Origin of the sequence: Paenibacillus sp. FSL W8-0187, from assembly GCF_037969755.1 — a bacterium.
Taxonomy (GTDB): domain Bacteria; phylum Bacillota; class Bacilli; order Paenibacillales; family Paenibacillaceae; genus Paenibacillus_AQ.
Window position 1 is genome coordinate 1,952,672 of sequence record NZ_CP150206.1, and the last position, 57,671, is coordinate 2,010,342.

Here is a 57,671-nt window from a genome sequence, read left to right on the forward strand (position 1 = left end):
TGAGGAACATAAAGAGCTGCTGAATCTAGCAAAAATGGAACCTGGGACAATTGGTCCTGAACCTGAATGGGCCAAAGTAAAACGAAAAGCGGATCAATTAACATCCCAGAAAACATGGCAATCTGTTGATTGGACACCTGCAGAAGACCAGAGACTCGCCCAAATCCTAAAGACCGAAATCACCTACCCAGAATTAGCCTGCATGTTTAACCGATCAGAATCGTCCATTAAACGACGGATCCACGATCTAAACCTTAAGATGCGGCCAGTGCGCCTGAATAACATGATCAAATATACACCGGATGAGGTTCAGACGTTGCTGCGTATGGCTCAGGAAGGATACAGTTACGAAACAATAGGTGTGGTATTAGGAAAAAGTGCGCTCGGTGTTCGAGGGAAGTTGGAGCGCATGGGGTTTGACTTTAAACGTCGGCGGTTAAAAGAGACAGCAAATTGAGAAGGCAAGGCTGATTTTTATAAATCTGGGCGACCAAGTGAATTCAAGAGTTGTGCTATCACTAAAGAGCAAGCGCATATTACTAGCAAAATAAGAACCATGATAATAACAAATTTTTTACCATTCATCATTTTCACCTCGGCAGGAATATTTAACCCATAAGGAGTGATTACGGATGAATGAGACCCCCTATCCTTGGCCGGGGCGGGGGTCAATCGGTAATATATTCCTCTCAATTATTATATCATAAAGGGGATTGAGGGGAATGGCGATGGCATGGGGACAAGGTGAGCTCTTTCCAAAAGCAAATAACGCGGAGATCCAGCGCACAAAATTCCTGCTCGGAAAGTATAAAGAGATGACGATGCTCATGCAGGATTTTGAAAAGTTCGAACAGGACCTAAAACAAGTGGCCATTGATGGCGAGGCAGCACGCCGCATAGATCAGGACGATTTACACGCCGATAAGACGGCCAACGCCACGATTCTGATTGAAAAGCAGCGTTGGGTATATCAGAGATATCAGTTTTATACTCATCAGCTTCGCAGGGCATTCAGCTTGATTCAAGACGATGATGAAAGGAAGGCAGTCGATTACAGGTTCATGCAGGGCTACTCTTATAAGGAGACATTGCTGTTCTTCAGGTACGGTCTTAGTGACAGCACAATTCGCCGGAAATTAGCTGAAGGTACTGAAAGTATTGCTAACACGTTGAAACTAATGGGATTCTTTGATCAGGATAATGTTGAGTTTTAAGATCTAGGCAACAAAAAGCGGCAAACTAAGATGCGAAATAAATTCTTAGCTTGCCGTTATTTTTATTGAACTAAAATTTCCCGTTATTTTAATTCCTACTCTCGCCAGAATGCATATATGATGGCTATGGTTATGCGGTAAGGGCGTGAAAATCAAAAGAGCTCACGGAGCAGCTCTCTTCATTATTTCAAAACGTCTTGAATATCTTTCGAGCGCGGTGACATCCGTGATGTTCTTGTTGCATTCCTGGCTGTTCATGCACAAGTAATTACCAACCGCCTTGTAATAATACGGCGAAGAATGACGGCATCGATTTGGATACCGCGGCAAATAACGCGAGCTCTTCATGCTTATTGCATAAAAAGCAGACTCCTTTTATGTTCGTAGGGGTAAACTTCCTTTCATACGATTTGTCCGTCTAAAGGGTACACCAGGAACAATTTACCCGTGAAGATGCTGATCCATCCGAGGTAGGTCAAATACCGGTAATCTATGGTCAAATCAGGAATCGACAGTTTTTTATTCTTATGAAACAGCTTCCGGATTTCCGTAACTTGGGAAATTCTTCATTTAATAATATACAAAAAGTTGAGTCATACTATATTTTGTTTATTTAAATTGTAAAGGAGCATATAAAATATGACCGATGATCAAAATACAAAAGATATGCGTACATCGTGTCGACCCCCAGGAGAAAGAAGCGGAGGTTTATTTCCGTGGCCTCCTTCATGTCGACCCCAAAGTGAAAGGAGTTATCAAAGAGATATTCAAATTCCTTGGCCCCCTACATGGCCGCCACCAACGTTGCCGTGGTGTACGGTTCCATTACCATGGCTGATGCCATCACCACCTGATCAAGCAAGGGGAATTAAAATTCCGTGGGGCCCTTTTTGGCCAACATTACCGGGGAAAAGCATTGATAATAATTCATGGAGTATGGTTCCTTGGACTCCACCTTGGTGTCCATCTTCGTATCCGGATAAGCCTGAGCCTTGGTGGTGGATAGCTAAAGACGCTAAAGATTTAGATGATCCTTTCTGGTATTTTTCTCTAATTCCAGAAAAAATAAGAGATCAAATTTATACTTGGGTACAGAAGGAAATGGAAAGTAGAACTGTTTCTCCTCCAGAAAATCAAGAGGAATTGATGTTATATACAAACTCAATAATTAGTGAAATGATTCTAAAATTTGGGAATTCTGATGAAGGCAGACGTTTGTTGAATGAAGTGAGAGCTCACGGTGAAAACGATCCTTCTTTTAGATCTGGTTTGGGGATTGCTATAGCCAGTGCCGCTGCTATTGGTGCAGCTGTAGGTTTTGTTGCAGGGACGTTGGTGGCAAGAGCCGCCAAAAATTTGTGGAGAACTGATGATGACGTTGACTTATACGAGTATTTTTCTTTAATTCCAGATGGAATAAAAGAAAAAATGGAGATTTGGGCTAATAAGGAAATAGAAGCTCTGATTCTTCCCGATACAGAAAATGACGTGGAATTAGTCTCTTATGTTATGTCTATGATGGCAGAAAAGACATTAAAGTTTGTAACTTCAAAAGAAGGTATCAGTATTGGACAACAGTTGAGAACAATAGAGGTACATCCTTATTATAGGAACGGTTGGGTTATTGTAGGCGCCCTTGCCGGTGGGTTTTTTGTAGGTTTTGTTGCGGGTGCAGCTTATGAATTGAGTAAAAAGAAATAAAATTGTCTAAATTATAAGCCAAAAAATATACGATTCTTTATTCAACTCCGTATATTTTTGGTTTATTTTTCCTTTTTATTCAATTTTGTTCAAATCAGGCGCAACTATTTATGCTTGCTAACGCGTTAACGGGTTCGAAGGTGATTTCGGGACTTTGAATTTGATAACTCTCTCCAGACCAAATCAAAACTTTAGGCGGTTGTTCACACAAAGCAGATTCTCCAACTGCAGTTGGTTAGGACTTGCGCTTGTTTGGATTGTACTTATGGGCATTGGTGAAGCAGGATAATCATGTATTACAACTTCTTGTGATTATTATTTTCTTCATTTTTAGATCCCCCCCCCTCAAACAACTTATTTGCACTTAATTAGACATAGCAACTATGGAATTGTTTATCACTTGGATTAACTTTATTAACTTGTTTTTAACTATTCTGCCCGTTAGCTTAATAACCCTCATCTGCTTTATAAAGAGCGATTAAGTAAACCATGAAACTAAGCGGAATTTGACCGTAAACTGAACACAACCTGAACGTAACTTGACCTTAAGTTGAACACCACATGACGGTTTTCCCGTGATAGGATGTAAGCATAGAAAAAGGCGAGAATGACACGCACGGCTGCATGATTGCGGCATATGACCGAGGCGTAACTCTTCTCGCTTTTTTTGATGCAGGAGGAATAATAAGGAAACGTGTCGAACTGTATATTTAAAGTAACACTAAAAAAATGTCGAAAAGGGTGGTTAAGTTGGCGCAATATGGAGTAGACTTTGGGAATCAAATTATTTCTGAGTTGGAGTTTAGAGCACATATCTTGAATTTTAAAAAGAAAACAATTTATTTTAGGTCATTGGTGAGAAGTTATAATTCAGATGATTCTGGCAATGAAGAATATGTGATTTATACTAAATTTCAAGCAACCGATAATATTTCTATAGATGATGACTATATACGGATTTATGGTGCTGGAAGAGACAGAATTATTGTTGGCTTTAATGATGAGAGTTCTATTCAGTATGAAGCTACTCCCAAAGGAGTAAAACTTATTAAGTATAATGATAAGTTAGTTCAAGAATATTACTTTGAAATGGAAGAAAGTTCTTGAGCTGTTGTCGAAGTGTGAAATAGAGAGAGAATTGGAGATGGATATTTAAAAGAGAGGTTTTAGTGACAAAGAAGGCAATTCTATACTTTGACACTATTTTTGTTTACTCGTTAAAATGGTCTTGTTCTTACTCTCTAGTTACTAAGTACAGATGCTTTTAATAGCAAAGAGCGAAAGCGTTTTTGCAGCGGCCGGCACGGTCGCAATGCTCTAATGGATCTCTCTGCAGATAATAACTGAATATATAATCCGAAGTCGTTCCTTCCTGGAGCGGCTTTTTTTATTTCCTCGAAGGAGCACGATGTTATATGAAATGGATTGAATGGTTGGTTAAAGTGACAGCGGGCAGCTCGCCACGGAATCGGGAGGAAAGACGACATGGCCGGAAAACGTAATAAGCTAAAACGACCACGATATAAGCCGAAACAGCCGGATAAGTGTAAACGATGTGTGTGGGGTGAATGGACTGGGACGAAGCAGTATTGTGGTAGACTCAATTGTATAAAGAGAAAGTAGAATATCATATATTGTATCAATATGGAAATACGGTTATTATTGTTTTTGGGAGTTGAAAATTATGACAAATAAGAGCAAGGTTCAAAATCCACTTACAATAATAGCTATATTTGCGGGTATTGCAGAAATTGCGGGAACTGGAGTTCTTTTGGGTTTGCCTTTGGATATACAGAGAATATTTATATGGTTTGTTATGTTATTCCCAGTCGGGTTGGTAGCACTGTTTTTCTTGGTTTTATTGTTTAAACATAAAGTTCTCTATGCTCCAAGTGATTTTGTAGACGAAAATAATTTTATGAATCTTCTACAAAACAAGAAAGTTCATAATGAAATTTCGGAAGTCGTCGAATTGCTAGAAAAAACAAAAGAACATAACAAAGCAAATAACCAGATTGTAGAGAAACTCGATGAGGCATTATATAAACTGGAAATAGCGAAGAAGAGTAATGAGTTGAGCCACGAATCGACAGCAGTTGGAAATAATTTAGTAGTAATGTCACGGGGAGATAAACACAAAGTACAACATGAGATTCGTCAAACAGTCAAAGGAGCAGGAATAGAAGGTATCTCTCGAAAAGAAATACTCCGTAAGCTAGGCATTACTTCAGTGCTTTTTGCTTATGCTATCGCGGAATTAATGGAAAATAACGTTATAACATTTCGTGATAACAAGTATTTTTCTTCATAAATGCATCCTTCGGGGTGCTTTTTCTTTTGGCCTTTTATGGACGAAACCCAAGCCGTTTTAAGGCATCCGTTATTGATTGCGGGTTAATTGAGGAACAAGTCAGGAAAACAGCAGAGGAGGGGCACAGCATTGGCGTGTGCTCCTATTTGTCGTTCCTGTATACGTGAAACCAACTCAACTCAATTCGGTGGTTCTCGTTGCATAAATTAGGGCCTCCTTATTAGTTTTTGTTGATGAGTGCAAGAACGATAATGATGATGATAATAGCGAATGTTGTTTCAGCCATGGTTGTTCTTTCCTCCTTTCAATGTTGTGCCGTAACAATCGTTCCATCCCCCCATTCAGTTGCTGCGATATCAAAAAAACTTTTGAGGTGATAGAAATGAACATCAGAATCGTGCCGATAGAACAAATCAACGCAGCAGCTTACAACCCGAGAGTGGATTTACAGCCGGGGGATCCGGAGTATGAAAAGCTAAAGCGTAGTATTGAGGAATTCGGTTATGTGGAGCCGATCGTTTGGAACGAGCGTACCGGTAACATGGTCGGTGGGCATCAGCGGTATAAGATCATGGTACATGAGCAAGGGCATACGGAGTTGGCTGTTAGCGTCGTTGACCTAGACGATCAGCAGGAACGTCTTCTGAACATTGCCTTGAACAAGGTATCCGGGCGCTGGGATGATGAGGCATTGGCCAGGCTATTGGCTGATCTGCAAATGAGCGGGGCGGATTTGGCTTTATCGGGTTTTGAAGAGGAAGAGCTCAGTGATCTGATGGCCGAGTTCGGTACCATGCCGGATACGGAGATTGAGGAGCTGGTTGTGGAGGATGATTTCGACGTTCAAGTGGCGCTTGATGACATCCGGGAGCCGGAAACGCGACGGGGAGATATTTGGCAACTTGGTCCTCACCGATTGATGTGTGGTGATTCAACTAGTAATGAGGATGTAGGCTGCTTGATGGATGGTGAACTGGCTGCACTGGTGGTTACAGACCCACCATATAACGTGGCTGTTGAAAGTGATTCTTCCCGTCTGGCCGCCGACGGCCGGGGGACAATAATGAACGACGACATGCCCGCAGAGGAATTTGCGGGCTTTTTGCATTCCGTATTCGAGAGGTATGCAGAACATATGGCACCGACGGCCGCTATATACGTCTTTCATCCATCGTCTTACCAACGCCAGTTCGAGGACGCCATGAACGCAGCAGGCATTGTCATCCGGAGTCAATGCGTATGGGTAAAGAACGCAGCTTCATTCGGTTGGTCGCAGTACCGCTGGCAGCATGAGCCGGTATTCTACGCTCATATAAAAGGAAAGGCCCCAGCTTGGTACGGCGACCGCCGACAGACAACGGTATGGCGCGCTGGGCTCCCTTTGGAGGAACCTGAACCATCCACGGTCTGGGAAGTGTCCCGAGGTGACGTCGGCAAGTACGTTCATCCGACACAAAAGCCGCTGGAGTTGCTGGCCATACCGATCAAGAACAGTAGTCGTCCAGGCAACACAGTGGCGGATTTCTTCGGCGGAAGCGGGTCTACTTTGATGACTTGTGACCAACTGGACCGGCCCTGCCGTACCATGGAGATTGATCCGAAGTTCTGCGACGTCATTAAAAAACGGTACAAGGAAGCTACCGGCATAGAGCCAGTCCTCATTTCTCGTATCTTTCCTTAGTATATAAAGAGGATATAGTTCGTATTTATTGAATGGATATATATGGGTTGAAGAACACTTTAAGGAGGCTAGAATGGATCTAGAGAAAGAAATACAAGAACTTAAAGATCGACTTGATTCAGTGGAGAGGAAAGTTGGGAAGAGACCACATGGTGGTTCGAAGGGTTTGAACTTAGGTTTTTTAATTATAATTGTTGTTTATCTATTGTTAGTTCTTATTGGGATAATCCAATTTGTGAACGCAGGATAAAGACCGCCAAGGGGCGGTCTTTTCTTTGTCCATAATAAAGGAGGACGCTGACACGTCCTCCCATTAGACCAGGGTATCCCCCGGCTGAGATAGCGGCCCGCCACGCGTGGCATTTTGCAGACATCCGCTATCTCGCATTCCATCATAACGGAAAGCCGAGGGGAACGACAATGGGAACACCTGAGAATAAAGATTTGCTTATGCAGCACGAGCTTCAAGTCATGGAAGGTATCCTCGAGAGCAAGGAACAATACAGGAAGATCGTCAAGGCTGGAATAGCCAAGTGGGTCAAGGACTTTCAAGATGGTCGAATCGAGATCAAGACGGTGGACGACCTAAAGAAGCTGATTGAAATAGATATTGAGTTACAGAGAGATGAGCTCTAAGAACGTTCCTTTTCTATTTGTTCAATAATTAGTAGATGTTCACCTACCATTGCTTTTCTTCTATGCATAAAAAATGTATGCGTCGAAACCATGATAAAGATGATAAGTAAAATAAATAGAAAGTCGGTGTATTTATTGATGAGAACAGAAATTGTTTCAAAAACATCAGAAATAGAAGTTACCCAGGAAGGATAATCTTTTTTTAATTCAGAATTGTTTTGTAGAAATGTAATCATAGAGATTGATACTGTAACTGCAATTCCTAAGAGAGTCGCAGCAACTGTAATTATTAGTTTATTCATTAATTCAATAATTTGAACTATCAAGGAATTAGAAAAATCGTAAGACTTCAACTTGAGTTTGATTAAAGTTAAAGTTTCAGTTGGCATATGTTTGTAAGCATTATACATTTTTTGAATTTGAATAATGTTGCTCGGGATATTTGATGCTATAGACTGCATAAAAGGTTCATTCAGTTTTTTGTCTAGTAAGATAGTATTGAGAATGAAGTAGGATAGTAGTAATAAACCGATAACTATTATTGCTATTAGCTGAATAGACATTAACAAACCACCTTAAAATTTTTATGTATAAATCTATTATCGGTTGCAAATACCTTTTGTTAAATTGTGGGGGTGGTGATGGTGTAACATGGCTAGAGAAAGAAGTCCCGAGCGGGACAAGGCAAAAAAGATGTGGCTAAAGAGCGGCGGGACGATGAAGCTTAAAGACATCGCCGCCGCTCTTTCTATTGGGGAGACGCTAGTCCGAAAGTGGAAGTCCCAGGACAAGTGGGCTGCCGATTTGAATAGTAACGTTACCAATGAATCGAAAGGTAACGTTACTAAACGCGGTGCTCCCAAAGGGAACAAAAATGCCGTTGGCAATAGCAGCGGAGCTCCTGCAGGCAATAAACGAGCTGTAGGCAATAAGGGCGGCCCCGGAGGGACACATGGAAATAAGAAGGCTGTCACCACGGGTGAGTATGAAACGATATGGCTCGATGCGCTGGAAGATGAGGAACGCGAGCTGCTTGAACAGATCGATACGGATCCACTTCATCAGGCAAGTGAAGCGATTATGAAATTTGAGATTCGAGAGCGACGGATGTTGATTCGGATCAAACGTCTGACTGAAGGGTTGACGGAGAAAGAGCGAAGGGTCCTGTATGAGCTGAAAGCGATGAAAGAGGTTATGGCGGTATATGATGAAAAGTCGGGACAGACCAAGGCGGTTCCTATAACAAAACACGAGCTGGTGGAGTCTGAGATTGAAGAAAAGACGTATCGACAAATCGATGACATACTCGCTTTGGAAGAAGCCCTGACTAGAGTCCAGGAGAAGAAGCTGAAAGCCATTAAGCTGAAGTATGAAATGGAAGATGAAGAGCGACAATTGCGGGTGAAGAAGCTTCAGCACGAGATTGAAAAAGCTGGTGGAGCGGATGACAAGAAGCCTCTTCATATCATTGTCGATTACGGTGATGACGAAGAGGATGATGCATCATGAGTGCTGCAGCTGTGGTTAAGGTTCAATTTAATGCTCACTTTAAGGCGGTCAATCGATCCAAGAGGCGTTACCGGGCGCTTCGCGGCAGTGCGGGTTCAGGTAAATCAGTCAACATTGCCCAGGACTACATACTAAAGCTTGGTGATCCGAAGTATGCTGGTGCGAATCTTCTTTGTGTCCGTAAGGTAAACGAAACCAACCGGAACAGTACCTTCGCTGAACTTACTGGCGCGATGAACCGGATTTACGGAGAGCGGGCGGACGAATACTGGGAAGTGCTTAGGTCACCACTGACGATCCGTAGTAGGGTCACTGGGAATGAAGTTATCTTTCGTGGCATGAACGATGTGCGTGACCGTGAAAAGGTCAAGTCCATCAACTTCGCTCATGGTAAGTTGGTCTGGATTTGGGTGGAGGAAGCTACGGAGTTGCAAGAGTCGGACGTCGACATCTTGGATGACCGGCTGCGGGGTATCCTGCTGAATCCGAATCTGTATTATCAGATAACATTCACGTTTAACCCAGTCTCTGCACAGCACTGGATTAAACGGAAGTATTTCGATCGGGAGAGCCCGGACGTACTGACGCATCATTCCACCTACCGAACTAATCGCTTCATTGACCCGGCCTATTACCGCCGGATGGAGCGGCGGAAAATCGAGGATCCGGAAGGCTATGCGATATACGGGGAGGGCGAATGGGGCGAGCTTGGCGGCCTAATCTTCAAAAATTTCTCCATACATGATTTTGATACGTCGTTCGAAATGTTCGACAGTATGCATCATGGGCAGGACTTTGGATTCAACCATGCGAATGCGATTCTCACCGTCGGTGTTAAAGATGGTGAGTTTTTTATTTGCGACGAAATTTATGTGCATGAGCTGCCGACGGATCAGATCATCGATATTGCCGATCGTAAGGGGTTGAGCAAGTACCTATCGATGTATTGTGACTCGGCGGAGCCGGATCGTATCCAGATGTGGCAGAATGCCGGATACAGTGCGACGGCCGTAGTGAAGGAGCCAGGCAGCGTCCAGGCTCAAATCGACTATTTGAAGCAACGTAAGATCCACATTCACCCGGATTGCGTGAACACGATTAAGGAGATTCAACAGTGGTCGTGGAAGAAGGACAAGAAGACGGGGCTGTACTTGGATGAGCCGGTCAACTTCATGGACGATGCGATGGCTGCGTTACGGTATGCTGCTGAGCCACTGCGACGTCCGGAAATGGTATACAGCAATCAACGGCCAGCGGGTTGGTGATCTGGTATAATCTAGGGAAGGAGTGGATCCGTTTTGAAACAGCGGATAACAGTCAAGTACCTGAACGAACTGACAGACGAGCAGAAAGGGTGCCTGCGGGAATGGTGGAAGCCTAAAACGCACGACATCGTGTATGATTTCAACCTTAAAAAGGAATTCCATGTCGAACATGATAATTGGCTTAACGAAGGATATGCTGACTACGATCCGAAGGACTTCCTGCCGCTTCTCTCCATCGGCCAGATGATTGAAATCCTGCAAGAATATGACCGTTTCGTTGATGTGATCAATATTGAACAGAAAATGTTCAGTCCACATCTCTGTGACGACCTTTGGAACGAAGTAAAACGAATACTATGAAATACGGCTGCTCACTCGAGTGGCTTTTTTATTTGCTTTGAAAGAAGGTGATGAACCTGACAATTGTTTATACCAAGAAGAGTTTCCCACCGCCCCCATACGATCAGGAAATCGGAATGATGATGTATTACCGACATCTATACGAGGGCGAGCATGCAGAGATCTTCCCAAGGGCTCAGTCGGTAACGAAGGAGCACCGGTTGGTCCGTCGGCGTGTCGGTGTGCGGTCCTGGCGGCAGGTCGAGAAGGTGTTCAGTGCGGATCGCCAATACATTGTGGCCAACTTTAGCAGCCTTGTCGCTGAGGTGCCGGCGGATCTCCTGAACCGGTCGCTCGGGAACATTTCAGCCGATACGGAGGAAGGGCCGGAGCTGGAATTCGTGTCCTCTGTCGTATCAGCCAGTAAGCCGAATGAGAAGGTTTGGTCTGCTGTAGTACAGACTCAGGTTGACGGAATGGTCGCCTACCGGATCCGACGGGATGGTTCCGGTGTAGTATGGTTCGAGTGGATTCTAGGGGATCGTTACTTCCCTCATGACGATGATCGCGGTGCTGATATCGCTTGGATCGAAGAATGGGGTGAAGATAGCCGGAAAGATCGTTTCCTGAGGGTTGAGCGGCAGCGGATTGATGCAAATGGTCTGACCATTGAGCAACTGGTCTTTAAGATGGAGGGTGACAAGGTTACTGATCAGGTCGATATTAATGAGTACGCTGCTGAATATATGTTGGACATTCCAGAGGATGCGGAGCTTCCGGGAGTAAACGAATTGCTATGCGGTGCGATTACCAATGAGGACACATTGTTACATCCCCGTGGACGGTCCGCACTCCGGAACATTGATGGCCTGCAGGAAGAAATCAACTGGACCATCACCCGAGACAGCGTTGTTTTTGAGAAGCATGGGAAGCCGAAGCTGGCTATTCCGAAAGGTCTCTGGGATACCGTAGCCAACGACAACAACAAGCATTATGGAGGGCGCTTCGTTCGTAACGCTGACCTTGAGGTGGTCAGCTACAATGAGAACAACGGAGCGGTGCCTATGTATATCACTTGGGATGCCAAGACACAGCAAAGCTTTGAACACGTTGCACGTTTGATCAAGTACATGCTGGCTATAAGTAAAACCTCTCCCCAAGCAGCTGGCCTGGAAGATGGCAAAGGTGACTCCGGGGTTGCGCTGCTTTATCTTTGGATTCAATCGGTCATTAAGGCCGAGGCGATTCAGTCAAAGTTCGATGCAGCTATTAAAGCAGCCATAAGGAAGTGCATGATCCTCGAAAATGCGATCGGGAATCAAAATCTTGAAGTTAACGATCCTGTGGTTGAGTGGGGGGAACTGCTGCCGAAGGCAAACAGCGAGAAGGATACGGAAGAAATCGAGAAGTATTCCGGCGGCGTCCAGTCGCTTGAAACCACAGTCCGCAGGATGCATCCGGACTGGTCGGAAGATGCAATCACGGCCGAGATCCAGAAGATTCAGGACGAGCAGACGGCTGACTCGATGAATCCGACCTACACGCAGCCTCCGCGAGTGAACTTGGGTGGTAGCTAATGGCTGATGCTGATAAACTCATTGCTCTTTATACACAGGCTGGGGAACGGCTGATCCAACTGATCCGGTCCTTAGAGCTTGGTAGCTACACGCAGCGGAGGAAAGAGCGGCTGCTGAAGCAGATCGATGAGATCCTTTCCGAATTGACAGACGGATCTGCTCAAAGTGTGTCTGAACTGTTGGCCGAGGCATATAAAGCGGGTTCCCGCGAAGCATCGAGCAGCATGATGACTCAAGGGATGGTGGAGAATCAAGTCAATACCGTACTGGAACCCATCATTCATCAGCAAGCTGTTCAAGCGATCATGGACGACACCTTTATCCGGATCCTTGAGGCAACCGATAACATGTCTCAGGACGCGAAACGCCGGGTGGAGGAGGTTGTCAGAACGGCGATGGAGCGGATGCTTACCGAAGGGATTAGCCGGCGCGAGGCGACCAAAGAAGCCGTCGCCAAGATGACCGAGCAAGGCATCACAGGTATTATAGCCAAGAACGGCGCACGGATCCCGGCGGATAAGTATATGAACGGGGTTGTTCAGTACAACCTTCGCAAAGCACACGTTACCGGAGCCGAGAACACTATCGTTCAAAACGGCCTTGATCTGGTCTATGTGAACTCCGTGGGGATAACCTGTGAATATTGTGCAAAATACCAGGGCCGCGTGTACAGCGTCAGTGGCAATGATTCGCGCTTCCCGAAACTGGAGATTCGCCCGCCATATCATGCGCATTGTGTTCATTCTATCAGCGCTTGGATCGAGGAGTATCAATCGCCGGATGAGGTGGAGCGGATGCTTGTCGCATCGAACCGACCTTTCATCGACAACCGGACTGAAGCGAATATCCGACGGTATAATGAGATCCAGAGGGATAAGGCTCGAAAGAACGAGACCAGGAAGCAATGGATGCGATACAAGGCCCTGCTGCCAAACGATACACCGGATCTTCGTACATTCGCCAGTATGAAAGCAAGAGGTGGTCAGGCATACAAGGATCTGCAGGAACTTTTCCGCAAGGCCAACGTAATAAACAAGGAAACACTCTTGCCAAAGAACGTTGAGGCGATTAAAACGTATGGCAGGAATGTTATAATGGTAAAGGATCAATTCACATTAAATGGGCCAGTATGGAAGCGGCCAGGACTCGCAGAATCACATCTGGCGAAACGAATCAAGCGGAAGCACGTACCACCAGATTGGACAATGCAAGAATATGATGGAAAGATCACGCAGTTAATCACTGATCCGTCCAGCCAAGTTTATCGGTACCGACAGGAAGGCTTTGAACAGGATTATTATGTATTTGGCGATGGTGATAAGTGGATTGCAATCCTCGGACAGGACGGCATGATGGAGACCGCCTTTCCTTTGGATAAGCCAAGCGATTACCGGAATTACTTAACGATCGATAAAGGAAACACATATATGGGAACCGTCAAGGAGGTCGAGGAAGGTGCAGACTGAAATTGAAAACTACGAAGAAGCAGCAGCTGGGCAACTGCTAAGTGTGTTTGAATTGCAAGTTTCCCTGCAGAGTCGTGATTATCTGCATACAGCTTCGCTTTCTCCAGAGGAACGGCAGCAGGTGAATCAACTCGATCAAGAATACCTGAGTAGGGCGGTAGAAGTGTCCGGGCTTATTGCAGAGTACGGGGACGCCGATAGCATCTTTGCAGAGAAACCGCCGCAGCGGTGGTGGTGGCATATTGCTCGTATCGCATCCGGCCAGATGTCGGTTGACTTGGCGCAGAAGACAGTCGTCTACGAAGGCCAAAAATACAAATTTTAAACGTCCTCCCAAGGGCGTTTTTTTATTGGATTTGAATGTTATACCGTCAATAACTCAGTATCACCAAAATTAATTTAATCTGTAGACTGCAACCAACCCAGCTAGTATTATGTGATTAATGCTAATTTAGTCATATGTTAGGAGATGGGGATGCGTTGATAGATTGGATTTTTAACAATAAAGAATGGGTCTTCAGCGGCGTGGGAATTTCAATAATTAGTTTAATAACATTTTTTTTGAAAAAAGGAAAAGAGAAAAGTAATTCTAGTCAAACCATAACATCAGGAAACAATTCATATAATATACAGGGTGGAAGTGATGTCAATATCACTATTGGTGACAAAGATGCTGGGAAATAAGAAGCAAATGTCAGCAGGTGATAATTCAATTAACGTACAGGGTGAATCAATTACAATAAATACAGGCATAAGTTACGCTGATGCGAAAGAAATTGCTTTACAAACATTCAAAGATAATTTTTATAAATTAAGTGAGGCTGCGCAGCGGACTGCTATGGAACGGGCCGATTTACTTGTAACTACCTTTTTAGAAAAATTACAGTCTGGGACACCTGAGAACATAAATAAAATATTAGATCCCGACGTCCAATACGCTCTTGTTAATGCACAAAAACAATATGCGAGAAATGGTAGTGAGTTAACGTTAGAATTACTAACAAATTTACTAGAGGAAAGGTTTCGAATTGATGAAGGCTCGTTAAAGAAGATTGTATTAAATGAATCTATCGAAGTGATAGCAAAATTGACAACAGACCAAGTTAGAGTAATTGCAGGTATTTTTTTGGTCAAATATTCTGTATCAAGCAGTGCACGGTATTTAATCGAAACCCTTTCACCTGTCCTTGATGATAATTTCGAAAACATAAAAAATGACTTTAGCTTTTTCGAGCATCTATTATTTACGGGTGTTGCTTCAAACGATATTTCAACTCAATCTTCGCAAAATCTGGAGTACTTTATTAGGAAATCTTATGAGGGCGAAATAACTTATAAAATAGATGGTACAAATATGAAGTTAGATCCAGTTGTTAGAAGCCAATTTGAGATTGATACCCTGAGCAAGAATGTTTTCGAAAGGTGGAATAGCTCGTTAATAAGTCGATATTCGCTAACGAGTGTAGGTAAAGCGGTGGCTGTTGCATATTATAATTCTATGAAGGGAGCAAAAGCAGATCTAGACATGTGGATTAAAAATTAATATTTTCAAGCAGATATAGATATTAAAAGTCGCTTATTAAAGCGGCTTTTTCTTTTGTCCAAACCGTGGCATGACTTAAAACTGCTATTCGAGGAAGCCTACCCGGGCATAAAACAGGAGGATGAGAAAAGATGTACGAATATATTGCAAGACGCTTTCCATTGAAAATGAACCTGCAGCTTTTTGCAGCTGACGGTGGTGCCAGCGGGGGATCCGGCGGTGAGGGTGGTGGCGAAGATGGTGCTGGAGGAACCGGTGGCGAGGGTGGCTCCGGTACAAATGGCTCTGAGAAGTCTTTCACCCAGGCTGAACTTGACCAACATGTCCAGTCACGCCTTTCACGAGCTGAGAAGGCTGCACAGAAGCAACTGGCCAAGGACTTGGGCTTTGATTCGGTGGAGGCGATGCAAGCCGCTCTGAAGCCAAAGGATAAGGATGGCAAAGAAGGGAAACTTGATCCCGCGGAAGTCGACCGTCTGGTCGATGAGAAAATCAAGGCACGTGAAAAGGAGCAGAACGACAAGACCTTCAAGCGATTGCTAAATGCCGAGGTTAAGGTGATGGCGAATGAACTCGGGTTCGCCGATTGGGAGGACGCTGCAGCACTAGCAGACTTGTCCGCCGTGAAAGAGAACGACAAGGGTGAGCTGGAAGGCGTGAAGGAATCGCTCGAGGCATTAGCCAAGAAGAAACCGCACCTGTTGAAAGCCAAACAGGGCAGTGGCCGGATCGGTGCAAATGTACCGAACTCCCCGGAGCAAAAACAGAAGAAGCATGAAGATATCGTTAATCTTGCAAAAAGCCGCGGGGTGATCGGTGGACAAGCCGTGAATGACCCGTGGGCAAGAAAATAAGGAGGGAACTATCCTATGAGATTGCAACCGAAACAACGTGTAACTGTCCATGATGAGTATGAAATCCTGGCATCTTTTGAGGTGATCCGGGAGGTGACCAACGGTATCACAATTGATTCGGCAGCCGTTACTGCAGATGCCAAAGGCGACAAAATCATCAAGAAAGGCATGCCGATGGCGAAGCTCACCGCATCGGACAAGTTTGTGCCGTACGATCCGGCCGGTACCGATGGCAGCGAGAACCCGACCGTTATTCTTAAGCGAACAGTTAATGTCAAAGACGGCGACCATGTTGTGGGCGGGTATGAAGTCGGTAAATTTATCACCGAACGAATCCCCGTCACCGTAGACGATGTGTTGCGTCAGAAAATGCCGCACATCGTCTTTGCTTAATTCAAACCACAGAAAGGATTGAACAATATATGAAAAAGCAATATAAATTGCGTCACAAACTGGATCTGCAGACCTTCGCAGGTGACGATCCAATTGATTTGACATTGGATGAAGCATTGACTGGGGAAGACCTTCTCGTCTACTCCCGAAACCTCGAAGTATCCAATGAGTATCTTTATCCTCTGTTGTTCCCACCCCAGGAAACTGACGAATTGACGGTCGATGTCATTAAGGACAGCGGGTCGAAGTTGCCTGTCATGGCGCAAATCGCTGAGCTGGGTACCGAGGTTGAGTACGGCTCCCGCGAGGGGCTGACTGGGAGCTCAGTAACTATCCCGAAGATCCAGCGAGGCCGCTACATGGACGAGAAGTTGGTCCGTATGGCACTTCAAGCATCGCAGAGCTATGGCTTGCGAGACGCAGAGCGGAATAAGCTGCGGCAAGAGCAACTGAATGACGCGCAGTACGCGGTGGATGCAATCCAAGCGAGGAAGGAATGGATCGCTTTGACCAGCGTCTGGAGCGGCAGTGTCAATTACGTCGAAGGTAACGTTCGCGTCGAAGTTGATTACGGTTATACTCCTGCTCAAAAGCCTGTACTCACGGGCACAGACAAGTGGGATGATTTCGAAAATTCGAAACCTCTGGACGATATCCAAGAATGGATTGATGCATGGGCGGATTTGGGTATTTCCCTCAAACGGGCTATGACGAGCAAAAAGGTCATTACGCTGCTTCGACGTAACCTGTCGATTCGTCAACATTATCACGGCAATCCTAGTGGTAACGCACGGCCGCCTGAACTCACCCGAGCGCAACTGCAATCGGTGTTCGATGAGCTTGAGTTTCCGGCACTCGTCGCCTACGACACTCAGGCCCGAACGGAAGACCGTAAACTTACCAATGGAAAGCTTAGCTTCACAACCGTGCGGATGATGCCACAAAATCGTTTCGTGTTACTTCCTGACGGTCCGCTGGGTAATTACCTTTGGGCCAAGACGACGGAGGAAATGATGTCCGAAATTGAATCCGTTCAAACCGGTGACATGGGCATCTATGTATTCCGTGATGTCACCAAGAATCCAATTCGCCTGCGTACAGCGGGGGTGGCCTTGTCATTCCCGGCATTCGCTTGGGCGGACAGTGTCGTATCCGCGACGGTATATTAAGGAGCTCCTTTGAGGGCTCCTTTCTTTATATTTAAAAACAGAAAGGGTGAAGCGTGTGGATTTGAAACTGACAGGCGTTGTGAAATACGAAGGTGAGTGGAAACAGCCGGACGATATTATTCGCAACGTTAATGATTCAATCGGTAAATCAATTATTGATGCAAGAGTTGGCAAGGAAATCGAAGCGCTGCAGGATGATTCCGATACCGAACTGCAGGCTCTCCGTGAGAAGGCCAAGGAGTTGGGTGTTCCAAACGCTGGCCGTCTGGGTGAGGCTAAGTTGAAGGAGAGCATCGCCGAGAAGGAAAATGAACTCGAAACTTTACGTGAAAAAGCACTTGAACTAGAGATCGACGGAGTCTACGAAAAAGATGCCGCGACACTTGCCAAAGAAATCGAAGCAGCCGAAAAGAAGTAGGTGATCGGTATGGACCCTCAAGAAGTTGGAGCTTGGATCATGGCCAACATGCTGGATACCGACGCTTGGGATCGGGCTTCGGATCAGAAGCGAATCGTCGCCGTCGTCCAGGCTGAACGTAATTTGGCTCGCTGGTATCCCAAGATCAGCCCCATGGCCGTATCGATTGTTGCGTTTCAAACGGTTTGGGAGCTGCAGGGCATCGACCCAGCACTAAAGTATCAGAAGCACAACGTTAAGACGGTATCGGATAACGGCGAATCGATCAGCTACAAGGAGGAGGAACGCCCTGACGTGGCCCCTGACGTCCGCGCCTTGCTTGGACCTACGGCAGCAGAACTAGCCGAGAAGGAAGCTGCAGAAGTGGCGCAGCGGCAGTATGGCGGTGCATTGGTATGAGTCTCTTTGGATACCCGGCGACGGTAACGCATTGGCACGTAGGAGGCAAGGACGACTGGGGACGGCCGCAGCAGCCCATCAGCGATGTCAAAGCAGCAAAGGTGGTCGAGGAGCAACGTCTGATCCGGAATGCCCGCGGCGAGGAAATCCAGATCGCATACGAGATTCATTTGGAAGGCCCCCAATCCGTAACCCTTGACGATTATTTCGAATACGAGAACAAGCTCGGCATGAAGATCCGTTGCGATGTCGCTCATTTTGAAGTCAAAAAGTACCTTGGGACGGATGACGTGAAGAAGGTGATCGTATATAGCTGACCATCAATTATTTAGCTTTAGCCTCGAGGGGATTGACGCTATGGTCGACCGATTAACGAGGATGGAGAACGACTTGGACCGGCGCCTGGAAGAAACACTTACTCGCTTGGCCTTAGATGTGATACATGATGCAAAACGTTTGGCCCCTAACCTTTCTGGCGATTTGGAGGACCAACTGATCATCGGCGAAGTCAAACGGACTATAGCTGGTATGTACATTGATCTCGGGACGAGCCCGGATGTTGATGATTACGCTGTGGTTCAACATGAAGGATTCCGAAAAACCAAAAGCGGTGCAATCGTGGAAATGACTCCAGGAGAGAAGACATTAAGCAAAGGGTCATACAAAGGATACATGCCAGGGAAAAAGTTTCTGGAGAACGCTCTGAAAATGAACGAAGATCTTATTTTGCAGGAATTAAAGAGCGTTCTGGAGGGAGGATAGCATGCTTGCAAGCGACTTGATTGCATACCTGACGGATGCCGGATTCACCGTTTATCCGGATCCCAACTTCATTCCGGCTGAGCTGCCGGAATCGAAGCTTCCCTGCTTGTTTGTTCTCGGTACTGGCGGGTACGCAGCACATGCTTATGTGCCGACCGAGAGGCCCACATTTCAGGTGATCATAAAAGGCAAATCATACAAGGCGATGCCGGGGAACATGGCGGGGGCCGAGGCTCTTGCCAAACGGCTGATCAAGCATTTGCATCGGCGGACCAATTACAATGCGGGTACCGTGCATGTTTTTTCAAGTACGGCCAACCAGTCCAGTCCTATACCTCTTGGGCTCGACGATAAGGATCGGCCTATGTATTCAACCAATTTTGTATTTTACGTTAAGGAGGAAAATTAACGATGGCAGATGTGGATAAGATTTATGCAGGTCCTGGGATTTTTAAATGGGGCGTGGATGATAAGGGTATGCTGTTGCCAGATGCCGTTATCATTGATCTGACCCAAGGAGGAATTCGTTTCTATACGGAAACCACCTACTTCGAACCGACGACCGACCAAACGGGTACAGCCCCGGTTAAGTCGTTTTCGACCGGCACGATTGGGCGGGTGGAGTTTGAAACTCCAGACACGGACTTTGATAAGGTCCTAAAATTTAACGCTAATGCGATCAAGGTCACGGATGCGACTGATCCGGACAAGGTAAAATATCAGATCACCGGTCTGGCAGGAAAAGAGCTGCCACGTAAACGGGCCGTGATCGAGCCACAAGGTATTACGGATCCATCTCGGTTCATTTATATTGAGTCCTGTGGTATTAAGTTTGACGTTAACGCGCAGTTTATGTTGGATGATAACCAGAAGTTCCCGATCAACGGTATGGCGTATCCTGATCTTAAAGCCACACCGAGGGGTCTGCTTTATACCTGGGGCGACATCACGGCAACGGCATAACATTTATACGCAAGGAGAGGGCAGAAGCCTTCTCCTTTTTCTTATTTCCTACGAGAGGAATGATCAAGGATGTTTAACCTGGGTAGTAAAAAAGATTATGTCATGCTCGGCAGTAAGCGGGTTACGGTACCCAAACTGACCCGAAGCCGATTGAAGAAACTGACCGACCATATCGGGTCGATCGGTGATTATCTTATTAAGCTTTTCCTGACGCCTGAAAGCGACCGCGCGGTGTTCATTGTGGCCGCCGCTGACGTCTCCATAGATGAGATTTACGAACTGACTTCACTTCTTAGTGACCTGCCCATGGATTACTTGGACGAACACGCCGCCTTCGGCGAATGTACCGAGTTTCTCCGACTCACTTGGGAGAAGAACGACATGAATGAAGCTCTAAAAAACTTGAACGGCCTGATCCCTCCGGTGGCACAACAGTTCATTCAGAGCATCGTGAAACGGATGGATCGGGCCGACGTGTAGTCACCTATGATGATTTTGTATTGCGCTGTTGTGCGGTACTGTGCAAGACCCAATATGAGATCGAGAACGAATATTATTTCGTGGACCTCCCACAGATGCTTATGCTGCATGATCAGGTAAGGGCAGAGCAGTTGCTGATGCAAATCGATATAGTGTCGTTTCCACACCTCATGGACAAGGAGGCAAGGGAAAACATTATTAAGCGGATAAACAACATGCTACCGAAGCCACCGGCAGAACCACCAAAGTCGGCAGAAGAACAATATCAAGCGCGGCTCGCGCGTATGAGGGGACGGTGAGATTATGGCTGTGGAGATTGGTGAATTGCGTGCTCGCATGACTGCTGAAGCGCAAGGTCTTAAAGCGGAAATTAAAGCTGTTAAACAAGAAATTTCAGGGCTTGGAGATCAAGGGAAGAAGACGGCGAGTGATATCAAAAGTATGGATACAGCATTTGATAAGATCGGGGCTTCTAAAGATAAAATCGCCCAGCTTACATCTGTTCTGGATAACGTTAACGCCAAAATTGAACTCCAGCGGAAAAAGCTTAGCGAGCTGAAGGAATCGTATGATAATACCTTCAACGAGCAGAAGAAGAGCAAGCTGCAGGAACAAATCTTGAATACTGAAGCTGCGTTAATGAGGCTGACACAAACGTCGGACCAGACTGCTCAAAAAGTTTGGGAACTGGAGGATAAGGCGCAGAAAGCCGGTAGTGGTTTTGAAGCGTTGAACAATTCTTTAAAAGAGATCGGCTTGAGCTCGGGCCAGATCGACATGATCAATAAATCAATTCAAACCGCGAATCCAGAACTGCTGGAGGAGCAATTACGGCAGGTGCGAGAACAGCTCCGGATGATTGGTTTGGACGCCAAGCATATCGATAAGATCGAGCAGGAGCTGAAGCAAGCGAATGCCGAGGTACAAAACACCAAGAAGGGGATTGATGGTCTCGCCTCAGGCCTGACAGCTCTTGGTGCCGGTATGGCGACCAGGCAGCTCATTCAAACCTTTACTACACTGGCAAAGGAAGCGAGAGAGCTTGCAGACTCTTATCAAGGGCTTACCGAGGTTTCCAAGGCATTACATGTCAACACGGAAAAAACAATCGGACTTGCTGAGGAACTATCGGATCGTTGGGGGCTCAGCAAGACGGCCATGAATGATACGGTAAAAACCTATCTCTCTGCCGGACTTACCTTGGAACAGACGAGGGAAATCATGATTGCAACAGCAGATGCCGCAGTCTACAACCGAGAAGCACATCTGAGTTGGGAAGAGGCAATCAAACAAGTAGCGCGAGGAGTCAAGGGGGGCAACTCCAATCTGACAGATGCAGCCGGCATTACGACAAACCTATCCGTCATGTACAAACGGTATGCTAAGACGATTGGTACAACAGCGGCTAAACTGACTGAAGCCCAAAAGCTTCAGGCTGCGTATAACGGAATCATGGCAGAGTCTGCAATGTTTGCAGGGAATGCTGATTCTGCCATGACAGGATACACCGGTACCCAAGCGACTTTTAACCAAACCATAGAAATGGCTCGAGTGGAATTAGGAGAAGCTTTCCTGCCTGTCTTGGGTGAAATCATGCAGCGAATTACGCCGATGATCAAGGACTTTGTCCAGTGGGCAGAAGCGAACAAAGAAGTTGTAGCTGGATTGGCCGCCGGGAGCATTGCCGTGCTTGGATTGATTACCGTTCTGGGTACCTTGGTTGTGAGCATTGGTGCCGTAACAGCAGCACTCCGGGCTATGAATGTAGCCATGGGTCCAATTGGGTGGGCCATAACTGCATTGTCCTTGGTTGCTGCCGGGGTAGGGGCATACAAGCTTGCTGCAGATGCTGCATCCGAATCCGTTATGAAGTTTGCCGCCAATCAGGAACAGTTGAATCAAAAACTCTCCCAGTCACCAGCCAACCGGACGGCCGAGGATGTCAAAAAGCTTCAGGGCGATATTGAGACGCTCAATGAGATCCTTGAAAGGCGCAAAGAACTAGAAGAGACGCTTGAAGGGATGCGCGGCAAGCATGGCTCCTACATTGAACACGGCACTGGCTTCGCACCACTGGAGGTCAAGAAAACAGTCGAAGAGTTTGAAAAACTCAATAAACAGCTGAAAGAGATGGATTTCAGCAATGCCGAAGATGCTGCTACTGCTCTCAAAAATATGAAGGCAGAGGTTGAAAAGTCGACTCCAGCGCTTCTGGATATGGCAAAAGCTGAGTTACAAGATGTGGCTGCTAAGAACAGCAAGATTATTGAGATGGAAAAAACGGTGAAGCGGTTCAAGGAGCTTGATGCTGTTCAGAAATTGGATGAAGCCCAGAAGCAGGAACTCGTAACGATCACCAATATGCTAACGAAACAATATCCCGGTTTACACGCCATGATGGATGAGGAAGGGCGTATCCGAATCGGTAATATCGAATTGGCCGATGAACAAATCGGGGTCGAAAAAAGCTTGATGAACGCATCCGTCGAAAGCGCCAAGACCCAAATGAGCAACCTCAAAGAAACGGCAGCTGCTCAGAAAGCATCCGTAGAAGCTCAAATCCAAAACTATCAGGCTCTTGCGAGGGTGATGGGTGCGATATCAGGTAAGGCTCTTGAAATCGGCATGACCGAAGGTAAAGGGTCACTTGCCCGTGTGAGCGGGATGATCGGCGGTATCGTAACTGCAGGTGTTCAAGCGTCCGCTAATCAAGCGTTAGGGACATTATCTAACGATCAAAATAAATACGCTGCAGCTGAACTGGAAGCAGAAAGAGCACTGGCTAACCTTACCACGGGCAATCTGGATGCCTTTGCGTACAAGCCGCCCAATTATGGTGACGGTGAGACTGAGGATGAGAAAAAGAAAAAGAAGAAGAAAAAGAAAGAGAAAAAGGGCAAGTCTGCAGCTGAACTTGCCAAGGAACAACGGCAGGCTGCTTACGACGCTGACATGGCAACGGCCCATTATAACGCTGAGTATTATGACCAGACACCTGAGCAACAGTTAAAAGCGCTGAAGAAGATACAGGCTAATCACAAACAACATCTTAAAGAAACTATAGCGGATCAGCGGGAATTGAATCTGCAGATGAAGCGGCTGCAAGAGGATAGTGCCAAGTCGATTTACGAAGCGTCTGCTACCTGGATTGATCGCCAAGAGCGGAAGATGGAAGAGTCATATAAAAGTGAAACCCAAATAGCGCAGATGAAGGTGGATATGTGGACGAAAGTTCGCGATCGTTACAAAAAAGACAGCGAGTATTACAAGTCTGCGGATGAGGAACTGATTCGAGCTCGCGAAGAACTGAATAAAGCGCAATATGCTGCATCATCTGAATGGATCAGCAAAGAAGAACGGCGGATGCAGGACTCCTATAAGAGCGAAACTCAGATCGCTCAGATGAAAATAGACAGTTGGACTCGAGTACGAGATCGATATCACAAAGATAGTGAAGAGTACAAGAAGGCTGATGAGGAGGTATACCGCGCTCGTAAGCAATTATTGAAATCCCAATTTGCTGATTCAGAGGAATGGATTGCAAAGGAAGAGCGCCGCATGGAGGAAGCCGGCAAAACGGAGAATGAAATCACGCTGATGAAGTTGACCGCATGGACACGGGTCCGGGATCGGTACCATAAAGATTCAGATGAATATAAGCGAGCGGATGAAGAAGTATACCGCGCCCGCAAGTCATTGATCCAGGATATGAAGAAAGAGACTGGTGACTTCTTCAATGCTCAGAAAAAGAAACTGGATGAGTCCCTTAAGGCTGAGCTGGACGGGATTGAGACTCGTAAGAAAGCATACGTCGATGCTCAAAATGAGAAGATCAAAGCTATTGACGATCTGATCGCGAAAGAGCAGGAATTGAACGTTGATGAGGATTATGAAACCCAGCTCGCGAAAAAGCTTGCACGTCAGGAAGAATTGAGCACTGCCGTCTCTCCAGAAGGCAAAAAGGCACTGGCCGACATTACGGAGGAGATCGAGCGAATGCAGCTCGAGCGCAGCCGGGAACTCCGCAAGCGCGATTTGGAAGACCAGAAGCAGAAACTGGTTGATGAAAAGGATGAAAAAGAGAAGGCGTATGATGAAGAGAGACGGGATACTGAAGCCCGTTACAACGCCTTGAAGGAGGCTTTTGAGAGCCATAAAGATGATATCCAGTTCATCGAGAATGCAATCAAGGATTTCAGGATCGGAGCCAATGAAACGGCCAATCAACAAATCTTAAGCGATCTGGATCAATTCGTTTCAGCGTATAATGCGAAACTGTCCAACATCGCTAAAGTGTCGGATCCATCAGGTGGCGCTAATTTGGACCTGCAGGAGTATAACGCGAACAAGGACGCATGGTCGGCTGCTAAGGCACGGGGAGACACTGCTGAGATGGCAAGGCTCACAGCTCGAAATGAAGAATTGCGAAGACTGTACGGCGTTGAAAAGGATACTGGCAAGCTGCAAGCCTTCAAAGATGGGGGAGTCGTCCAGGGAAGCCCTGGGGAAGCAGTACCGGTAATCGCCCACGCTGGCGAGATGTATTTGAACCCAGCACAGCAAAACACGCTTTGGAAGTTGGTCAGCGGGCAAGTGGCGGCGCCTACGGCAAGCAAAACGGATCCGGTGGTCATGCAGACGGTTAATCATATCGACATGTCAATCGAACATGTGGAGGTTCAGGATCCAACGGATGCCGAGATCCTTTATTCCGAGCGTGAGCGGACTTTCCGGCGACTGGCGACAACAGGAGGTGGGAAGTAAATGGACGTGTCTGTAAATGGAGAATGGATTTCGGGAACAGGCGCAGTGCTGGTTTACCGGAACATACCCGGTTTGCCAGAAGCGACGGAGAATACCGTGCAGATCGCCGAGCGGGACGGAGAAATTGATTTTGGAAGTACGTATGGAGCCCGGCCAGTTGGCCTGGGCTTTTTTATTACCAGCGATTATGACACAACTGTTTCCCTGCTTATGCGCCAATTTAACACCCGACGCGGCGTTCTGGATCTAGTGTTTTCAGACCGCCCTGGCAAACACTATTTTGCTCAGTACCGCAGTACGATGAGTTGGGACGAATCGACTGGAAACCGAGTGATCGATATACCGCTCAAGATGTACGACCCATTTCCCGAGAGTGACGAGAAGATTACAGAATTGAATATCACACGGTCACCGCAAGTGGTATCCGTCCAATCTCTTGGTGATGAGCGGGCCAGTCCAGTTATCGTACTCACCAATGTCGGAACGACCACGCTGCAGAGCTTCAAGATTCGTAACGAATATCTCATGGAAGGATGATTGATTGATGAACATGTCCAATTATTTGGCAACAGCTTTGCTAAATCAGGTGTTCCGCAATACGGCATACACCCGCCCAGCAAAGGTTTACATTGCGCTGTATACCAGCAATCCCACAGCAGCTGACACGGGACAGGAAGTATCTGGCGGCGGGTATATTCGGCAGGAAGTCACCTTTGGTGCTCCGACAAGTGAGAACTATCAGATTTTTCACCCGACGACAGGCCAGCAAGTCACTGTTCAAAAACGAACAATTAAAAACAGTGCGGACATCGTTATGCCAACTGCAACAGCAGATTGGGGACAAATAACTCACATGGGTGTCCGGGATGCTGCCACTGGCGGGAATCTACTGTACTTTGGTGCACTGGAAACGCCACGAAGCATTCTGTTGAATGACATCTTTAAGATCCTGACAGGTCAAATTGTATGCACACTGGCGTAAGGAGGATTTGAGATGAAAACCATGTATCCGGCACAAGTAAATAGCCCGGGCACGGAGCTGGCCGCCGCGATCGATGCGGCACAAGATACGATCCAGGTCGCAGATGGATCAGTTCTTCCGGATGGCCCAAACCTGCTCACGATCGGCACGGACGAAGCTGCCGAAACAATCCTGTATACAGATAAGACCGGAGATGAGCTGACGGGGATCACGCGGGGATTTCAAGGCACCGCACAGAGTTGGGCAGCCGGAACAAAAGTCGCACGTTATTTTACCGCATATGACCACGATGCAGCTATCGGCAACATCAGTGAGCTTTCGACTGGACTGACTGCAGCCAGGGACCGCCTGGATACCGAGCAACGCCAGGACGTCGTACTTAACGCCGGGATGCAGATCCTTAACGCACAACGCCATGCGGCTTTTTCGTTAAGTGGGATCAAGGGGCGGACGTTGGTTAACTTGTTGGGGCGGGCGGGAAATATGAACGATCTAAGCAAGTGGTCACCTTTTCGAGTATTGTCAACATTGGAATCAGGTTCCGCAAAATTAACAATCGATACTGGACAACTTAATGGCGGAATAATTTCCCCTGTCTTCTCTGTTAAGGCGGGTAAGTATTACATCGCTATAACGGATATAAAGAATGGCACTGCAGTAGGTGGCGGACGTTTTTATATAGAGAATTTAACAGCCAATAAATTTGAAAATGACGTATATTCATCCGATGGCTTTAAAACGGCATGGGCAGCATACGCGCCTACTGCAGATGTGACGAACTGTAATCTTGTTCTTGTGGTCGACGGGGCAGCCGGCCAATACGCCTATTATGATTCCGTTCGTATCTATGAAATTTCAGCCGCTGAATATACCTCGCTCGATGGGATGACTCGGGAACAAATCGGCTTGAAATACCCATATGTCGATAGCGTAACGCCTGTACGAAATCCGTACGCGATCCGGTACGGGGAGAATTTGTTGCCGCCGTTTTATGAGTGGACTCCCATAGGAATTACAGAAGGTTCCCTAACTGAGCCTTATGCAGCTAACTTTAAAGTTTCTAACTCCCAAAGTACGTTTTATTACATTGACATGAAATTGCCAGCTAATACGAAGTACACATTTAGTGCAGAACATAACGGTTATTTATCAGTGACAGATCTCATCAGAGAAACAACTATACTAGATAATACATCTGCGCAATCGGCAACTTTTACCAATATAAATGAAACGACTGTCCGAATATATGCTTCTAATGTCTATGGCGCACCAATAAACGGAGATTATTATTTTAAAAACCCGATGCTCACACTCGGTTCTACGCCTAAACAGTTTAAACCGCGCGAAGACTCCATGCTCGCGCTGCAAACAGACTTATTCGCTGATCCGCTGACAGGCTCGACTGCTGACGAAGTGTTCGAAAAGTACGGGCAGTATTTCAAGTTGGCGAAGTGGAAGCATATGGTTCTTGATGGTTCGCATAAATGGGTATACGGAAACGGAACATCTGGATATAAGTGGGCTAACTTGCTTATGAGTGGTCAGGTTCAAGATTCCGCTATCGTTACAAAATTTACTGGGGGAATACTTGGGCGCCGTAGAGCTGAAAATACATCATGGGATGGGCCTGATTATCAGATGTTACGTGGTGACCTTCTCAGTATAACTATTTCAAACACAGACAGCGGATGGGGCGACAACTACACGCCGACGCCTGACGAGATTAAGGCGTATTTTATGGGTTGGCGAATGTTCCCATGGGGGATTGGGTACGACCCGTATAATGGAACGGGGCCAAAGGGCTGGGGGAAAATCTATTGCGGTGTTGGGCCTGACGACGGAAATGGTATGGTTGGTGGAAGTGGCGTTTCAACTTTGCCAACGACAATGAATGATATGGGATATACGCCGTACCAACTCGTATATCAACTCGCCACGCCAACCGTCGAGCCTATCGTTTCGGAAGGTATGCTGACGTTTAATGAAGGCGATAATCAGATCGAAGTTGGAACGGGGATTGTGGTTCGGGAGGCGATAAGGCTATATGACGGCGAACAACCGGGATATGGAGCTTATTACTATACGAATCATGCGACAATCGGCGGTGGGTCGAGGTGGAAATACAAACCATTAAAAACCTTGTCGTTTTATCGAAACAGTTTAGCGGACGTTAGTTTCGACCCGCCGCCGAGTGGTTCCGATCCGTGGTACCGTATTAAGAAAAGTCTGTACGACTCATCAGCAACCTATTCCGTCACATACCTGATGCTGGATAAGTCGCCTATCGTCCCGATTACCGGATCGTACGCCACTAACGAAAAGGCGATGCTCCAGGAGTTGACCGACACCGTGCAGCAGAATGCGACCGCCGTATCCGTTCTGATGAACAAGAAGGTGGATAAGGATCAATCTGTTGTATGGATTAAACCAACGTTATTGAATGGTTGGGTTAATTTTGGCTCAGGATTCAGTGACTTAGTCTACTCAAAAGACTCTGACGGAATTGTGCGCCTTACAGGCATGGTTAAGTCTGGAACAGTCGGGTATGTTCCAGCTTTCACTCTTCCATCTGGTTACAGGCCAAAGTTGAAGATGTCTATTCCCATCGCAACTTACGATACGGTCTGGAAAATGGGCATGATTGAAATAAGACCAAACGGCGAAGTTTGTGTTGCGTTCGGTGGAAACACTAATACAAGCTTAGATGGAGTTGAATTCCGAGCCGAACAATAAAGGAGGTATTACATGAAAGCCGTACCAAAAGTAAATACAGAAGGCCTCTATTTAGAGGATACGCTAGTGGACGATGCCTTTTCCGGTGTCGTCCCTTTTTATGTGGGGATCGAGCCACAGCTGCCCGCCGATCCGGAAGAAACCGAACAGGGGTTAGCGCCAGAAGATGAGCAGGCGGAAGAAACGCCGGAACCGGAAATCGCCGGATATATCGTGGGTATCTCGGTTACGCCCGGACTGTTCATGCCGCGCTTCGATCTTGCCGCATGGGAAGCGTATCAAGATGCAATAGATGCTGCCTTAGACGAGTTTCAGCAAGCCTATGATGAATGGTCGGCATTACCCGAAGATGAACGCGGTGATATGCCGCACGCCGAATCGCCGCCTATGCCGGATCTATGGATCGAAGGCTTAACGCCGGAAGAGATCGAGGAGATCACGCGGCCGCAGCCGCAGGAGCCGACTGAACTGGAATTATTGACGGTTGTAGTAGAGGGTATCCAGCAGCAGAACTCACAACTGCATGAGGTAGTCGTTTCTTCCGGGGAAGAGTTATCCGCGGTAAAAACAGCGAGCGCTGAACAAAAAATGACGTTAAGCGCCCTCGGTTCAGAACAGGTAAAGCAAGACCTTTCGACGCTGGACCTCAAGCAACAGAACAATGTAATCGGTGCGGAACTGGTCAGGAAGGATATTTCAATTCTTGATCTATACATGCAAGGCCAGGTGCTCGGCCAGATGCTGGCGGCGCTGGAACTGAAACTATTAGCCAATGGAACAGGAGGAGAATCGAATGTTCAACAGTGATTTCGAAAGATTGTCCTATTACTACGAGAAGAAATGGGTGTCCGATGTTCAGCTTCGGCTTTACGTTCAGTTCGGCGTCATCTCCACCGCAGAGTTCAAAGTGATCACGGGAAAAGATTATAAGGGTTGATTCTTGACCGGAGAGGAGGGGCGTATGTTCAGAGGACCATTCAATAGGCTGCCGTTTAATCGTCCCGTAACGATGTTCGTGTATGGCCGGGCCGTCCTCAGCGGATGCGCAGGGGTTGTGGCTGCTTCGGCGGTCGAGATGACCGGACAGGCGACCATGAATGGAGAAGGCGGGATGAAGGTGGACTTTATTCGCGAAATCTCCTTTGCTGCCCAAATGGATGCGGACAGCGGGATGAGTATCGGTTTTGTCCGGGAACGTCTGCAGAAAGCCATCATGCATGGTATTTCATCCCTGCAGGGGAAGGCGAGCCGGTACCATGTCGATGAGATTGAATTTACAGGGCCGTTCGTTCCCGGTGACATCATCGTGATTGATAGCGAGAAGTTCAAGATCACGCGGAACGGGGAGAACGTCTCCCATCTGTACAAGGGTGATTTCTTTGACCTAAACCTCGGGAGAAATAACCTTACCTGGACGGACCCGGCCACCGGGCGGACGATCCTCTTCCGAATTACTCACCGCGATAAGTTTTTATATTAGGGAGGCGATACATTGCCTAATCCAACATTGGAGGTATTCGACAAGAACCTAAAGCGCACTGGTACCTTGATCGATGCGTATAACATTGAACGACGAAGACGGCTCAATAGTGATTATGAGCTGTCTTTTTTAGTGCCCATGACCAGTGAGGACTATCTCGAAAAGATCCAGATCAAGGGCCACGTTCGGGATGAACGCGGGCAATATTACGTGATCAATGCCCGGCAACGACAACGGGATAAGAAGAAGCTGACGGCACAAATCACCTGCACGCATGTCATGTTTAAGCTGAATGATTATAAGGTGCCGTACGACGAATACATCGATGAGGCTTATGGGATTCACATCTCGACGTTGCTAAATAAAATCAGCGCATGGACCGGCGGGCGTTTTACATTTCAGATTCACGACACATTCGATATGTGGGATATTAAAGACTTTGGACGTACAACAGCGCTGGCTGCGCTCAACCAGGTAATTAACACATTCAAAGCGGAGATCCGTCCGGACAACTTTGTGATTCATATCCATAAAAAGATAGGTTCACAGAATGATCGGTACGAGTACCGGACGAAGAAGAACATCATTTCCGATTCGTTTAAGGACGACAGCACAAACCTTGTAACCCGAATGTATGCTCATATGAAAGACGGTCGGACGTGGGTCGGGATGTCTGCAGATAATCTGACAGCCGAAGAACGAAGCCTCCTGCAGTCGGTACCGGGGGCCATCCAGAACGGGAAGATCATGGTTAACTATCTGCTTTCCCCATATGTGAATTATTGGGGCAGTGATTCGGTACCGTACTTCGACGGCGAGAACATCCAGCAAAATATTGAAGATCCGGTGGAGCTTTTAAAGTCCACCCGGGAAGAGCTGCGGAAGAAGGAAATGCCGGAGCTTGAAATCACGATAACAGCAGCGGACCTGCACAAGATCGATAGGGATGAACACCCACAAGACCTGGGGGACGCTGCTTCAGCGTATGATCCGAAGATGGAAATGAACCGGATTGCCATGCGGATCGTGGAGCTGGTTGAGTACCCATATTCGAACGATCAGCACAGCAAAGTCACGTTGGCCAACTTTGCCCTGAAGGATGACATTGACCTGATTGCGGACCTTGAGCGTTCCCGAAAGGTGATGGATAACCTGCTTTCCGGCGGCAGGATCCGGACGGAGGTCTTCGAAGCTGCAGCGAAACAAGCGATCACGGACATAAACAATTCCAAGACGGAACTGGTCTATCCACCGGAAGGCGGTATTCTGGCCAGGGAGAAAAATAACCCCAACAATCAAGTAAGGTTCACAGCTGCCGGCATAGGTATTTCAACGGACGGATGGCAAACCATTAGATCGGCTATTACTGCCCGCGGAGTAGTTGCTGAAACGATCATCGGTCAGCTCGGTAGCTTCGTATCCATGCTGATCGGATCGGGAAATAACATAACTCAGATCAACACCAACGGCATTGCAGCAGGTCATGCGAACTTCAACAGTGCTCCATTCCGTGTGGACATGCAAGGTAATGTAGTGGCCAATCGGTTGACGGCGAACTCGGCCAATATCTATTCATCGAATTTCATGAATGGCGCTATCGTTGGTTCTTCTATAAATGTGGGGAATGGGATGTTTACCGTCAGCTCAGGCGGGCACATGGTCGCACAAAGTGGGGAGTTTAGAGGAAGGATATCTGCTTCAACAATTGACGGTACTAATATCACCGGTGGGGATATCTTAGGAAGCCGTATCCGGACTGCCTCCTATGGAGAGCGCATTGAACTTGATCCAGACGGCTTTGTTTTCTACGATGGTTATAATGCTAGACGTGTAACTCTCGGCACCAATCCGTCAGCTAATATTTCTGGTCACACGTATTACAACTCTTCGAGTCAGTCACAGGGCTTGATTTACGCAAATGATTATGAGCTTCACGTGATCGGAAATAACGGTTTGCGGGTCGGGACGAATTTTAGGACGACCTATTTACAAGGTGCTATACATTTTACGAATGGAAACTCTGTCACCGGGCTTGAGATTGGAATAAACCAAATTTCAGGGCTCCAATCTGAGCTGTATTCATTACGGTCCGAGATAGAATCTTTACGTCGCGCTCACAGTAACCACACGCATACTGTATATCTCCCGCCGCACAATCACGGAAACACACAAAACCAAAACTGGGGAGACAGAACCTTCACAACCTCGTCCGCGTAATGGTATCATAGGAAAAACTAACCATCACGGAGGTATTGAAAAAAGAGCTATGAAGAAATTAGTTTATACGGTAGGTTGTATTCTTATCGGTTTTGTTCTAGCAACATCAACGAGCGCATTCGCGGATACAGTAAAATCGCTTATCGGAAAAAAAGTAACCGGTGAGTATACCATTATTGTAAACGGAGAAAAGCTGGCGGATAAGGGTGCAATTATAGACGGTAAAGCAAATGTACCTGTCCGCGCTATATCCGAATCATTGGGAGCTGATATAAAAGTGAGTGGTAAAACGATTACAGTTACGAGTGATCAAAACGAAGGTACTCCAGTAAGTAGTGAGCCAACTAGTACGAATCCGTCCAAACCGGCAACAGGAGGAAATAAATACCTCGGAGATTCTAAAGCAAGTCTGGAAGAATTGAAATATAGCATTGAGAACAAAAAGCTAAAGCCTGTTATCGAAGGGCGTAAAGCTATACTTGCAGAAATTGAGATACTTAAAACATCCGGAATGAACGGTGAGCCGGCCCCAGGTCTTGTGTCCAAAGAAAAGCAACTCGCTGAGTATGACGCAATGATCGCAGACGCTACCGAAGAGCTCCGCCTAGTAAATGAAGCACTCGCCGCAATTAAATAATGTAATTATTAGAGTCCGGTACCCCCGGGCTCTTTTATTTTGCCTGAAAGGAGGTGTCATATGGCAAGGATGACGAAGGTAGAGCTGCTTATCGATCTGACAACCCCGGTGGAAGAAATCGCCGCAGTGATAAACATTATGCTCCAAGCATATCCGGACCAGCAGCTCGAAATCTTAAAAGCGGTTGATCACAATGTTGGGGATGCTCTTGCTAAATTGCAGAAGTCCGACAAATCTGAGAATGAAGAATAGTTATGTGCCTATGGGTGGTCCAGGTGCTATTTCTATTAGAGATACAGGGGGAAGGGCGATGGAGAATGAAGTCGTTAAATACTTTATAACACAAGGACCATTTGCCTTGTTATTTGTATGGCTGCTAATTTATGTGATGCGAGCCAACAAGGAACGAGAGGGTAGATTGCAGGACTTGTTGGACAAGTTTAGTGATAAATATGACGTAATTATTGGGGAACTTCGAGACATCAAAGACCGGTTTCCAAGGCACTGATAAACATAAGAATAGGAAAGGATGAATGTATATGGAATGGAACATGATTTTTGAATTGATCGATCCACGGCTGCTTATCGTAGTGGCCGCTTGCTGGGCTATCGGATACTTCTTGAAAAAAACACCAAAGGTTGCGGATTGGAGCATCGTATACATTGTGATAATCATTGCTGTCTGGTTGACGATCGGTCTGCTTGGATGGTCTGTTGAAGCGATTATTCAGGGAATCCTTGCAGGGTCCTTTGCTGTATTTGGACACCAGGCAATCAAGCAAACGAAAGAAGGGATTAAGTCATGAGGAAGGTATGGATTGATGCTGGCCATGGCGGGAAGGACCCGGGAGCTGTTGGTAATGGCCTTAAGGAAAAGGATGTTGTCTTAGTTGTATCCCTCGGAGTGAAGAAGAAGCTAGAACGTGATTATGAAGGCGTGAAAGTGCTGTTATCCCGGTCAACGGATGTATTCCTTGAGCTCAAAGAGCGGACGGATGCAGCCAATAAAGCAGGTGCGGATCTTCTCGTTTCCATCCATTGTAATGCCGGGGGCGGCGCTGGCGGGTTTGAATCCTTCCGATATACCAATGCTTCGACTTCGTCACGCTCTCTGCAGAACGTACTTCACACCGAGATCATGACGGCACTTAAGCCGTTTGGCGTTATCGATCGTGGTCAGAAAGCCGCAAACTTGCATATGGTTCGTGAATCTAAGATGCCTGCTGTCTTGACCGAGAACCTGTTTATCGATGTGGCAGCGGATGCGGCCAAGCTTAAGCGGCAGAAAGTGATTGACGCTTTGATCGCTGGACATGTCGCGGGGATCGCGAAATACTTAGGCCTTAAAAAGAAGTGGAATGCAGCTACGGTGAGCGACAAGGTAAATGTCATGGTAAACGGCAAGCAAATAAAAGACGGTAAGCTAATGGACGGAGTGACATATGTACCACTCCGGGCAGTAGGAGAGGCATTAGGTGCAGAGATAGGCTGGGATAACAAAACTAAGACAGCTACGATAACAGCTCATTAAATGTGTTAAAAATGAAATAGCTCTGCCGTTTATTTCTTGGCAGAGCTATTATTACAAATCCAAGGGGGATTTGTTTTCTGAATCAGATAATAAAAAGGTTGATAGTTCTTTGTAAATATTTTGTCCTTCCATGCTCATGAGCAGATATTTGGGATTCACATGTTCAGGAAAAATTTTGTTTACATATTGTTCAAACTCATTATAGCTTGGCTTATCCCCTGAAAAAAGTTTTTCCTCTGCTATGTTTAAATTACTGATCTTTTCTTTTAACTCTTTAATGACACCAGGATACTCAGTATCATACTCTAAAAAATTCGATTTCTGTCTAAGGTTAAGAATACTAAGAATATCATTAAATAGTCTTGATTGATTTTCTGAGATGTCGTGGTCCAAGAGATACATGAAATACGGATAATCATCCCCGCCAATAATCATCTTCATCAATTTAATTTGATATTTTAGCAATTCAATTTGATCCTCATAATTTTTCATAAAGTAAACTCCTCTGTTTTAATAAGTAGATAAGGATGGCGTCGATTTTTAAATTACCTTAAAGAATTATTCCCGTGATCGCGTAGGCAATAACCCGTGCAGCTCCTTGTGGGATCCCACATTCGAAAATCAAGAAATCAATCAATCTTTTTTCGACTTCATCTGTAACAGAGTCAAGGAAATCTGCAATTTTATTCGCATTCTTTGTAACATACCCGGCTTCTTTAGAAGCGACCCCCAACCAGTCTAGAAGGTCATCAAGAGCCTTGCCGCCATGTCTAAGGGCGTATACAAGCGCAGTCTTTTTTAGACCTTGAGTCTCAATTATTCCATCTTCACCTTGTGGGGCTACTGCTTCAGAGTATGACGTGGAAGAAGAAATATGATTACTAGCTGTGGTTGGAGAGACTATCGCTTCATTCTCTGAGGCAAAAGCGTATGTAGGGGTTAAAGCAGATAGGCCAAGTGTAACGGATAAAACAACTGTGAGAAACTTGTTTTTAAATAGGCGCATCTGTTCTTAATTCTCCTTTTATTGCCATCCCTATCTACATCATTTACTATAGCTTTAACTTAGTTGTATGTAAATATATTTTATGTAAAAATTATGTAAAAATAGAATTATGTGATCAATAAATTAAGGAATGCACAAACAAGATGATTATCAATGTTCTTCTACTGTTACTTGATATCCTTATTTTTTTGAGAGACTAATGATTCTCATGACATGATTTATTTCATTTAACGGAATAGATACGACTTCATTTTGTGTATATATTTTAACTCTCTCTGGATCAACAGAATGTTTTGGTAATCCAACTGTTATAGTTCCATCTTTAGTGCGGACACTTACCTGTTGCTGTTTATCTATAGCTATTTTTAGTTCTTTAAGCATATGTAATTCCTCCTTTAGTATCTATCTATTAATTAATTCGGTCTTTTGTCCGATAAGTTAATAGATTAGGGGAAATTAGTAAAAAGGAGGAAGAAAGAATGAAGAAACGGAAAATTGTTATAGCTATGACTGCACTATTGATGTTGGGTGGTACTGCCGTATATGCAGCAGCCCCACAAATCAAGGGCACGATTCAGAACTTCAAATATGTTTTGAATGGAAAGGCTTGGAGTAATTCGGGCAAGCCTATACTGGTAAATGGTCAATACTATTTGCCGGTGAGCACTGTTAAAGAAGCAACAAAAACAAACATAACGATTGACAAAGCAAAAGGCACAGTACATATAGGTGAGAAATTAAAGGAAACGCCTATTTTGAATGAACAAGTAAAGTACTACAACGCTGCATTAACTAGAGACGATGCATACACTGGGGATTTTAAAGAAGTGATCCTTGCAAAAAAAGCGTACTCTTCAAGCATATATTTGCAACCTGGAGCAAACTATCAATCTTTAGTGTTGGATGTTAGTGCTATTGACAAAGACTCAACAATAATCATTAAAAACAGAGATAAAAAAGAAGAATTAAAGTCATTGTTTGTTTCCAAGGAAACTCAAGAACAAATTGAGTTGAATATCAGTGGAATGAAAGAAGTTGAAGTTGTAGTTGAAGCTAACGGTGGTAATGTAGTAATTTATCCAACATCACATTACAAATAATTCGTGAGCAACGGTAAAAAGACCCCACCGGCTACTGCTGGTGGGGTCTTTTTAGCGTTTTTTAATAAAATTAACTTCTATAATAGATTTTGTATTTATTCTGGGTAATAAAAATTGAATGTATAATATATTACAACTATGTCTATATGTGTAATTTTATGTTTGGACATTTATTTATCCCTCCGTTACATTGAAAAGTAAATAAAGAATGTGAAGGGGATCAACTGAATGAATAAAAAAATGCTTTCTTTTCTACTAGTCCTGTGTCTCACCCTATCTCTATTTAGTCAAACTGTAGCTGCATCGAGTACCGGAAAAACTGTAGAGGGGATGATGGGCTTTGCTGCACCTGAAGGGACCCTTGCGACAGCTGACAATATTTATAGTAGTTTTCATCCAAAAAATGCAATAGACGGAGATATCAAAACTAGGTGGAATGCGAGTGGTAGTAAGGCAAATATTGAATTGACTTTCCCAGCACCATTAGATTTAAACTTCGTTCAATTTGCTACAAACGCCACCCCTGCGGTTGCTGTAGAATATACTATTTTTGGTAAAGTGAATGACGAATGGGTCAAGGTTGGCGGTCCAACGACACTGAGACTTTCGGGGAATAATTCAATTAATCCACCAGTTCAAATACTTAGAGGCTCTTATTCGGGATTAAAAATTAATGTGAATGGACAGTCATCATGGGCAGCAATTAATGAACTAACTTTCGGTATTGCAGATTCCATTGATCTGACTGCTAAAGCCGGAGATGCACAGGTCGCTTTAAATTGGACTCCTACGACTTACTCGGACGAATATATTATCAGATATGGTACAGAGTCGGGAAAATATACCGAATCAATTACTGTTTCAAACACAGATAATACATATACAGTTCCTAATTTAATTAACGGAACAACGTATTACTTTCAAGTTATTTCAATTGTAAAAGGCAGAGAATTTGTTGTCTCAAATGAAGCTTCTGCAACACCAAACAAAGAAACTACTGAGCCAACGAACCCAACGGACCCAACGGACCCAACGGACCCAACGAACCCAACGGACCCAACGGACCCAACGGACCCAACGGATCCAACGAACCCAACGGACCCAACGGATCCAACGGACCCAACGGATCCAACGGACCCAACGGATCCAACGAACCCAACGGACCCAACGAACCCGACAGAGCCAAAAGGTGAAAGAGCTATCTTGGTAGTAACCATGGTAAATGGCTTAGAAAAGGAATATGATCTACCCATGAGCGACATTAATTCATTTATAAAGTGGTACGATAACAAAGATGCTGGTGCAGGTCCTTCGAAATTTGGAATTAATAAATATGGCAATAACAAGGGGCCGTTCAAGTCTCGGATTGACTATGTAATATTTAAAAACATTCTTACTTTTCAGGTAGATGCATATTAGTAGTAACATAAAAATTAGTAATAACCCTGCATCTTAATTGCATGCAGGGTTATTCTTTTATTTCATCTCATCCTATGAGTTCCGTTAATACTGGCGTCCGCAACAACCCCGATTTAGTCCAGTTTCGATATTTAACCCGTCCTCGAATTGTTGGATTCAAATAGATGAATTTTTTATCCTCACCTGTTACAAGGGATCGACTCATCGAATAGAACTCTTTCCTGGTTGCTTGTGTTGCATATTCAATGATTCCAGCCGATCGAAGATCACCCGACTCATTCTGAACCGCGGCAAGTAATCCAAATTCGTCTTTCCGATACCCGGTTATAATCACGTCAGTATAGGACCAATTGATAACCTTCTGCCAGGCTGGTGATCGGCTGCTTACATATAGACTATTCTTTCGTTTGCCGACCATCCCTTCAAGTTTACGATTCACCATCTGTTCAAATAAAGCTTCACCAGCTCCCTCCACAAAAGGCACCACGCCGAAATGCTCGTTCGGCATTTTTATGCCGGCAAGGATCTCTTTGCGCTTCAACAGTGGCATCTTCCGAAGGTCGTGCCCTTTATATTGTAATATGTCGAACACAACAAACGTAACTGGAGAAGATATGGTCAGCTGCTTGATGCGCTGGTCCTTACTTGCTTTAAATCGGATCATGACTTCCTCAAAATCAACGCCGTCGGGACCGGCACATGCCACTTCACCATCCAGAAGAATGTCATAGTCAAACGGAACCAGTAATTCAGGGTATTGTTGGGTACATTCCGTCTCATGACGGGTGTATAATCTGATCCGGCCAGACTGCTGGGAGAACAGGAGCCTGTGGCCGTCGATCTTCGGTTCAAAGATGTAACCCTGATCGGAGAATGGTCCGGGGGCGGTTGCAAGTAACATCGGATCAATAAACATAAAAACACCTCAATTCAATTATAACGTTCAAAGTTATGTTGATCAGGCGGTAAGTTATGTCATATCAATAGGGTTAAATTTACATTGATAATAGAACTTATGTTCGCATATAATACAAACAAACGTTCCTGTAATTTGAGGTGGAAATGATGAGTATTGGGCTGAAGCCAGATGAATCAAAATTAGTGAAGGATTTTATCTTGTTACCTCTCTTGCTTGATGTCGTGGAGAATGATCGGGGTATCCTGTCAGCTGGAGCATTAAAGATGCCCGCGATAACCAACGCCATCATCGATCGATTGCAAAAGGCAGCTTTAGCCGATTTGGCTCAGGTACGAAAAAACATGCGCGAACACGGCTTGAAAGTTTATGAAGATCGAAGAACCAGGCTTGGCGTCGAGGTTGAATTTATCTGTAGAGGGTACCATCACAAGCTGTCCATGCTTTGGGGGCTGATCGAGGCAGAGATTGAACAGAGGTCGTTCACGTATCTGGGATTAGATATCGCAGACAAGAGGAGGGAATATTAATTGACAATGCGTAAAAAACTGGAGGGCAACGGATATGGGAATCAAGCCGTATGATGCTGCCGGAGCATAAGGAGACAATAATTCGGAGGCAGCTCGAGGAGGGGCGAAAGGATAAGCCTTTTCTTGACCCGCAGGAAATGGAATTGATCGAACAAGCGCTGGCCGAATCATTTCATCAGCACCGTGCTGTTAAAGTGAAGCTATTCGATGAATACCAGGATACAGAATTGACAGGGATTGTCGTACTGATCCACACGTTCAGACGTGAGATTAAATTGTCAATTGCAGAAGGTGAATGGCATTGGATTAAGATAGACGACATAATTTCTGTTACATAAATGTAACTGATGAAGTGTTGCTATGAAAGAGTGCTTCATATATGCTTAATGATGGATATGATTGAGCCATAACTCTCCATTGAAAAGAGATAAAAAAAATCACATAAAAAATCACAAACTCGGCGAATAACCGTGAATGAGAACGTTGCTTATACATGTTTATAGATCAAAAAAATCAAAAAAACTAGGTGAATGAACATTGATGAATCTCAGCAAAACTACAAACAAGATGTTCTATATATAAGGGTGAGACGGATATGAGATTAGTATATTTGGATCATGCCGCATCAACCCCGGTTCATCCGGAGGTTGCTGAGCGGATGATGAATGTGATGACAAGCCAATACGGCAATGCTTCAAGCGTTCATGCTTTTGGACGGGAAGCGAAGAAGATCGTCAACGGGGCGCGTGATCGAATTGCGTCCCTTTTGGGATGCCAATCGGACGAGCTGGTGCTCACCGGAGGCGGCACCGAAAGCGATAATTTGGCTATACTGGGATTGCTGGAGTCGCTTGGCGTGAATGGCAAGCATGTGATTACGTCAGCAGTTGAACACCATGCGGTGCTTCATACATGCCATGAGCTGGAACGGCGGGGCTGTGAGGTTACCTATGTCCCCGTCGATTCTACTGGGCGTGTCTCTGTGGAGGACATTGCGGGTGCGATTCAGGATAACACGGTGCTGGTCACCATCATGTATGGCAATAATGAAGTAGGCACCGTTCAGCCGATCAGCGAAATCGGCGAGCTCTGCCGCAGCCGGGGCATCGTGTTTCATACCGATGCTGTTCAGGCATTGGGATCGGAGGCGATCAACTGCCGCGAGCTGCCGGTGGACATGTGGAGTTTTTCCGCCCACAAAATCAACGGACCCCAAGGCGTCGGAGCATTGGTTGTCCGCAGAGGACTCAGCGTATCTCCACGTCTGTTCGGAGGGCTGCAGGAGAAGAAACGCCGTGCCGGAACAGAGAATATGGCCGGCATCGCCGGTTTTGCGGCAGCAGTGGAATGGACCGTTAAGAATATGGAGACGCGTATCCAGCATTATCGCGAGCTGAGATCGACGCTGCTTGAAGGGTTTCGTCAGGAGATTGGCGAGGATGCTTTTGTAATCAACGGAAATTCGGAACATTACCTACCTCACATCCTAAATATCAGCTTTCCCGGTGCCAATACGGAGACGATGCTGATGAACCTCGATATGGAAGGAATTGCGGCGGCAAGCGGCTCGGCTTGTACGTCGGGATCTCTGGAAATATCCCATGTACTCCAAGCAATGAAACTTTCTGATCCTGTTTTGCGCTCCGCGATTCGTTTTAGTTTCGGTTTGGGTAATACTACTCAAGAAATGGAGCACACTGCCCAAAAAATTGGAACCATCCTTAATCGGTTACGTAAATAGATGTTAAGGGATTTCTCCTTCTAGAGAATAGGGGGTATGCGTTCGTCCATTTCATCCTTGGAAATTATCCGTTTTGGCTCACGAAATGTTGACCGGCGGCTGATTTCAAACCATGAAGGATGAGGAGGTGTCCACTGCAGTATGAAACTTCAAGAAATGATTGGACTGGCTGTATTCGACGTGGAGAACGGTAAGGAAATCGGCAAAATCCACGATTTTATACTAGATGAGAACTGGTTGATTACCGGGTTGGAGCTGGAAGGCAAGGCTTTGTTTTCCTCGCATGTGAAAAGCGTCTCATGGGAAGATATCGTAGCATACGGGGAAGATGCCGTCATGATCCGGAGCCAAGAGGCTGTCCGCAAGGTGGGCGCCAATGATATACCGCTTACGTTCCTTTTGGGCAAGCGCAAACTGAAAGAGATGCAGGTCTTGACAGAGGATGGTATCCTGCTCGGACGTATATCGGATGTTTATTTTGAGCAGGAACAGGGCAATACAATACTAGGGTTGGAAATATCCGATGGATTTGTCTCGGATTTGATCGAAGGTCGCAAATGGCTGCCTTGCACAGCGGAAATGGCTATCGGCGAAAGTGCCGTTATGGTACCCCCGATGAGCGAACAGCGTCTGGAAAAAGCCATTAATTCTGTGAACGGATAGGGTGAGGTAGGATGAAATGTCCAAACTGTAGTTCCAAAGATATCGGGAAAATCGGCTCCCACCAGTTTTATTGCTGGGGTTGCTTTATCGAATTGACAGTCAACGGAGAGAAAATGTCCGTATACCAGGTAGAAGAGGATGGTACGCTCAGCTCTCTGGATGATTTGTTCTTCGGTGATGAAATGCAGCCGGATTTCCCTCCTATGCACGCGTCTTCCTAAGAACGCGTACATATAGTTAGATAACGACTCCTTGCTGAAGGTCTATATGGCTGAGCAGCAGGGAGTCTTTTTCGTGTTGGCCTGCGGAAATGTTAGTTTATTTCTGGAAGCTTGTACATATACTACAGGGTAGCTTTCGAAAAAGGAGGGTGCCTGTGTGGAACAGCTGACCGAGAACAAATGGTTTCGATTGTTGGTATGGTTAATGCTTGGACTCATCTCTCTTTACTTTGTCTGGCTGCTGCGTCCGCTGTTTCTGGATGTCTATCGATTTCTCAAGGCTGTCCTGGCGCCATTTCTGGTTGCCATGATCATATCTTATGTGCTCAATCCGATAGTATGCATGCTCTCCGACCGTAAAGTTCCGCGTAGCATGGCGGTGCTGCTCATCTACGCTGTGTTTCTGACGTCACTTACCGTCATTCTGATCAATATGATTCCGATGCTGATCCGGCAGCTGGAGGAGCTCAACGAGCATTTGCCTGAATTATCGATGAACGCCCAGAGCCTGATGACCAATCTGGACAGCAGGCTGCTGCCCCCGGGAGTAAGGACAGGCGTCAACAGCTGGTTCTTGCAGATGGAATCAAGGCTGGCCGGGGGAATTTCGGATTTCATGGACAATATCGGCAACACCATCAACATCCTGTTTAATGTGTTAATTGTTCCGTTCCTGATCTTCTACATATTAAAAGATTTTGAGGTGTTCCAGCGCACCGCCGTATCCTATCTGCCGCGGAGCCGCCGCAAGTCGATTGTCACGCTGCTGAAAGAGATCGACACGGCCCTCGGGAATTACGTCCGCGGACAATTCCTGGTATGCTTAATTATCGGCGTACTAGCCTATGTAGGGTACATGATCGTCGGTATGCCCTACGCGCTGCTATTGGCAAGCATTGTGGCGGTGTTTAACATCATTCCCTATTTGGGCCCCTTTCTCGGCGCGGCTCCAGCGCTTGTGATGGCATCTACGATTTCCTGGAAGATGGTGCTGCTGGTGGCGGTGGTTAATATGGTCTGTCAAACGCTGGAGAGCAATGTCATCTCACCGCAAGTGGTAGGCAAAAAGCTGCATATGCATCCGCTCCTGATCATATTTGCACTACTTGTCGGTGGACAGGTGGCTGGAACCGTAGGCTTAATTTTGGCTGTTCCTGTCTTTGCCGTCATCAAAGTGCTGCTGCAGCATTTTTTCGCCTATTATGTCAGAAGGAAATCCGGCTGAAGGCTCCAGTCTCTGCTGCAATGCTCATGCATTGACAGATAGTTTCACCCTATATATACTTGAAATGGTAAACCTATAACCGTACAAATCGATGAGAAAATCCAGTAGGCTTTGTGTACCTTGCCCAGAGAACAGGTTCCTGCCCGGACAAATTCCGGCTGGCTGCGAGAACCTGGAAGCGAACCTAAGCCGAATGCTAATTTTTGAGTGTGATTCAAATTCACCGGGTAGCTCCCGTTATCCAGCTGTTACGAGGCGATCGTTACATATGTTGTTCCAGGAGATTTCTGCTGGAGGACGAATGGACGATAACCAGGGTGGTACCGCGAGAACATCGTCCCTGAATTCAATTCAGGGGCGTTTTTTGTGTTCGAATACAAGTGATTCGGACCTATATTACGACTGGAGGAAGTGTAGAGATGAAAGCTAGTGAAATCCGTTCCAAATGGCTAGAGTTTTTTGCAGAGAAAGGCCACAATATTGAGCCAAGTGCATCGCTTGTTCCGCACAATGACCCGTCCCTGCTTTGGATTAATGCAGGCATGGCTCCGCTCAAGCCTTATTTTGACGGGCGTGTGAAGCCGGAAAATCCGAGAATTGCGAACTCGCAGAAATGTATTCGGACTAATGATATTGAGAATGTCGGCAAAACCCGTCGTCACCATACGTTCTTCGAAATGTTGGGCAACTTCTCCATAGGGGACTACTTTAAAGAAGAAGTTATCACCTGGGCCTGGGAGTTCCTGACGGACAAGAAATGGATCGGCTTCGATCCGGAGAAGCTGTCTGTTACCGTGTATCCGGAAGACGAGGAAGCCTTCAAGCTTTGGAACGAAAAAATCGGTCTCCCGAAGGAGCGCATCATTAAGCTGCAGGAAAACTTCTGGGATATCGGGGAAGGACCTTGCGGACCTTGTACCGAGATTTTCTATGATCGTGGTGAAGGATACGATACGGATGCTCCGGAATCCGAAATGTTCCCAGGTGGTGAGAATGAACGCTGGCTGGAGGTATGGAACCTCGTATTCTCCCAGTTTAACCACAACAAGGACGGCAGCTATACACCGCTTCCGAACAAGAACATTGATACGGGTGCGGGACTCGAGCGCTTTGCTTCCATCCTGCAAGATGTGGCATCCAACTTCGATACCGACCTATTCCAGCCGATCATCCAGAAGACGGCAGAGCTTGCCGGCGTTAAATACAATGAAAAGACGGAATACGATATCGCGTTGAAAGTCATTGCCGATCATATCCGGACAGTTGCTTTCGCAGTAGGCGATGGCGTGCTGCCGTCCAACGAAGGCCGCGGTTATGTCATCCGTCGATTGCTCCGCCGTGCGGTTCGTTATGGAAAGGTGCTCGGGCTGGACAAACCATTCATGTATACTTTGACCGGAACCGTAGGCGATATTATGGGAGTATACTACCCAGAGGTCGTTGAGAAGCGCGCCTTTATTGAGAAGGTCATTGCAACGGAAGAAGAACAGTTCCACAAAACGCTCTCTGACGGCTTGAACATCTTGGCAGACGTGAGCGCAGAAGCGAAGAAGCAGGGCAAATCGGTAATCAGCGGCAGCGACGCGTTCAAATTGTACGATACGTATGGCTTCCCGTTTGATTTAACGGAGGATTATGCGTCCGAGCACGGATTGACCGTGGACCGTGAAGGCTTTGATGCCGCGATGAAGGAACAGCGTGATCGTGCTCGTGCGGCCCGTCATGAAACGGAAAGCATGAAGGTCCAAGGCGGCGTTCTTTCCGATTATACGGTTAAAAGTGAATTTGTTGGATATAATGACACCGTCAGCGAGGCTAAAGTGCTCGCCATTGTTTCCGGTGACAGTTTTGCAGACAGCGTCAGTGAAGGCGAGACCTGTCAGGTCATTTTGGACGTTACCCCGTTCTATGCCGAAAGCGGCGGCCAGGTCAGCGATCAGGGCATTTTGGAAGGCGCATCTGTACGTGCCCGAGTGGAAGGTCTCTTCAAGGCTCCGCATGGACAGCACGTGCATTTCGTAACCGTGGAGCTCGGCGAGCTTAAGGTGGGCGATACGGTCAAGGCGCAGGTGGATTCCGCTATGCGCAATGATATCGTTAAGAACCATACAGCCACACACCTTTTGCATAAAGCATTGAAGGAAGTTCTGGGCGATCATGTCAATCAGGCAGGTTCGCTTGTTGAACCGCAGCGTCTGCGCTTCGACTTCTCCCATTTCGGCAGCATTACGCAGGAGGAGCTGGCCGATATTGAGCGCCGCGTGAATGAACAGGTGTGGAAGAGCATTCCGGTCGTTATCGAGCGCAAGGCCATTGATGAAGCGAAGGCGATGGGTGCCATGGCATTGTTCGGAGAGAAATATGGAGATATCGTCCGTGTCGTCCAGGTCGGAGATTACAGCATCGAGCTGTGCGGCGGATGCCATGTAGGCAACACCTCCCAGATCGGAATCTTCAAGCTGCTTGGCGAGAGTGGCATCGGCTCCGGCGTTCGCCGCATTGAAGCCGTAACGGGCCGCTACGCTTATGAGCATCTGGAGGGGCAAATGGACCTGCTCAAGCAAGCCGCCGGCTTGTTGAAGAGCAATCTTGCGGACGTGCCGAAGCGGATCGAGGGCCTGAACCAACAGGTGAAGGATCTTGCCCGGGAGAACGAGTCCCTGCAAGGCAAGCTTGGAGCCATTGAGGCCAGCCATTTGACCGATAAAGTGAAGCAGGTAGGGAACACGTCGCTGCTTGCAGCTGAAGTACAGGCTGGCAGTATGGATGGACTCCGTGGCATTGCAGACGAATTGAAGGGCAAACTTCCGGAGACGATCCTCGTGCTCGGCTCCAAAGCGGGCGACAAGGTGAATTTCGTCGTAGCCGTTCCGCAGGACCTGGTGAAGCAAGGCTACCATGCTGGCAAGCTCGTTAAAGAAGTGGCTTCGATCTGCGGCGGAGGCGGCGGGGGCCGTCCGGATATGGCACAAGCGGGGGGCAAGGATGCTTCCAAACTCGCCCAGGCGCTGCAGCACGCTGAGGATCTCATAGCCCGGGGCGTGTAACAGATTTGTCCAGATTGTGTACAGCAAGCAATAGTAAGCAGGATCCAACATTTTGCTGTACACAATCCCGAATTTTTTGGAACACTTTCTAAATATTTCGCTTTCGATTTCCGTAGAGACTTAGGATTATGTTATGATATAACTAGATCAAGCTGGTAAATATTTATTCGACGAAGCATGGTAAACATGTTCTTTGAAGAAGCGAGGTGTGTCACACATGGACTCCATGGATAAGACAGTCAAGTTCAATGTAAAAGGTGATGAAAAGGAGGCTTCCGCCCAGGACATTCTACTTTCGGTATACGATTCGCTGGTAGAGAAGGAGTACAATCCGATTAACCAAATCGTAGGGTATCTTTTGTCCGGGGATCCAGCTTATATACCTCGGCACAATAATGCCAGAAGTTTGATCCGGAAAAAAGAGCGAGATGAATTGATTGAAGAACTGGTCCGGTTCTATTTAGCCAGTCACCGTTAGGAGCACACAGGGATGAAGAAGATCATGGGATTAGATTACGGGGACCGCAGAATCGGTGTTGCCATAAGCGACGTGTTCGGATGGACGGCCCAAGGGGTTGAAGTTATCGAGCGCCGCCGTGATGAAGGCGAACTGGACAGAATTGCCACACTCGTCAAAGACAACGAGGTCGGTGAGATTGTGGTCGGCTTGCCTAAAAATATGAACGGCACGATTGGTCCGCGGGGCGAAATCTGCATGGAATTCGCAAGTACATTGCGAGAATCCCTATCCTTACCCGTTCACCTTTGGGATGAACGGCTATCAACAGTATCCGCTGAAAGGACATTGCTTGAAGCCGATGTCAGCCGAAAGAAGCGAAAACAGGTTGTAGATAAAATGGCGGCAAGCTTGATTTTGCAAAACTACTTGGATTCTAAAAGGTAAAGGTGAGGGTGATTACAATGGCTAATGAGCATATTGGTATGGAAGAAGAACCGGAAATTATTTATATTCCCGACGATGAAGGCAACGAGGAAGAATTCGAAGTCATCATGAAATTCGAAGTGGATGGCTCGGATGCTAAATATATGATGGTCGTACCAAGGGAGTCTGCCGACGAAGAGACAGACGAGGTCTACGCCTTCCGTTATGAGGAAGACGGAGAAGACTTGAAATTGTTTATGATTGAAGATGACGAAGAATGGGCCATTGTTGAAGAAACCTTCAATACGCTCGTGGAAGAGCTGGACGGGAGAGACGAATGATGTCTGATTTTTCGGTTGAGAATATCGTATGGACCCAAGTACTTAAGGAAGCATTCGGTGAGAGTGTAGAGCTTGAGGACGAAAAAGGCCATATCGAGGTTTATGATATTGCCGCCGAATTTGAAGTGGATGGTCAAGGGTATGCCATTCTGGTTCAGCCGGATCGAACCGATGAGGAGTACGAGGTGCTTCGTATCGTCAAGGGTGAGGACGGCGGATTGCAGCTGGCAACCATTGATGACGACGAGGAATGGGAGAATGTGTCGGAGCTCTATGATGAGCTGACGTTTCCCGAAGGTGACGAGGATTAAGTTCCCTCCTACAGGAGCACATGCTTAATTTTCAAATGAAAGTTCAGGAAGGGGCGGAGCTGTCCGCCCCTTTTGGTGTGAAGGGATGAGTAGATTGAAGAAACTGGCAATAGCAGTATTGGTCCTGATCCTAGTTGCGGGTGGGGCCGTATTCTACGTATGGAATGGTTTACAGCCCGTTCACAGCTCGGAAACTCCTGTCGAATTCACCGTGGAGTCCGGCATGAGCACGTCCTCTATCGCCGATCTGCTGGAGGAAAAGGGATTGATCAAGAACGCCCTTATACTTAAAGGCTATTTAAAGCTTAGCGGGGAAGGAAGCCGTCTGATGGCAGGAACCTATGAGGCAACTCCAGGCACTCCGTTCAAGGAACTATTATCGAAGATGAACAAAGGCGAAGTGAAGCCCGAGGAGATGGTTCGTTTCACGATCCCTGAGGGATATACGATCCTTCAGATGGCGGAGACGATCGCTCACGAGAGCGGAATCGATGAGCAGGAATTTCTGAAGGTTGTGGATCAGACTGCCGGCTGGGATGTTCCGATTGCAGAAGAAATTCCCCAAGAAGCAGACCTCAGGCATCACCTCGAGGGATACCTGTTCCCTGCGACCTATGAGTTACCGAAAAAGGATATCACGGCAACAGGCATTGTAGAAACCATGCTGAAAGAAACGGAGAAACGTTTGGCTGAAATTCCGGGTTGGGAGAATCAGTTAAAGGCTCGCGGCGTGACATTCCATGAACTCATGACCATCGCTTCACTAGTTGAGCGGGAAGTGGTTGCAGATCAGGAGCGTGCCCTGGTGGCCGGCGTTATTTATAATCGATTGGAAGAGGATATGAGGCTGGAAATCGATGCCACCGTTCAATATCTGTTAGATAAACCGAAGGAACGACTGCTTTATGCCGATCTGGAGGTTGAGAGCCCGTATAACACTTATCGTCAAAAGGGTTTGCCGCCTGGGCCCATCTCAAGCCCGAGCCTGAAATCTATTCAGGCTGCCCTGAATCCGGAGAAATCCGAATATTTGTTCTATGTGACAAAGAAAGACGGTACACAAGAGCATTTGTTTGCCAAAACGTATAAAGAGCATTTGAAGAATATCGAGACCAGCAAGAAGATGGCACAACAATAATAATAATATTACGTGTTTAGCATTTCCCCCTGATACGCTGCTGACAAGGAACAGATCCTAGTTTCGTACTCAGAAGAGTCTTGTTGAACACCCTCTAAGTAGGGAGGAATTTTTAAATGAGTATCAAATCTGAATTATTGGCGGCAGCCGGGTCCGTGGCTGATGCCGCTGCTTATCTGGAAGCGGGAGCCGATGCACTGCTCGTCGGCGAAGATCGATTCGGCATGAGATTGCCCGGCAGTCTGACATTGGACGAAATAACTCAAGTCGTACAGCTTGCTCATGAGCGAGGAAGTAAAGTATACGTAAGCTTGAACAATTTGATGACGAATGATTTGCTGCCGGAGCTTCCAGCCTATGTTAAGGCACTGGGAGAGATCGAAGTAGACGCGGTGGAATTTAATGATCCATCGGTGCTCACTACCGTAAAAGAGTTGGCTCCACAGGTAAAACTTCATTGGAATGCAGAAATGACCGCCACCAACTACTCAACGGCCAATTATTGGGGAAGCAAAGGCGCATCCCGGGTTATTCTTGCGCGTGAATTAAATATGGATGAGGTAACCGACATGAAGCCTCAGCTTCAGCTGGAAGCACAGGTTCAGGTTCATGGCATGACAAACATCTATCATTCCAAGAGACGCCTGGTCAACAGCTATATGCAGCAGCAGGGCAGGCCCGTGAATGAGGGCAGCCTTGGCAAGGAGCGCGGTTTGTTTCTCATTGAAGCTGAGCGTCAAGAAGAGAAGTATCCGATCTATGAGGATATCAACGGAACCCATATTATGAGTTCGGAGGATATTTGCATTCTGGAGGATCTGCATCTCTTAATGGCAGCAGGCATTGACAGCTTTAAGGTAGAGACGCTGCTGAAGCCGCGGCATTACAATGAGCTGGTCATTCGAACTTATCGCCAAGCGATTGATCGATATGCTGCAGATGCTTCAACTTATGCATTTCAGGAAGAGTGGATGGACGGAATCCGCGCTATTCAGGATCCGGAACGTGAATTGTCATTTGGATTTTTCTATAAGGAACAAGTTTATTAAGGAGTGGACAGCATGGAAGCAATGGCACAGCCAAAGTATAAGGGCAGACGCTATCGCCTGGACAAGCCGGAATTGCTCGCCCCGGCTGGTAATTTGGAAAAATTGAAATTTGCGGTGCATTATGGCGCCGATGCGGTATATATTGGGGGTCAGAAATACGGCCTTCGTTCCAATGCGGACAACTTCAGCTTTGAAGAAATGAAAGAGGGCGTGGAGTTCGCCAAGAAATACGGCGCTAAAGTATTTGTAGCAACCAACATATATGCGCATAATGAGGACATTGAGGGAATTGAAACCTACCTGCGAAGTTTGGAGGAAGCCGGCATTGCGGCAATCATCGCTGCAGATCCGGCTATTATTGAGGTGGCCAAACGTGCTGCACCCAAGCTCGAAGTTCATCTGAGCACACAGCAATCCACATTGAATTGGCAGGCCGTGAAGTTCTGGAAGGACGAAGGATTGCCGCGGGTTGTACTGGGACGCGAGGCGAGCCTGGAGGAGATCGCAGCGATTAAAGAACATGTCGACATTGAGATCGAGGCCTTTATCCATGGCGCGATGTGCTCCTCGTTCTCCGGTCGCTGCGTGTTATCCAATCATTTTACGGATCGTGATTCCAATCGGGGCGGATGCTGCCAATCCTGCCGCTGGAAATACGATTTGTTTGTGGATGGAAGAGAAGATCAAGGCCAGTGGGTATCGGAAGAGCAGCAGTTGATAGAACAGCCGGCCCCTGCTCCGTCCCCATTCAAACCGGGCGTTACGCAGATCCCGCTGTTCCAGCCGGAAGACAACCAGTTTACGATGGGGTCGAAGGATCTCTGTATGCTCGAGCATATTCCGGATCTGATTGAGGTGGGAATCGACAGCTTCAAGATTGAAGGACGGATGAAATCGATCCATTACGTAGCGACTGTGGTCAATGTTTATAGACAGGCGATTGATTCCTATATGGCTGACCCTGAGCATTATGTATTGAAGCCGGAATGGATCGAGGAAATTAATAAAGCGGCCAATCGACCGCTGAATACCGGATTTTTCTATGATACACCGGATCATGAGGATCATATCTATGAACCGGAAGAGAAGGCGGTTCCTTATGACTTCGCCGGCTTGGTGATGGAGTATGATGAGAAATCGGGAACGGCCGTCATTCAGCAGCGAAACCACTTTAAGCCTGGGGATGAAATCGAGTTTTTTGGACCGGAAGGAACCTTCTTTAAGCAGTCAGTTGGTCCTATTAGGGATGAGAATGGCAATGAACTTGATGCAGCTCGCCATCCTTTGCAGCTTATTCGCATGAAGGTGGACCAGCCGGTGCGTCATTTTGATATGATGAGAAAACGCAAAGGAAAATAAAAATATAGTCACTTAGAACTACACAATTGAGAATCCGGGTCTGTGGATGGACCTTGGATTCTTTTTATTTGTAAAAAAATTAGGGATTAAGAATTATTTTTTTGCGAAAACCCAAAGGAAAACACCTCCAATTGTCGAAATAAAGAGTAACGAATACGTTTCAAGGGATTGGACCGACGTATTAATAATATGATTGTGGTAGGTGAACAGCTAATGTCAGAAGTTGAGCAGCATGATAAGAAGCCGAAAAAGAACAAGAAGCCCGGAGGAATTAAAGAGAAAAAGGAAAAACCTTCGGCATCAACAGGGATACATACTGCCAAGTCGTTCTTTTCAACCGTGGGAACGGCTATAAGCCGGATGCCGATGAACCCGGCGAAATCCGTCGGAATTCGGTTGTTCCTGATCTTTTTGTCAGCTATTGTATTTTTTGTTATCGTCTTGGGGTATCTGTCGTACGATAAGGCGAAGAGCACGATTGAGAAGAATGCTGCGAACGGCAATCAGCAGACGATCATTCAAACCTCTGAGAAAATCGACATCATTCTGGAGAAGTATGAGAATGCCGGTAGATCAATCTTCTATGACATTGAATTGCAGAAGTTATTGTCTGAATACACGGATAAAAAGTTAAGCGATTACGATTCGTTTACGGTGGAGCGCAGCATTCGCGATAAACTATCCAATCAGATTACATCGGATTCGTCGATCAGAGCCATTTATCTGATTCCTACCAAGGGAGAGAAGATCATATCGGCAGGTCAAACCTCGGAATCTTCGAAAACCGTCCTTGAGCAAAGCTGGTATGCCGAACTGAAGGAAGGCAACAAGAAGATAATATGGCTGCCAACGATGCAGAACAGCGGAGCTCCATATTTCACGATTGCCCGTTCTTTGGGGTCTATGAATGATCTGAATTCAACGTATGTCGTTATGTTTGAACTTAACGCCTCGGTACTGGATACGCAGCTGAAGGGAATCAACCTGGGCGAGAACGGCCAACTGCAATTGATCAGTCCGGAAGGCATCGTTGTCTCTTCCAGCGAGTCATCTATTGTGGGTTCGGAAACCGCCTGGACGTTTGCGAAGGAGTTTCCGGAGGACTCCAGAACGGATAACGTAAGAACCAAGGATGAGAACGGAAGTCAGGTTCTGGCGGTGTACAATACGCTCAGCACGAACGATTGGAAACTCGTAGGTTCTGTCCAAACCAGCGAGCTCACGAAGGATGCGTCAAGCATCCTGGTCATCACGCTTATCGTGGCTGCCATCGACGTTATTTTTGCCATTCTGATCGGGATTTGGATGGTAAGAATGATTGCCCGTCCATTAGGCAAGCTTAACCTGTTGATGAAGGAAGGCGCCAAAGGCAATTTGAATGTTCGTACAGATCATAAGAGCCAAGACGAAATCGGTCAGCTCTCCGCAAGCTTTAACGATATGATGGAGCAGATTACCGGACTCGTTCAGCAAACGAGCAATACCGCTCAGGAAGTGCTTAGAACGGCTACCGAGTTAAGCGATGCCTCGAAGAAGACGGCTATTTCCGCCAAAGAAATTGCCGTAGCTACCGAGGAAATTGCCAACGGTGCCAGCAGTCTGGCGGTTGAAGCCGAACGCGGCAGCGATCTGACCAACAACATCTCGAAGCAGATGCAAATTGTCGTTTCCGCCAACGAAGAGATGGGCAAATCGGCCCGTCACGTGGAAAGCGCGAGTGAGCTTGGAACGAAGCATTTGAGTGACTTGCTGGATAAGACCCATCAGACCGAAGATATGACCCGCTCGATGATGCATAAGGTCGATGGCTTGAAGGAGACGACTTCATCGGTTGTCAAAGTGCTTGACGTCCTTCAGAACATTACGAAGCAAACGAACATCCTCTCATTGAATGCAACCATCGAAGCGGCCCGTGCTGGGGCGGCTGGTAAAGGCTTTATGGTCGTGGCCGATGAAATTCGCCAGTTGGCAGACCAATCCAGGCAGTCCATCGATATGGTCAGCCAGATTACAGATCGCATCATGACCGAGATGAATGAAACCGTGCAGGTATTGCTGGACGCGAATCCACTCTTCAAGGGTCAGATGGATGCTGTTAAGGAAACGAACGATATCTTCGTATCCGTTCAGCAGCAGATGGTCGACTTTATTGAGTCCTTGGATTCGGTAACGCATTCGATTGATGAACTGAATGAATCTCAGAATGTACTTTCGGAAGCGATGAGTAATGTGAGTGCGGTAGCCGAAGAATCCTCTGCAACTTCGGAAGAGGTGGCTTCCCTCTCCACAGAGCAGCAAAGCGTCAGCAGTCAGCTGGTAAATCTATCATCGCAGCTGGAGAATGTATCGAATGAGCTGAAAGAGACTTTGTCCCGTTTTAGACTGTAAGATTGAATATATAATTCAAAGGCTGTTCCATCAGTTTAAGCTGATGGGGCAGCCTTTTTCAGATTACAGAATTTATAAGTTTTCAGTGGAGCGAAAGCCATTCTGTATTCGCATTTATAGGTTTTGGGGCTCCCCGCAAAGTATTTGGAATAAGGAACGAAGCATAGACTCCACTTTGTGGGGCTTTTTTTCGATATCGGATAAAAATAACTTTCAGAGGAGATGGGATTTTGGAAAAAATGCCAAGATTTCTGGAGAGCTCATTTTTGTAGAGAAGTGAACATGATTGAGTCAGGCTCCATATGGAAATAATGATGAGACATAGACCATATTGGAGGAGCAAGACATGAGGCTAATCCGAAATAAGCGAATTGCATACGGATGGCTGATACTGACGCTATTGATCGCCGTTTTGACGCTGCGTCTTGCATGGGTACAGCTTGTGATGAAGCATCAGCGGGTTCCCGGCAGCCGACATACGATGGTAGAGGCATCGCTCATACAGAGGGAGCGAGGCATTGTGCTGGATTCCGGTCGCGGACATTTTACGGATCGGAACGGAAAACCGCTCACGGGCAAGCTCATCTGGGCAGCCGTGTTGTTTCCTGCAGGCGAGAAGGAACTGAAGAGCTCCCATAATCAGTTAGTGAAGCTGGCACGTATACTGGGAACAAATAAGGATCATTTGATACAGACCTGGGGCAAGCTAAAGGAGCCTGAATTGTGGCATGGAGATAATTCGCTCATTCCTCGATCCTTAACCAAAGATCAGATTGTGCAGATTCAAGAGCTTGATCTTCCCAAACTTAAGGTTCTTCCTTATGAGCAGCGGTACGGCAATCGCCAATCGGGAATGCAGTGGCTTGGTTTTGTGTCAGGTCAGCGTAAGGAAAGCCTGTTCTTTGACGATGATCCGGAGGTTACCGGAACCAGTGGATTAGAGAAAACGATGGATTCGTTGATACGTGGGGAAGGGCCGACCATCGTCTATTTTCCGGTTAACAGCACCAATGAGGTCATTCAGGATATTAAGCCGATGGTGAAGGCGCCTGATAATCGGTACTATCCGTTAAGGGTATCCACCACGATTGATATTGATATCCAACGAGGGATTGAGGCCATAACGGAGAAAGCGGGCATGAAAGAAGGGGCGGTTGTTGTGCTGGACGCTCGAAACGCGGATATCGTGGCTATGGTCTCCAGGCCATTCTATAATCCGGAGCAGATTCACCCGAAGGATGGCCAGTGGGAGAATCGCGGATTGAAAGCAGCCACGCCAGGTTCCATCTTCAAGCTAGTCACGGCCGCGGCCATACTTGAGAATGGTTTAAGCTCTGAAAGCGAACATTTCCATTGTGATGGCGAATACGGTAAGTTCGGAATGTCCTGCTGGAAAAAGGGAGGGCATGGAACGATTGATCTTCGCGAAGGCTTCGCGGAGTCATGCAACGTCGTATTTGCTACTCTAGCGGAGAGACTGTCAGCTCAGCAAATGGCGGAGGCGGCCTCCGCGCTGGGCTTCGGGCAAACGGTAGGCTGGAAATCCCGGCAGTTTTTAGGGCTTCGTTCCTTTGCGCCATTGGATCATGAAGAGAAGGGCACGGTTTTTTCCAACTCTGTGGACACCTCTGATGCAGGTGTTAGGGTCCAGACAGGCATAGGCCAAAGGGACGCTGCCGTATCCCCGCTGCAAGCAGCCAATGCGATGGTCACGCTTCTTCATGGCGGGGTGAAGACCAAGCCCCGTATTTTGCAGCAGATCCGGTATGCTAACGGCCAGCTGCTCCAGGATACGGATCCACTAAAGGAGCGGATATCTGGAAGGAGTATTTCCCGGGAAACCTCTTCCATCCTACTCGAGTGGATGGAGGATGTCGTCGAAGAGGGAACAGGCAGCTCATTAAAAAATCGCAAATGGACTCTTGCCGGTAAATCCGGAACGGCGCAGGTAACCATAAAAGGCCGTGCCCGAAACAACCAGTGGTTTGTCGGGTACGGCCCAGTGGAGAAGCCACGTTATGCCGTGGCTGTATTGGTTGAGAATCGAAGCCCGATCAGCAGCAATCAGGCAACCGACATATTTGGTCAGGTTTCCGATTTCTTGGCTTCGGTTGAATCGGCCTCCGGCTCTGCATAAGAGCGGGACATGTCCCAAGGGGAAACCTCGAATTCTTCGCTCGGCAGCCGGATCCACTGCTTCAGATATCCCTGGGTAAGCAGTTCCTTGATGAGAATCAGAAGGATAGGAGCCAGAATCAAACCGGCAACTCCAAAAATGGACAGCGAGATCATCATAAAGGACAACATCAGAAATGCTGAGGATACGCCGATCGAGTTTCCTGTAATTTTTGGTTCAAGCAGCTGTCTGGAAATGACAACTACGGCAAGCAGTACGATCAAGCCAATGGCAAGCCCAGTGTTGCCGACGATGAACAAATAGGTAATCCACGGAATAAGAATAACGGGAACACCGAGCAGCGGCAGTACATCGAACACAGCGCAGATGAGCGCAACGGACAGGGAATTTCCCGTACCTAAGATCAGAAGTCCTATGTATACAATGACAAAGGTAATGCTGACCAGCTTCATCTGAGCTTTTAAATACGAGCCAATCGCCTTGAATACATTTTCTTTGAGGAAAAGAAAAGCCGTCTTGACGGTCTTCGGCGTTTTGTCTTTGGCGATTCTCCGCCAGCTGCCGATCTCAATGCTCAGGAAGAAAGCAAGGATGATCGCAACCCCGAAATTCGCGATGAACGAGGAGAACGACCCCATAAACCCAATGACATAATGGAAGAACGATTCGGCAGCACCCTGGGCAAAAGTGGTGATGTCCTGGAAATAACCGTTCAGACGGTCTGTCAGATCGGGTGGCAGCGCGTTGAGCTTGGTTTGGAGGAAATTCAGGCTCTCTGAAAAATGTCTCTGGATCGTTTTGGTGTAACCTGGCAAATTATCCTGCAAGTTCATGAACTGCGATACGATTAGCGCTCCGGCTCCGAACAGGATGCCTAGGATGACCAGCAGGAAGAGCAGAACGGATATCGCGGCGGCAAATGGTTTTGGCAGCCCCCTGCGGTGCAAGAATTTGGAGAAAGGCTCGATAATCAGGAAAACGAGGAAAGATAAAAACACCGGAGCCGCAATTTGGTACAGCTTGCTGAATATGAACATGATCAGGTAAACCGTAAGCACGATTAAACCTATATCGAAGGCGGTTCTCCAATATTTTTTATACAAGGGAAGCATAGTGGGATATCGGCTCCTTTATACTATATTAATTGATATCATTGTACACGATTTGTGAAAA

General features: G+C 46.6%; 62 protein-coding genes and 1 pseudogene (1 of these 63 cut by a window edge). 57 read left to right on the top strand and 6 right to left on the bottom strand.

Features of this window, described 5'->3' with window-relative positions:
• From MKY48_RS08565 to MKY48_RS08600, 8 genes are all read left to right on the top strand, one after another.
• Positions 1–457: the 3' portion of a hypothetical protein gene (locus tag MKY48_RS08565; protein WP_339292710.1), read on the top strand. Its footprint begins 320 nt before the window's first position; only the last 457 of its 777 coding nucleotides appear in the window; its start codon lies off the left edge, out of view; the stop codon is at positions 455–457.
• 265 nt (positions 458–722) lie between these two features.
• The gene (locus MKY48_RS08570; protein WP_339292711.1) at positions 723–1,214 is read left to right on the top strand and encodes a hypothetical protein; all 492 of its coding nucleotides are present in this window, start codon (positions 723–725) and stop codon (positions 1,212–1,214) included.
• Between the two features lie 639 nt (positions 1,215–1,853).
• Positions 1,854–2,915 (top strand): hypothetical protein, encoded by a 1,062-nt coding sequence (locus MKY48_RS08575; protein ID WP_339292712.1) that lies wholly within the window; start codon positions 1,854–1,856, stop codon positions 2,913–2,915.
• A 750-nt stretch (positions 2,916–3,665) separates the two neighbouring features.
• Positions 3,666–4,022, top strand: a complete 357-nt coding sequence (locus MKY48_RS08580; RefSeq protein WP_339292713.1) for a hypothetical protein — start codon at positions 3,666–3,668, stop codon at positions 4,020–4,022.
• 577 nt (positions 4,023–4,599) lie between these two features.
• Positions 4,600–5,226, top strand: a complete 627-nt coding sequence (locus MKY48_RS08585) for a hypothetical protein (RefSeq protein ID WP_339292714.1) — start codon at positions 4,600–4,602, stop codon at positions 5,224–5,226.
• Between the two features lie 382 nt (positions 5,227–5,608).
• Positions 5,609–6,907, top strand: a complete 1,299-nt coding sequence (locus MKY48_RS08590) for a site-specific DNA-methyltransferase (protein WP_339292715.1) — start codon at positions 5,609–5,611, stop codon at positions 6,905–6,907.
• Positions 6,908–6,980: 73 nt separating this feature from the next.
• Positions 6,981–7,157 carry a hypothetical protein gene (locus MKY48_RS08595; protein ID WP_339292716.1) on the top strand — a complete coding sequence of 59 codons (177 nt, stop codon included), beginning with the start codon at positions 6,981–6,983 and terminating at the stop codon, positions 7,155–7,157.
• Positions 7,158–7,327: 170 nt separating this feature from the next.
• On the top strand, positions 7,328–7,543 hold the full coding sequence (locus MKY48_RS08600) for a hypothetical protein (RefSeq protein WP_339292717.1): 216 nt from the start codon (positions 7,328–7,330) through the stop codon (positions 7,541–7,543).
• Here MKY48_RS08600 and MKY48_RS08605 read toward each other — a convergent pair.
• Positions 7,540–8,106, bottom strand: coding sequence for a hypothetical protein (locus MKY48_RS08605; RefSeq protein ID WP_339292718.1), 567 nt, complete (start codon positions 8,104–8,106; stop codon positions 7,540–7,542). The two genes, MKY48_RS08600 and MKY48_RS08605, sit on opposite strands and share 4 nt — an antisense overlap.
• Positions 8,107–8,194: 88 nt before the next feature.
• Here MKY48_RS08605 and MKY48_RS08610 point away from each other — a divergent pair, with 88 nt between their 5' ends.
• The 31 genes from MKY48_RS08610 to MKY48_RS08760 all read left to right on the top strand — a co-directional run bounded on the left by MKY48_RS08610 (position 8,195) and on the right by MKY48_RS08760 (position 35,024).
• A complete protein-coding gene (locus MKY48_RS08610) occupies positions 8,195–9,052 on the top strand; it encodes a phage terminase small subunit-related protein (RefSeq protein WP_339292719.1) in 858 nt (285 codons plus the stop codon).
• Positions 9,049–10,317 (top strand): PBSX family phage terminase large subunit, encoded by a 1,269-nt coding sequence (locus MKY48_RS08615; RefSeq protein ID WP_339292720.1) that lies wholly within the window; start codon positions 9,049–9,051, stop codon positions 10,315–10,317. The genes MKY48_RS08610 and MKY48_RS08615 overlap by 4 nt, the downstream gene beginning before the upstream one ends.
• Positions 10,318–10,350: 33 nt before the next feature.
• Positions 10,351–10,677 (top strand): hypothetical protein, encoded by a 327-nt coding sequence (locus MKY48_RS08620; RefSeq protein WP_339292721.1) that lies wholly within the window; start codon positions 10,351–10,353, stop codon positions 10,675–10,677.
• Between the two features lie 119 nt (positions 10,678–10,796).
• Positions 10,797–12,233 carry a hypothetical protein gene (locus MKY48_RS08625; protein ID WP_339292722.1) on the top strand — a complete coding sequence of 479 codons (1,437 nt, stop codon included), beginning with the start codon at positions 10,797–10,799 and terminating at the stop codon, positions 12,231–12,233.
• On the top strand, positions 12,233–13,699 hold the full coding sequence (locus tag MKY48_RS08630; protein WP_339292723.1) for a phage minor capsid protein: 1,467 nt from the start codon (positions 12,233–12,235) through the stop codon (positions 13,697–13,699). Before MKY48_RS08625 ends, MKY48_RS08630 begins: the two co-directional genes overlap by 1 nt.
• Positions 13,689–14,024 carry a hypothetical protein gene (locus MKY48_RS08635; RefSeq protein WP_339292724.1) on the top strand — a complete coding sequence of 112 codons (336 nt, stop codon included), beginning with the start codon at positions 13,689–13,691 and terminating at the stop codon, positions 14,022–14,024. The genes MKY48_RS08630 and MKY48_RS08635 overlap by 11 nt, the downstream gene beginning before the upstream one ends.
• 155 nt (positions 14,025–14,179) lie before the next feature.
• A complete protein-coding gene (locus tag MKY48_RS08640; protein ID WP_339292725.1) occupies positions 14,180–14,383 on the top strand; it encodes a hypothetical protein in 204 nt (67 codons plus the stop codon).
• On the top strand, positions 14,370–15,242 hold the full coding sequence (locus MKY48_RS08645) for an LPO_1073/Vpar_1526 family protein (protein WP_339292726.1): 873 nt from the start codon (positions 14,370–14,372) through the stop codon (positions 15,240–15,242). Before MKY48_RS08640 ends, MKY48_RS08645 begins: the two co-directional genes overlap by 14 nt.
• 131 nt (positions 15,243–15,373) lie before the next feature.
• The gene (locus MKY48_RS08650) at positions 15,374–16,096 is read left to right on the top strand and encodes a scaffolding protein (RefSeq protein ID WP_339292727.1); all 723 of its coding nucleotides are present in this window, start codon (positions 15,374–15,376) and stop codon (positions 16,094–16,096) included.
• Between the two features lie 15 nt (positions 16,097–16,111).
• Positions 16,112–16,489 (top strand): head decoration protein, encoded by a 378-nt coding sequence (locus MKY48_RS08655; RefSeq protein WP_339292728.1) that lies wholly within the window; start codon positions 16,112–16,114, stop codon positions 16,487–16,489.
• A gap of 29 nt (positions 16,490–16,518) precedes the next feature.
• Positions 16,519–17,658 carry a major capsid protein gene (locus MKY48_RS08660; protein WP_339292729.1) on the top strand — a complete coding sequence of 380 codons (1,140 nt, stop codon included), beginning with the start codon at positions 16,519–16,521 and terminating at the stop codon, positions 17,656–17,658.
• Positions 17,659–17,713: 55 nt separating this feature from the next.
• Positions 17,714–18,076, top strand: coding sequence for a hypothetical protein (locus MKY48_RS08665; protein ID WP_339292730.1), 363 nt, complete (start codon positions 17,714–17,716; stop codon positions 18,074–18,076).
• A 9-nt stretch (positions 18,077–18,085) separates the two neighbouring features.
• Positions 18,086–18,475, top strand: a complete 390-nt coding sequence (locus MKY48_RS08670) for a hypothetical protein (RefSeq protein WP_339292731.1) — start codon at positions 18,086–18,088, stop codon at positions 18,473–18,475.
• The gene (locus tag MKY48_RS08675; protein WP_339271735.1) at positions 18,472–18,792 is read left to right on the top strand and encodes a hypothetical protein; all 321 of its coding nucleotides are present in this window, start codon (positions 18,472–18,474) and stop codon (positions 18,790–18,792) included. Before MKY48_RS08670 ends, MKY48_RS08675 begins: the two co-directional genes overlap by 4 nt.
• Before the next feature lie 40 nt (positions 18,793–18,832).
• Positions 18,833–19,237 carry a hypothetical protein gene (locus MKY48_RS08680; RefSeq protein ID WP_339292732.1) on the top strand — a complete coding sequence of 135 codons (405 nt, stop codon included), beginning with the start codon at positions 18,833–18,835 and terminating at the stop codon, positions 19,235–19,237.
• Between the two features lies 1 nt (position 19,238).
• Positions 19,239–19,646 (top strand): minor capsid protein, encoded by a 408-nt coding sequence (locus tag MKY48_RS08685; protein ID WP_339292733.1) that lies wholly within the window; start codon positions 19,239–19,241, stop codon positions 19,644–19,646.
• A 2-nt stretch (positions 19,647–19,648) separates the two neighbouring features.
• Positions 19,649–20,200, top strand: coding sequence for a hypothetical protein (locus tag MKY48_RS08690; RefSeq protein WP_339292734.1), 552 nt, complete (start codon positions 19,649–19,651; stop codon positions 20,198–20,200).
• A gap of 69 nt (positions 20,201–20,269) precedes the next feature.
• Positions 20,270–20,680 (top strand): hypothetical protein, encoded by a 411-nt coding sequence (locus MKY48_RS08695; protein ID WP_339271742.1) that lies wholly within the window; start codon positions 20,270–20,272, stop codon positions 20,678–20,680.
• Between the two features lie 303 nt (positions 20,681–20,983).
• A complete protein-coding gene (locus tag MKY48_RS08700; protein ID WP_339292735.1) occupies positions 20,984–25,444 on the top strand; it encodes a hypothetical protein in 4,461 nt (1,486 codons plus the stop codon).
• Positions 25,445–25,981, top strand: coding sequence for a phage tail domain-containing protein (locus MKY48_RS08705; RefSeq protein WP_339271748.1), 537 nt, complete (start codon positions 25,445–25,447; stop codon positions 25,979–25,981).
• Positions 25,982–25,988: 7 nt separating this feature from the next.
• The gene (locus MKY48_RS08710; protein WP_339292736.1) at positions 25,989–26,426 is read left to right on the top strand and encodes a hypothetical protein; all 438 of its coding nucleotides are present in this window, start codon (positions 25,989–25,991) and stop codon (positions 26,424–26,426) included.
• 12 nt (positions 26,427–26,438) lie between these two features.
• Positions 26,439–29,159, top strand: a complete 2,721-nt coding sequence (locus tag MKY48_RS08715) for a hypothetical protein (protein ID WP_339292737.1) — start codon at positions 26,439–26,441, stop codon at positions 29,157–29,159.
• 12 nt (positions 29,160–29,171) lie between these two features.
• Positions 29,172–29,966, top strand: a complete 795-nt coding sequence (locus MKY48_RS08720; RefSeq protein ID WP_339292738.1) for a hypothetical protein — start codon at positions 29,172–29,174, stop codon at positions 29,964–29,966.
• Entirely contained in the window at positions 29,953–30,096 is a 144-nt protein-coding gene (locus MKY48_RS08725; RefSeq protein WP_339292739.1) for an XkdX family protein, read from the top strand. Before MKY48_RS08720 ends, MKY48_RS08725 begins: the two co-directional genes overlap by 14 nt.
• Before the next feature lie 24 nt (positions 30,097–30,120).
• A complete protein-coding gene (locus MKY48_RS08730) occupies positions 30,121–30,639 on the top strand; it encodes a hypothetical protein (protein ID WP_339292740.1) in 519 nt (172 codons plus the stop codon).
• Between the two features lie 12 nt (positions 30,640–30,651).
• The gene (locus MKY48_RS08735) at positions 30,652–32,856 is read left to right on the top strand and encodes a prophage endopeptidase tail family protein (RefSeq protein ID WP_339292741.1); all 2,205 of its coding nucleotides are present in this window, start codon (positions 30,652–30,654) and stop codon (positions 32,854–32,856) included.
• Between the two features lie 49 nt (positions 32,857–32,905).
• The gene (locus MKY48_RS08740) at positions 32,906–33,493 is read left to right on the top strand and encodes a stalk domain-containing protein (protein WP_339292742.1); all 588 of its coding nucleotides are present in this window, start codon (positions 32,906–32,908) and stop codon (positions 33,491–33,493) included.
• A 60-nt stretch (positions 33,494–33,553) separates the two neighbouring features.
• Positions 33,554–33,745, top strand: coding sequence for a hypothetical protein (locus MKY48_RS08745; protein ID WP_339292743.1), 192 nt, complete (start codon positions 33,554–33,556; stop codon positions 33,743–33,745).
• A gap of 58 nt (positions 33,746–33,803) precedes the next feature.
• Positions 33,804–34,001 (top strand): BhlA/UviB family holin-like peptide, encoded by a 198-nt coding sequence (locus MKY48_RS08750; protein ID WP_339271762.1) that lies wholly within the window; start codon positions 33,804–33,806, stop codon positions 33,999–34,001.
• Between the two features lie 31 nt (positions 34,002–34,032).
• Positions 34,033–34,299: a phage holin family protein gene (locus tag MKY48_RS08755; RefSeq protein ID WP_339292744.1), complete on the top strand. Its 267-nt coding sequence runs from the start codon at positions 34,033–34,035 to the stop codon at positions 34,297–34,299.
• On the top strand, positions 34,296–35,024 hold the full coding sequence (locus MKY48_RS08760; RefSeq protein ID WP_339292745.1) for an N-acetylmuramoyl-L-alanine amidase: 729 nt from the start codon (positions 34,296–34,298) through the stop codon (positions 35,022–35,024). The genes MKY48_RS08755 and MKY48_RS08760 overlap by 4 nt, the downstream gene beginning before the upstream one ends.
• Before the next feature lie 51 nt (positions 35,025–35,075).
• Here the strand turns inward: MKY48_RS08760 and MKY48_RS08765 are convergent, their stop codons facing one another.
• From MKY48_RS08765 to MKY48_RS08775, 3 genes are all read right to left on the bottom strand, one after another.
• Complete coding sequence (locus tag MKY48_RS08765; RefSeq protein WP_339292746.1) at positions 35,076–35,516, bottom strand: DUF1878 domain-containing protein; 441 nt, start codon at positions 35,514–35,516, stop codon at positions 35,076–35,078.
• A gap of 58 nt (positions 35,517–35,574) precedes the next feature.
• Positions 35,575–36,030, bottom strand: a complete 456-nt coding sequence (locus tag MKY48_RS08770) for a hypothetical protein (protein WP_339292747.1) — start codon at positions 36,028–36,030, stop codon at positions 35,575–35,577.
• 180 nt (positions 36,031–36,210) lie between these two features.
• Positions 36,211–36,411 (bottom strand): hypothetical protein, encoded by a 201-nt coding sequence (locus tag MKY48_RS08775; protein WP_339292748.1) that lies wholly within the window; start codon positions 36,409–36,411, stop codon positions 36,211–36,213.
• Between the two features lie 98 nt (positions 36,412–36,509).
• Here MKY48_RS08775 and MKY48_RS08780 point away from each other — a divergent pair, with 98 nt between their 5' ends.
• Positions 36,510–37,130, top strand: a complete 621-nt coding sequence (locus tag MKY48_RS08780; RefSeq protein ID WP_339292749.1) for a stalk domain-containing protein — start codon at positions 36,510–36,512, stop codon at positions 37,128–37,130.
• 228 nt (positions 37,131–37,358) lie between these two features.
• Positions 37,359–38,549, top strand: coding sequence for a fibronectin type III domain-containing protein (locus MKY48_RS08785; RefSeq protein ID WP_339292750.1), 1,191 nt, complete (start codon positions 37,359–37,361; stop codon positions 38,547–38,549).
• 67 nt (positions 38,550–38,616) lie between these two features.
• On the opposite strand, the gene MKY48_RS08790 is transcribed toward MKY48_RS08785, so the two are convergent.
• Positions 38,617–39,465 (bottom strand): ATP-dependent DNA ligase, encoded by an 849-nt coding sequence (locus MKY48_RS08790; RefSeq protein ID WP_339292751.1) that lies wholly within the window; start codon positions 39,463–39,465, stop codon positions 38,617–38,619.
• Positions 39,466–39,614: 149 nt separating this feature from the next.
• Between MKY48_RS08790 and MKY48_RS08795 the strand changes: the two genes are divergently transcribed.
• From MKY48_RS08795 to MKY48_RS08870, 16 genes and pseudogenes are all read left to right on the top strand, one after another.
• A complete protein-coding gene (locus MKY48_RS08795) occupies positions 39,615–39,995 on the top strand; it encodes a hypothetical protein (RefSeq protein WP_339292752.1) in 381 nt (126 codons plus the stop codon).
• Between the two features lie 6 nt (positions 39,996–40,001).
• A pseudogene (locus tag MKY48_RS08800) lies at positions 40,002–40,333 on the top strand (YolD-like family protein).
• Positions 40,334–40,590: 257 nt separating this feature from the next.
• Complete coding sequence (locus MKY48_RS08805) at positions 40,591–41,736, top strand: cysteine desulfurase family protein (RefSeq protein ID WP_339271779.1); 1,146 nt, start codon at positions 40,591–40,593, stop codon at positions 41,734–41,736.
• A gap of 141 nt (positions 41,737–41,877) precedes the next feature.
• On the top strand, positions 41,878–42,399 hold the full coding sequence (locus MKY48_RS08810) for a PRC-barrel domain-containing protein (RefSeq protein ID WP_076320455.1): 522 nt from the start codon (positions 41,878–41,880) through the stop codon (positions 42,397–42,399).
• Positions 42,400–42,410: 11 nt separating this feature from the next.
• Positions 42,411–42,620, top strand: coding sequence for a hypothetical protein (locus MKY48_RS08815; protein WP_071222775.1), 210 nt, complete (start codon positions 42,411–42,413; stop codon positions 42,618–42,620).
• Between the two features lie 157 nt (positions 42,621–42,777).
• Positions 42,778–43,845 carry an AI-2E family transporter gene (locus MKY48_RS08820; RefSeq protein WP_339292753.1) on the top strand — a complete coding sequence of 356 codons (1,068 nt, stop codon included), beginning with the start codon at positions 42,778–42,780 and terminating at the stop codon, positions 43,843–43,845.
• Between the two features lie 419 nt (positions 43,846–44,264).
• A complete protein-coding gene (gene alaS, locus MKY48_RS08825; RefSeq protein ID WP_339271781.1) occupies positions 44,265–46,892 on the top strand; it encodes an alanine--tRNA ligase in 2,628 nt (875 codons plus the stop codon).
• A 217-nt stretch (positions 46,893–47,109) separates the two neighbouring features.
• Positions 47,110–47,370 carry an IreB family regulatory phosphoprotein gene (locus MKY48_RS08830; RefSeq protein WP_006208869.1) on the top strand — a complete coding sequence of 87 codons (261 nt, stop codon included), beginning with the start codon at positions 47,110–47,112 and terminating at the stop codon, positions 47,368–47,370.
• A gap of 12 nt (positions 47,371–47,382) precedes the next feature.
• A complete protein-coding gene (gene ruvX / locus MKY48_RS08835) occupies positions 47,383–47,796 on the top strand; it encodes a Holliday junction resolvase RuvX (protein WP_215162246.1) in 414 nt (137 codons plus the stop codon).
• A 17-nt stretch (positions 47,797–47,813) separates the two neighbouring features.
• Positions 47,814–48,116: a DUF1292 domain-containing protein gene (locus MKY48_RS08840; protein WP_076320459.1), complete on the top strand. Its 303-nt coding sequence runs from the start codon at positions 47,814–47,816 to the stop codon at positions 48,114–48,116.
• Positions 48,116–48,427 carry a DUF1292 domain-containing protein gene (locus tag MKY48_RS08845; RefSeq protein ID WP_179090578.1) on the top strand — a complete coding sequence of 104 codons (312 nt, stop codon included), beginning with the start codon at positions 48,116–48,118 and terminating at the stop codon, positions 48,425–48,427. The genes MKY48_RS08840 and MKY48_RS08845 overlap by 1 nt, the downstream gene beginning before the upstream one ends.
• A gap of 94 nt (positions 48,428–48,521) precedes the next feature.
• Complete coding sequence (mltG, locus tag MKY48_RS08850) at positions 48,522–49,565, top strand: endolytic transglycosylase MltG (RefSeq protein WP_339271785.1); 1,044 nt, start codon at positions 48,522–48,524, stop codon at positions 49,563–49,565.
• Positions 49,566–49,681: 116 nt separating this feature from the next.
• Positions 49,682–50,614 (top strand): peptidase U32 family protein, encoded by a 933-nt coding sequence (locus MKY48_RS08855; protein ID WP_339271786.1) that lies wholly within the window; start codon positions 49,682–49,684, stop codon positions 50,612–50,614.
• Positions 50,615–50,626: 12 nt separating this feature from the next.
• Positions 50,627–51,973, top strand: a complete 1,347-nt coding sequence (locus MKY48_RS08860; protein WP_339271788.1) for a U32 family peptidase — start codon at positions 50,627–50,629, stop codon at positions 51,971–51,973.
• A gap of 213 nt (positions 51,974–52,186) precedes the next feature.
• Complete coding sequence (locus tag MKY48_RS08865) at positions 52,187–54,361, top strand: methyl-accepting chemotaxis protein (protein WP_339271790.1); 2,175 nt, start codon at positions 52,187–52,189, stop codon at positions 54,359–54,361.
• Positions 54,362–54,707: 346 nt separating this feature from the next.
• Positions 54,708–56,498, top strand: a complete 1,791-nt coding sequence (locus tag MKY48_RS08870; protein WP_339292754.1) for a penicillin-binding protein 2 — start codon at positions 54,708–54,710, stop codon at positions 56,496–56,498.
• Here the strand turns inward: MKY48_RS08870 and MKY48_RS08875 are convergent.
• Entirely contained in the window at positions 56,447–57,610 is a 1,164-nt protein-coding gene (locus tag MKY48_RS08875) for an AI-2E family transporter (RefSeq protein ID WP_339292755.1), read from the bottom strand. The genes MKY48_RS08870 and MKY48_RS08875 overlap by 52 nt on opposite strands.
• Between the last annotated feature and the right edge of the window lie 61 nt (positions 57,611–57,671).

Excerpts from the sequence above, each read along its gene's own strand:
- MKY48_RS08570 (WP_339292711.1), top strand. The coding sequence starts at position 723 with ATGGCGATGGCATGGGGACAAGGTGAGCTCTTTCCAAAAGCAAATAAC.
- MKY48_RS08575 (WP_339292712.1), top strand. The coding sequence starts at position 1,854 with ATGACCGATGATCAAAATACAAAAGATATGCGTACATCGTGTCGACCC.
- MKY48_RS08585 (WP_339292714.1), top strand. The coding sequence starts at position 4,600 with ATGACAAATAAGAGCAAGGTTCAAAATCCACTTACAATAATAGCTATA.
- MKY48_RS08590 (WP_339292715.1), top strand. The coding sequence starts at position 5,609 with ATGAACATCAGAATCGTGCCGATAGAACAAATCAACGCAGCAGCTTAC.
- MKY48_RS08595 (WP_339292716.1), top strand. The coding sequence starts at position 6,981 with ATGGATCTAGAGAAAGAAATACAAGAACTTAAAGATCGACTTGATTCA.
- MKY48_RS08600 (WP_339292717.1), top strand. The coding sequence starts at position 7,328 with ATGGGAACACCTGAGAATAAAGATTTGCTTATGCAGCACGAGCTTCAA.
- MKY48_RS08605 (WP_339292718.1), bottom strand. The coding sequence starts at position 8,106 with ATGTCTATTCAGCTAATAGCAATAATAGTTATCGGTTTATTACTACTA.
- MKY48_RS08610 (WP_339292719.1), top strand. The coding sequence starts at position 8,195 with ATGGCTAGAGAAAGAAGTCCCGAGCGGGACAAGGCAAAAAAGATGTGG.
- MKY48_RS08615 (WP_339292720.1), top strand. The coding sequence starts at position 9,049 with ATGAGTGCTGCAGCTGTGGTTAAGGTTCAATTTAATGCTCACTTTAAG.
- MKY48_RS08625 (WP_339292722.1), top strand. The coding sequence starts at position 10,797 with ATGATGTATTACCGACATCTATACGAGGGCGAGCATGCAGAGATCTTC.
- MKY48_RS08630 (WP_339292723.1), top strand. The coding sequence starts at position 12,233 with ATGGCTGATGCTGATAAACTCATTGCTCTTTATACACAGGCTGGGGAA.
- MKY48_RS08645 (WP_339292726.1), top strand. The coding sequence starts at position 14,370 with ATGCTGGGAAATAAGAAGCAAATGTCAGCAGGTGATAATTCAATTAAC.
- MKY48_RS08650 (WP_339292727.1), top strand. The coding sequence starts at position 15,374 with ATGTACGAATATATTGCAAGACGCTTTCCATTGAAAATGAACCTGCAG.
- MKY48_RS08655 (WP_339292728.1), top strand. The coding sequence starts at position 16,112 with ATGAGATTGCAACCGAAACAACGTGTAACTGTCCATGATGAGTATGAA.
- MKY48_RS08660 (WP_339292729.1), top strand. The coding sequence starts at position 16,519 with ATGAAAAAGCAATATAAATTGCGTCACAAACTGGATCTGCAGACCTTC.
- MKY48_RS08670 (WP_339292731.1), top strand. The coding sequence starts at position 18,086 with ATGGACCCTCAAGAAGTTGGAGCTTGGATCATGGCCAACATGCTGGAT.
- MKY48_RS08675 (WP_339271735.1), top strand. The coding sequence starts at position 18,472 with ATGAGTCTCTTTGGATACCCGGCGACGGTAACGCATTGGCACGTAGGA.
- MKY48_RS08680 (WP_339292732.1), top strand. The coding sequence starts at position 18,833 with ATGGTCGACCGATTAACGAGGATGGAGAACGACTTGGACCGGCGCCTG.
- MKY48_RS08685 (WP_339292733.1), top strand. The coding sequence starts at position 19,239 with ATGCTTGCAAGCGACTTGATTGCATACCTGACGGATGCCGGATTCACC.
- MKY48_RS08690 (WP_339292734.1), top strand. The coding sequence starts at position 19,649 with ATGGCAGATGTGGATAAGATTTATGCAGGTCCTGGGATTTTTAAATGG.
- MKY48_RS08695 (WP_339271742.1), top strand. The coding sequence starts at position 20,270 with ATGTTTAACCTGGGTAGTAAAAAAGATTATGTCATGCTCGGCAGTAAG.
- MKY48_RS08700 (WP_339292735.1), top strand. The coding sequence starts at position 20,984 with ATGGCTGTGGAGATTGGTGAATTGCGTGCTCGCATGACTGCTGAAGCG.
- MKY48_RS08705 (WP_339271748.1), top strand. The coding sequence starts at position 25,445 with ATGGACGTGTCTGTAAATGGAGAATGGATTTCGGGAACAGGCGCAGTG.
- MKY48_RS08710 (WP_339292736.1), top strand. The coding sequence starts at position 25,989 with ATGAACATGTCCAATTATTTGGCAACAGCTTTGCTAAATCAGGTGTTC.
- MKY48_RS08715 (WP_339292737.1), top strand. The coding sequence starts at position 26,439 with ATGAAAACCATGTATCCGGCACAAGTAAATAGCCCGGGCACGGAGCTG.
- MKY48_RS08720 (WP_339292738.1), top strand. The coding sequence starts at position 29,172 with ATGAAAGCCGTACCAAAAGTAAATACAGAAGGCCTCTATTTAGAGGAT.
- MKY48_RS08725 (WP_339292739.1), top strand. The coding sequence starts at position 29,953 with ATGTTCAACAGTGATTTCGAAAGATTGTCCTATTACTACGAGAAGAAA.
- MKY48_RS08730 (WP_339292740.1), top strand. The coding sequence starts at position 30,121 with ATGTTCAGAGGACCATTCAATAGGCTGCCGTTTAATCGTCCCGTAACG.
- MKY48_RS08740 (WP_339292742.1), top strand. The coding sequence starts at position 32,906 with ATGAAGAAATTAGTTTATACGGTAGGTTGTATTCTTATCGGTTTTGTT.
- MKY48_RS08745 (WP_339292743.1), top strand. The coding sequence starts at position 33,554 with ATGGCAAGGATGACGAAGGTAGAGCTGCTTATCGATCTGACAACCCCG.
- MKY48_RS08750 (WP_339271762.1), top strand. The coding sequence starts at position 33,804 with ATGGAGAATGAAGTCGTTAAATACTTTATAACACAAGGACCATTTGCC.
- MKY48_RS08755 (WP_339292744.1), top strand. The coding sequence starts at position 34,033 with ATGGAATGGAACATGATTTTTGAATTGATCGATCCACGGCTGCTTATC.
- MKY48_RS08760 (WP_339292745.1), top strand. The coding sequence starts at position 34,296 with ATGAGGAAGGTATGGATTGATGCTGGCCATGGCGGGAAGGACCCGGGA.
- MKY48_RS08765 (WP_339292746.1), bottom strand. The coding sequence starts at position 35,516 with ATGAAAAATTATGAGGATCAAATTGAATTGCTAAAATATCAAATTAAA.
- MKY48_RS08770 (WP_339292747.1), bottom strand. The coding sequence starts at position 36,030 with ATGCGCCTATTTAAAAACAAGTTTCTCACAGTTGTTTTATCCGTTACA.
- MKY48_RS08775 (WP_339292748.1), bottom strand. The coding sequence starts at position 36,411 with ATGCTTAAAGAACTAAAAATAGCTATAGATAAACAGCAACAGGTAAGT.
- MKY48_RS08780 (WP_339292749.1), top strand. The coding sequence starts at position 36,510 with ATGAAGAAACGGAAAATTGTTATAGCTATGACTGCACTATTGATGTTG.
- MKY48_RS08785 (WP_339292750.1), top strand. The coding sequence starts at position 37,359 with ATGAATAAAAAAATGCTTTCTTTTCTACTAGTCCTGTGTCTCACCCTA.
- MKY48_RS08790 (WP_339292751.1), bottom strand. The coding sequence starts at position 39,465 with ATGTTTATTGATCCGATGTTACTTGCAACCGCCCCCGGACCATTCTCC.
- MKY48_RS08795 (WP_339292752.1), top strand. The coding sequence starts at position 39,615 with ATGAGTATTGGGCTGAAGCCAGATGAATCAAAATTAGTGAAGGATTTT.
- MKY48_RS08805 (WP_339271779.1), top strand. The coding sequence starts at position 40,591 with ATGAGATTAGTATATTTGGATCATGCCGCATCAACCCCGGTTCATCCG.
- MKY48_RS08810 (WP_076320455.1), top strand. The coding sequence starts at position 41,878 with ATGAAACTTCAAGAAATGATTGGACTGGCTGTATTCGACGTGGAGAAC.
- MKY48_RS08815 (WP_071222775.1), top strand. The coding sequence starts at position 42,411 with ATGAAATGTCCAAACTGTAGTTCCAAAGATATCGGGAAAATCGGCTCC.
- alaS (WP_339271781.1), top strand. The coding sequence starts at position 44,265 with ATGAAAGCTAGTGAAATCCGTTCCAAATGGCTAGAGTTTTTTGCAGAG.
- MKY48_RS08830 (WP_006208869.1), top strand. The coding sequence starts at position 47,110 with ATGGACTCCATGGATAAGACAGTCAAGTTCAATGTAAAAGGTGATGAA.
- ruvX (WP_215162246.1), top strand. The coding sequence starts at position 47,383 with ATGAAGAAGATCATGGGATTAGATTACGGGGACCGCAGAATCGGTGTT.
- MKY48_RS08840 (WP_076320459.1), top strand. The coding sequence starts at position 47,814 with ATGGCTAATGAGCATATTGGTATGGAAGAAGAACCGGAAATTATTTAT.
- MKY48_RS08845 (WP_179090578.1), top strand. The coding sequence starts at position 48,116 with ATGTCTGATTTTTCGGTTGAGAATATCGTATGGACCCAAGTACTTAAG.
- MKY48_RS08855 (WP_339271786.1), top strand. The coding sequence starts at position 49,682 with ATGAGTATCAAATCTGAATTATTGGCGGCAGCCGGGTCCGTGGCTGAT.
- MKY48_RS08860 (WP_339271788.1), top strand. The coding sequence starts at position 50,627 with ATGGAAGCAATGGCACAGCCAAAGTATAAGGGCAGACGCTATCGCCTG.
- MKY48_RS08865 (WP_339271790.1), top strand. The coding sequence starts at position 52,187 with ATGTCAGAAGTTGAGCAGCATGATAAGAAGCCGAAAAAGAACAAGAAG.
- MKY48_RS08870 (WP_339292754.1), top strand. The coding sequence starts at position 54,708 with ATGAGGCTAATCCGAAATAAGCGAATTGCATACGGATGGCTGATACTG.
- MKY48_RS08875 (WP_339292755.1), bottom strand. The coding sequence starts at position 57,610 with ATGCTTCCCTTGTATAAAAAATATTGGAGAACCGCCTTCGATATAGGT.